Annotated in this window: 52 protein-coding genes, 1 tRNA gene and 2 pseudogenes (1 of these 55 running past the window's edge); 22 read left to right on the top strand and 33 right to left on the bottom strand. The window is 59.1% G+C overall.

Annotated features, from left to right (window positions below; translation table 11 throughout):
• Both ACW4DH_RS17930 and ACW4DH_RS17925 read right to left on the bottom strand, forming a co-directional pair.
• Positions 1-1,802: the 5' portion of an OPT family oligopeptide transporter gene (locus tag ACW4DH_RS17930; protein WP_459637769.1), read on the bottom strand. It extends 253 nt beyond the left edge of the window; the window shows 1,802 of its 2,055 coding nt (coding positions 1-1,802); its start codon is at positions 1,800-1,802; its stop codon lies off the left edge, out of view.
• Positions 1,803-2,230: 428 nt separating this feature from the next.
• Complete coding sequence (locus ACW4DH_RS17925; protein WP_459637768.1) at positions 2,231-3,373, bottom strand: endonuclease/exonuclease/phosphatase family protein; 1,143 nt, start codon at positions 3,371-3,373, stop codon at positions 2,231-2,233.
• 445 nt (positions 3,374-3,818) lie between these two features.
• On the opposite strand from ACW4DH_RS17925, the gene ACW4DH_RS17920 reads away from it, so the two are divergent.
• The 3 genes and pseudogenes from ACW4DH_RS17920 to ACW4DH_RS17910 all read left to right on the top strand — a co-directional run bounded on the left by ACW4DH_RS17920 (position 3,819) and on the right by ACW4DH_RS17910 (position 4,310).
• Positions 3,819-3,932, top strand: a complete 114-nt coding sequence (locus tag ACW4DH_RS17920) for a type II toxin-antitoxin system Phd/YefM family antitoxin (protein WP_459637767.1) — start codon at positions 3,819-3,821, stop codon at positions 3,930-3,932.
• Complete coding sequence (locus ACW4DH_RS17915; RefSeq protein WP_459637766.1) at positions 3,880-4,092, top strand: type II toxin-antitoxin system Phd/YefM family antitoxin; 213 nt, start codon at positions 3,880-3,882, stop codon at positions 4,090-4,092. The genes ACW4DH_RS17920 and ACW4DH_RS17915 overlap by 53 nt, the downstream gene beginning before the upstream one ends.
• Positions 4,064-4,310 (top strand): annotated as a pseudogene (locus ACW4DH_RS17910) (Txe/YoeB family addiction module toxin). The gene ACW4DH_RS17915 and the pseudogene ACW4DH_RS17910 overlap by 29 nt, the downstream one beginning before the upstream one ends.
• A 28-nt stretch (positions 4,311-4,338) precedes the next feature.
• On the opposite strand, the gene ACW4DH_RS17905 reads toward ACW4DH_RS17910, so the two are convergent.
• Together ACW4DH_RS17905 and ACW4DH_RS17900 are read right to left on the bottom strand one after the other, a co-directional pair.
• Positions 4,339-4,950, bottom strand: a complete 612-nt coding sequence (locus ACW4DH_RS17905) for a class I SAM-dependent methyltransferase (RefSeq protein WP_459637765.1) — start codon at positions 4,948-4,950, stop codon at positions 4,339-4,341.
• A 22-nt stretch (positions 4,951-4,972) separates the two neighbouring features.
• A complete protein-coding gene (locus ACW4DH_RS17900; RefSeq protein WP_459637764.1) occupies positions 4,973-5,392 on the bottom strand; it encodes a GNAT family acetyltransferase in 420 nt (139 codons plus the stop codon).
• Between the two features lie 157 nt (positions 5,393-5,549).
• Between ACW4DH_RS17900 and ACW4DH_RS17895 the strand changes: the two genes are divergently transcribed.
• Positions 5,550-5,993, top strand: a complete 444-nt coding sequence (locus ACW4DH_RS17895) for a CBS domain-containing protein (protein ID WP_459637763.1) — start codon at positions 5,550-5,552, stop codon at positions 5,991-5,993.
• Positions 5,994-6,127: 134 nt separating this feature from the next.
• Here the strand turns inward: ACW4DH_RS17895 and ACW4DH_RS17890 are convergent, their stop codons facing one another.
• The 6 genes from ACW4DH_RS17890 to ACW4DH_RS17865 form a co-directional block, all read right to left on the bottom strand.
• Entirely contained in the window at positions 6,128-6,391 is a 264-nt protein-coding gene (locus tag ACW4DH_RS17890; protein ID WP_459637762.1) for a Txe/YoeB family addiction module toxin, read from the bottom strand.
• A complete protein-coding gene (locus ACW4DH_RS17885) occupies positions 6,388-6,630 on the bottom strand; it encodes a type II toxin-antitoxin system Phd/YefM family antitoxin (RefSeq protein WP_459637761.1) in 243 nt (80 codons plus the stop codon). The genes ACW4DH_RS17890 and ACW4DH_RS17885 overlap by 4 nt, the downstream gene beginning before the upstream one ends.
• Before the next feature lie 200 nt (positions 6,631-6,830).
• Positions 6,831-9,044, bottom strand: a complete 2,214-nt coding sequence (locus tag ACW4DH_RS17880) for an OsmC domain/YcaO domain-containing protein (RefSeq protein ID WP_459637760.1) — start codon at positions 9,042-9,044, stop codon at positions 6,831-6,833.
• A 144-nt stretch (positions 9,045-9,188) separates the two neighbouring features.
• Positions 9,189-9,506 carry an antibiotic biosynthesis monooxygenase family protein gene (locus ACW4DH_RS17875; RefSeq protein WP_459637759.1) on the bottom strand — a complete coding sequence of 106 codons (318 nt, stop codon included), beginning with the start codon at positions 9,504-9,506 and terminating at the stop codon, positions 9,189-9,191.
• 86 nt (positions 9,507-9,592) lie between these two features.
• The gene (locus ACW4DH_RS17870) at positions 9,593-9,895 is read right to left on the bottom strand and encodes a type II toxin-antitoxin system RelE/ParE family toxin (RefSeq protein ID WP_459637758.1); all 303 of its coding nucleotides are present in this window, start codon (positions 9,893-9,895) and stop codon (positions 9,593-9,595) included.
• Entirely contained in the window at positions 9,883-10,140 is a 258-nt protein-coding gene (locus tag ACW4DH_RS17865) for a type II toxin-antitoxin system Phd/YefM family antitoxin (RefSeq protein WP_459637757.1), read from the bottom strand. Before ACW4DH_RS17865 ends, ACW4DH_RS17870 begins: the two co-directional genes overlap by 13 nt.
• A gap of 263 nt (positions 10,141-10,403) precedes the next feature.
• On the opposite strand from ACW4DH_RS17865, the gene ACW4DH_RS17860 reads away from it, so the two are divergent.
• Positions 10,404-11,402, top strand: coding sequence for a DUF2795 domain-containing protein (locus tag ACW4DH_RS17860; RefSeq protein ID WP_459637756.1), 999 nt, complete (start codon positions 10,404-10,406; stop codon positions 11,400-11,402).
• A 59-nt stretch (positions 11,403-11,461) separates the two neighbouring features.
• On the opposite strand, the gene ACW4DH_RS17855 is transcribed toward ACW4DH_RS17860, so the two are convergent.
• Complete coding sequence (locus tag ACW4DH_RS17855; protein WP_459637778.1) at positions 11,462-12,208, bottom strand: SDR family oxidoreductase; 747 nt, start codon at positions 12,206-12,208, stop codon at positions 11,462-11,464.
• Between the two features lie 78 nt (positions 12,209-12,286).
• Positions 12,287-12,724: a thioredoxin TrxC gene (gene trxC, locus ACW4DH_RS17850; protein WP_459637755.1), complete on the bottom strand. Its 438-nt coding sequence runs from the start codon at positions 12,722-12,724 to the stop codon at positions 12,287-12,289.
• Between the two features lie 199 nt (positions 12,725-12,923).
• Here trxC and ACW4DH_RS17845 point away from each other — a divergent pair, with 199 nt between their 5' ends.
• Positions 12,924-14,723 (top strand): ABC transporter transmembrane domain-containing protein, encoded by a 1,800-nt coding sequence (locus tag ACW4DH_RS17845; RefSeq protein ID WP_459637754.1) that lies wholly within the window; start codon positions 12,924-12,926, stop codon positions 14,721-14,723.
• Between the two features lie 199 nt (positions 14,724-14,922).
• Here the strand turns inward: ACW4DH_RS17845 and ACW4DH_RS17840 are convergent, their stop codons facing one another.
• Positions 14,923-15,888: a zinc-binding metallopeptidase family protein gene (locus ACW4DH_RS17840; RefSeq protein WP_459637753.1), complete on the bottom strand. Its 966-nt coding sequence runs from the start codon at positions 15,886-15,888 to the stop codon at positions 14,923-14,925.
• Positions 15,889-16,309: 421 nt separating this feature from the next.
• Between ACW4DH_RS17840 and ACW4DH_RS17835 the strand changes: the two are divergent.
• The 8 genes and pseudogenes from ACW4DH_RS17835 to ACW4DH_RS17800 form a co-directional block, all read left to right on the top strand.
• A pseudogene (locus tag ACW4DH_RS17835) lies at positions 16,310-16,532 on the top strand (IS30 family transposase); the annotation flags it as partial.
• A gap of 165 nt (positions 16,533-16,697) precedes the next feature.
• Positions 16,698-17,093: a hypothetical protein gene (locus tag ACW4DH_RS17830; protein ID WP_459637752.1), complete on the top strand. Its 396-nt coding sequence runs from the start codon at positions 16,698-16,700 to the stop codon at positions 17,091-17,093.
• Between the two features lie 297 nt (positions 17,094-17,390).
• Positions 17,391-18,122, top strand: coding sequence for a Crp/Fnr family transcriptional regulator (locus ACW4DH_RS17825; RefSeq protein WP_459637751.1), 732 nt, complete (start codon positions 17,391-17,393; stop codon positions 18,120-18,122).
• Positions 18,123-18,731: 609 nt separating this feature from the next.
• Positions 18,732-19,661 (top strand): GGDEF domain-containing protein, encoded by a 930-nt coding sequence (locus tag ACW4DH_RS17820; RefSeq protein ID WP_459637750.1) that lies wholly within the window; start codon positions 18,732-18,734, stop codon positions 19,659-19,661.
• A 97-nt stretch (positions 19,662-19,758) separates the two neighbouring features.
• Positions 19,759-20,601: an AAA family ATPase gene (locus ACW4DH_RS17815; protein WP_459637749.1), complete on the top strand. Its 843-nt coding sequence runs from the start codon at positions 19,759-19,761 to the stop codon at positions 20,599-20,601.
• A 3-nt stretch (positions 20,602-20,604) separates the two neighbouring features.
• Entirely contained in the window at positions 20,605-21,783 is a 1,179-nt protein-coding gene (locus ACW4DH_RS17810; RefSeq protein ID WP_459637748.1) for a vWA domain-containing protein, read from the top strand.
• A gap of 497 nt (positions 21,784-22,280) precedes the next feature.
• On the top strand, positions 22,281-22,496 hold the full coding sequence (locus ACW4DH_RS17805) for a hypothetical protein (RefSeq protein WP_459637747.1): 216 nt from the start codon (positions 22,281-22,283) through the stop codon (positions 22,494-22,496).
• Positions 22,497-22,544: 48 nt separating this feature from the next.
• A complete protein-coding gene (locus ACW4DH_RS17800; RefSeq protein WP_459637746.1) occupies positions 22,545-22,760 on the top strand; it encodes a hypothetical protein in 216 nt (71 codons plus the stop codon).
• 868 nt (positions 22,761-23,628) lie between these two features.
• Here the strand turns inward: ACW4DH_RS17800 and ACW4DH_RS17795 are convergent.
• The 10 genes from ACW4DH_RS17795 to ACW4DH_RS17750 form a co-directional block, all read right to left on the bottom strand.
• Positions 23,629-23,724, bottom strand: a tRNA-Sec gene (locus ACW4DH_RS17795).
• A gap of 27 nt (positions 23,725-23,751) precedes the next feature.
• Positions 23,752-25,680, bottom strand: a complete 1,929-nt coding sequence (selB, locus tag ACW4DH_RS17790) for a selenocysteine-specific translation elongation factor (protein WP_459637745.1) — start codon at positions 25,678-25,680, stop codon at positions 23,752-23,754.
• Entirely contained in the window at positions 25,677-27,143 is a 1,467-nt protein-coding gene (gene selA, locus ACW4DH_RS17785) for an L-seryl-tRNA(Sec) selenium transferase (RefSeq protein ID WP_459637744.1), read from the bottom strand. Before selA ends, selB begins: the two co-directional genes overlap by 4 nt.
• Before the next feature lie 165 nt (positions 27,144-27,308).
• Positions 27,309-28,235 (bottom strand): formate dehydrogenase accessory protein FdhE, encoded by a 927-nt coding sequence (fdhE, locus tag ACW4DH_RS17780; RefSeq protein ID WP_459637743.1) that lies wholly within the window; start codon positions 28,233-28,235, stop codon positions 27,309-27,311.
• Positions 28,236-28,246: 11 nt separating this feature from the next.
• Positions 28,247-28,954, bottom strand: a complete 708-nt coding sequence (locus tag ACW4DH_RS17775) for a formate dehydrogenase subunit gamma (RefSeq protein ID WP_459637742.1) — start codon at positions 28,952-28,954, stop codon at positions 28,247-28,249.
• Positions 28,951-29,907 carry a formate dehydrogenase subunit beta gene (gene fdxH / locus ACW4DH_RS17770; protein ID WP_459637741.1) on the bottom strand — a complete coding sequence of 319 codons (957 nt, stop codon included), beginning with the start codon at positions 29,905-29,907 and terminating at the stop codon, positions 28,951-28,953. The genes ACW4DH_RS17775 and fdxH overlap by 4 nt, the downstream gene beginning before the upstream one ends.
• A 12-nt stretch (positions 29,908-29,919) precedes the next feature.
• Complete coding sequence (gene fdnG, locus ACW4DH_RS17765; protein WP_459637777.1) at positions 29,920-33,000, bottom strand: formate dehydrogenase-N subunit alpha; 3,081 nt, start codon at positions 32,998-33,000, stop codon at positions 29,920-29,922.
• Between the two features lie 276 nt (positions 33,001-33,276).
• Complete coding sequence (locus ACW4DH_RS17760; protein WP_459637740.1) at positions 33,277-35,301, bottom strand: CocE/NonD family hydrolase; 2,025 nt, start codon at positions 35,299-35,301, stop codon at positions 33,277-33,279.
• 66 nt (positions 35,302-35,367) lie between these two features.
• Complete coding sequence (locus ACW4DH_RS17755) at positions 35,368-36,648, bottom strand: ATP-grasp domain-containing protein (protein ID WP_459637739.1); 1,281 nt, start codon at positions 36,646-36,648, stop codon at positions 35,368-35,370.
• A 182-nt stretch (positions 36,649-36,830) separates the two neighbouring features.
• The gene (locus tag ACW4DH_RS17750; protein ID WP_459637738.1) at positions 36,831-37,937 is read right to left on the bottom strand and encodes an AI-2E family transporter; all 1,107 of its coding nucleotides are present in this window, start codon (positions 37,935-37,937) and stop codon (positions 36,831-36,833) included.
• Positions 37,938-38,167: 230 nt separating this feature from the next.
• Here ACW4DH_RS17750 and ACW4DH_RS17745 point away from each other — a divergent pair, with 230 nt between their 5' ends.
• From ACW4DH_RS17745 to ACW4DH_RS17735, 3 genes are all read left to right on the top strand, one after another.
• Positions 38,168-38,824 carry a hypothetical protein gene (locus tag ACW4DH_RS17745; RefSeq protein ID WP_459637737.1) on the top strand — a complete coding sequence of 219 codons (657 nt, stop codon included), beginning with the start codon at positions 38,168-38,170 and terminating at the stop codon, positions 38,822-38,824.
• Positions 38,806-39,549 carry a DUF3307 domain-containing protein gene (locus ACW4DH_RS17740; protein WP_459637736.1) on the top strand — a complete coding sequence of 248 codons (744 nt, stop codon included), beginning with the start codon at positions 38,806-38,808 and terminating at the stop codon, positions 39,547-39,549. Before ACW4DH_RS17745 ends, ACW4DH_RS17740 begins: the two co-directional genes overlap by 19 nt.
• A 91-nt stretch (positions 39,550-39,640) precedes the next feature.
• Positions 39,641-40,507, top strand: a complete 867-nt coding sequence (locus ACW4DH_RS17735) for an N-acetylmuramoyl-L-alanine amidase (protein ID WP_459637735.1) — start codon at positions 39,641-39,643, stop codon at positions 40,505-40,507.
• A gap of 97 nt (positions 40,508-40,604) precedes the next feature.
• On the opposite strand, the gene ACW4DH_RS17730 is transcribed toward ACW4DH_RS17735, so the two are convergent.
• Positions 40,605-41,027: a DUF2267 domain-containing protein gene (locus ACW4DH_RS17730; RefSeq protein WP_459637734.1), complete on the bottom strand. Its 423-nt coding sequence runs from the start codon at positions 41,025-41,027 to the stop codon at positions 40,605-40,607.
• 154 nt (positions 41,028-41,181) lie between these two features.
• Positions 41,182-41,754, bottom strand: a complete 573-nt coding sequence (locus ACW4DH_RS17725) for a helix-turn-helix domain-containing protein (protein WP_459637733.1) — start codon at positions 41,752-41,754, stop codon at positions 41,182-41,184.
• A 109-nt stretch (positions 41,755-41,863) separates the two neighbouring features.
• Between ACW4DH_RS17725 and ACW4DH_RS17720 the strand changes: the two genes are divergently transcribed.
• Positions 41,864-43,048, top strand: a complete 1,185-nt coding sequence (locus ACW4DH_RS17720; RefSeq protein WP_459637732.1) for a benzoate/H(+) symporter BenE family transporter — start codon at positions 41,864-41,866, stop codon at positions 43,046-43,048.
• Between the two features lie 218 nt (positions 43,049-43,266).
• Here the strand turns inward: ACW4DH_RS17720 and ACW4DH_RS17715 are convergent, their stop codons facing one another.
• Positions 43,267-43,704 carry a hypothetical protein gene (locus tag ACW4DH_RS17715; protein WP_459637731.1) on the bottom strand — a complete coding sequence of 146 codons (438 nt, stop codon included), beginning with the start codon at positions 43,702-43,704 and terminating at the stop codon, positions 43,267-43,269.
• A 178-nt stretch (positions 43,705-43,882) separates the two neighbouring features.
• On the opposite strand from ACW4DH_RS17715, the gene ACW4DH_RS17710 reads away from it, so the two are divergent.
• From ACW4DH_RS17710 to ACW4DH_RS17700, 3 genes are all read left to right on the top strand, one after another.
• The gene (locus tag ACW4DH_RS17710) at positions 43,883-44,482 is read left to right on the top strand and encodes a GNAT family N-acetyltransferase (protein ID WP_459637730.1); all 600 of its coding nucleotides are present in this window, start codon (positions 43,883-43,885) and stop codon (positions 44,480-44,482) included.
• Positions 44,482-45,384, top strand: coding sequence for a carbon-nitrogen hydrolase family protein (locus ACW4DH_RS17705; protein ID WP_459637729.1), 903 nt, complete (start codon positions 44,482-44,484; stop codon positions 45,382-45,384). Before ACW4DH_RS17710 ends, ACW4DH_RS17705 begins: the two co-directional genes overlap by 1 nt.
• 166 nt (positions 45,385-45,550) lie before the next feature.
• A complete protein-coding gene (locus tag ACW4DH_RS17700; protein WP_459637728.1) occupies positions 45,551-47,272 on the top strand; it encodes a proline--tRNA ligase in 1,722 nt (573 codons plus the stop codon).
• Between the two features lie 296 nt (positions 47,273-47,568).
• Here the strand turns inward: ACW4DH_RS17700 and ACW4DH_RS17695 are convergent, their stop codons facing one another.
• From ACW4DH_RS17695 to glyA, 7 genes are all read right to left on the bottom strand, one after another.
• Complete coding sequence (locus tag ACW4DH_RS17695) at positions 47,569-48,951, bottom strand: L-serine ammonia-lyase (RefSeq protein WP_459637727.1); 1,383 nt, start codon at positions 48,949-48,951, stop codon at positions 47,569-47,571.
• Positions 48,952-49,133: 182 nt separating this feature from the next.
• Positions 49,134-50,000 carry a formyltetrahydrofolate deformylase gene (purU, locus tag ACW4DH_RS17690; RefSeq protein ID WP_459637726.1) on the bottom strand — a complete coding sequence of 289 codons (867 nt, stop codon included), beginning with the start codon at positions 49,998-50,000 and terminating at the stop codon, positions 49,134-49,136.
• Positions 50,001-50,064: 64 nt separating this feature from the next.
• Entirely contained in the window at positions 50,065-50,700 is a 636-nt protein-coding gene (locus ACW4DH_RS17685) for a sarcosine oxidase subunit gamma (RefSeq protein ID WP_459637725.1), read from the bottom strand.
• Complete coding sequence (locus tag ACW4DH_RS17680; protein ID WP_459637724.1) at positions 50,693-53,731, bottom strand: sarcosine oxidase subunit alpha; 3,039 nt, start codon at positions 53,729-53,731, stop codon at positions 50,693-50,695. Before ACW4DH_RS17680 ends, ACW4DH_RS17685 begins: the two co-directional genes overlap by 8 nt.
• A complete protein-coding gene (locus ACW4DH_RS17675; protein WP_459637723.1) occupies positions 53,728-54,132 on the bottom strand; it encodes a sarcosine oxidase subunit delta in 405 nt (134 codons plus the stop codon). The genes ACW4DH_RS17680 and ACW4DH_RS17675 overlap by 4 nt, the downstream gene beginning before the upstream one ends.
• A gap of 161 nt (positions 54,133-54,293) precedes the next feature.
• On the bottom strand, positions 54,294-55,544 hold the full coding sequence (locus tag ACW4DH_RS17670; protein ID WP_459637722.1) for a sarcosine oxidase subunit beta family protein: 1,251 nt from the start codon (positions 55,542-55,544) through the stop codon (positions 54,294-54,296).
• Between the two features lie 46 nt (positions 55,545-55,590).
• The gene (gene glyA, locus ACW4DH_RS17665) at positions 55,591-56,916 is read right to left on the bottom strand and encodes a serine hydroxymethyltransferase (protein ID WP_459637721.1); all 1,326 of its coding nucleotides are present in this window, start codon (positions 56,914-56,916) and stop codon (positions 55,591-55,593) included.
• Between the two features lie 380 nt (positions 56,917-57,296).
• On the opposite strand from glyA, the gene ACW4DH_RS17660 reads away from it, so the two are divergent.
• Positions 57,297-57,671: alcohol dehydrogenase catalytic domain-containing protein (locus ACW4DH_RS17660; RefSeq protein ID WP_459637720.1), on the top strand; the 375-nt coding region annotated here is incomplete at its 3' end.

Here is a 57,671-nt window from a genome sequence, read left to right as displayed (position 1 = left end):
CGCGCCGCCGCACGCGCCTGCAGACGGCGCTGAATCACCCAACCCAGAATGGCACCGATGATCAACGGCATGTTGACGCTGGCCGGCAGATAAATACCCAGACCCACCGCCAGCACCGGCAAGCGGGCGACACCACCACGGCGCTTGAGCAGCTCGTCGATGCCGATCATCACCGCCCCCAGCACCAGGCCGATAATGATCATCGACCACTGCAGATCATGGGCAAAGATCCCCTTGACGATGGCGGTCATCAGCGAGGCCTGCGGCGCCCCCAGCGCCTGGCTGATGTCCATGTCGTCACGCGGCAGCGCCCCCACGAAGCCATAGGCGTTATAGAGCAGCGTCAGCACCGGCGGAATCACCAGTGCCCCCACCAGACAGCCGATGATCAAAGCTACCTGCTGACGCCACGGCGTCGCGCCGACCAGATAGCCGGTCTTGAGATCCTGCAGGTTGTCGTTGGAAATCGCCGCTACGGCCACGATCACCGAAGTCGAGAACAGTGCCAGTGCCGTTGGCAGCATGCTTGCGACATCATCGCCAAGCATGGTCAGCCCGTCGCTGAGCTGGTTGAAGCCGAGAATCATCAGCGAGACCAGGATCACCGCAACGATACCAATCCCCGAAATCGGACTGCTGGACGAGCCTACCAGCCCGGCCATGTAGCCGCAGGCGGCGGCAATAATGAAGCCAAACAGCCCGGCAAACAGCACGCTACCCAGCGCGAGCGTCCAGAACGTGCCGCTGGACATGCCCGGCGCCGCCGCGTGCAGGAAGTAGGCAAATACCGCAAACAGCGCGACCAGCAGAATACCCGCCAGCCCCAGCAGAATCGACGCCGGCAGATCGCGGTCGGTGCGCGGCATCTGGGTCATGCCGCCCTGGCCCTTTCTCAGCGCACCAAAGGACGCCCGCACGCCTTCGATCATCGGCCTGAGCAGCGTCAACAGGGTCCAGATGGCCCCGACCCCGATCACCCCGGCCCCGATGAAGCGCACGTCTTCGGACCAGTGCTGCATCGCGACCTCCGTCAACGACGGCCCGGCCGAGGCGGGATCCAGCATGGTCAACCAGGGCACCGCAATCCCCCAGGTAATCAGCGTGCCGATCAATATCGCCACCCCAGCGACGATGCCGATCATATAGCCAGCCCCGACCAGCGCCAGCGAGAAGCCGGTCGAGAACTGGAATGCGGTGCGCCCTGCCGTCAGCCAGAGCGTGATGCTGTCCGCCAGCACGCGAAAGCCACTGCTGGCCAGCGAGAACGCCGCCGCCACCAGCGCCCCCAGCGCAATATCGCGTGCGCCGGGCTCGTTGGCATCATGTGCGCGCTTGTCGTCATCGCGACCGCGATCACCGACTTCGAGAATCTCGGCAGCGGCGATGCCTTCCGGATAGGGAAGGTCGCTCTGCACGACCATCGCTCGGCGCAGCGGAATGGTATACAGCACCCCGAGAATCCCGCCGATGGCGCAAATTGCCGAGGTTTGCCAGAAGGGGAAGCCCTGCCAGTAACCCACCATCAACAGGCCGGGGAGGATAAAGATGATGGCCGACAGGGTCCCGGCCGCCGAGGCCTGGGTCTGCACCATATTGTTTTCGAGTTTATTGGCGCCGGCCAAACGGCTCAGCAGCGCCATGGAGATCACCGCCGCGGGGATCGACGAGGCAAAGGTTAGCCCCACCTTCAGCCCCAGATAGACATTGGAGGCGGTAAACACCACCGTGATCAACGCACCGAGCACGACCCCGCGCAGGGTCAGCTCCGGTAGCACCATCTCATCGGGAATTCGCTGTGACATGACAAGCTCTCGCTCAACATAATGCCCCCGGCCAGGACGGCACGGGGGCACTATTACCTGAAGTTTCCGCTGGGCGAGCCAGTGCACTCACCCGATCATTAGCAGGCTTGTGATGATAGCATGAAGACCACGAACGCCGAAGTGGGCATTCAGGTGGAAATTCCCTTGTTGCCCACCGCCCTGCTGAGGTGGCGGATCACCTTGCGGCTGACCGTATCCCCCTGAAACCGTGATTGATCAACTGTCGGTGTTCGATTTTCACGACGGCGGTGGCATCGAGGCAAAACGTCTCAAGGCGAAGCCGGTGCCTGGCTCAAGGTTGCCGTTGACGTTACTGCAGAACGCAGCCACCCTTGAAATCTGCTGCCTCCATGATCCGGTGGTTTCAATCGACATTAGAGGCCTTCCCCGTCTGATTCCTGCCCCCTTTACTCTGACTGCGACGAGCTAACGTCGTGCTCGGCAGCGTCTTCGAATCCTTCCTCGACCATTTCCTGAGCCCTCTCTTCCTCCTCATCAGAGGCTGTCGGCTTTGCGTCGTCCTTATTCGCGACGGCCAGGGTCGCGGTAATGGCGAAGTGGTCGGAGCCAAACACCCTTACGCGGTCGAGGTCGACCAGATGGAAGCCGTCGGAGACGAACAGATGGTCAATAGGATATCGCCATAGGGGTCGCTGTGCGTGGTAGGTAGCCAGCATCCGTCGGCCGCGGCGCGGGTCCTTAAGGTCGGTCAGGTCAACGAACAGCCGAGTCGTATCCGACCACGCCACGTCATTGAAGTCCCCGGTGACGATCCAGCGGTTGTCTGCGTCCTCCTCAATCTCACGGGCAACTAGCATCAGCTCCGCGTCACGAACTCGACTGTCTCGACGTTCGGAGGTTTGGTCGTTTCTGGCAATCCGGTCACGCAGTCCTGGCGGGACAGGATGGGTACCGACATAACGGACAGGTCCGATTCCCGGTATATCCAGGGTCGCGAAAATCGAGGGACGGCGCTCGGAGACTAGGTGTTTAACCTCTTGCTCCAGTAGCGGGAACCGTGACCAGAGCACGATCCCCAGCCCCTCGCCACGGACTTCCCCGACCCGATGGTCGTAGCGCTCATCCAGCGGCGCCAAGCCCTCGTCCCACTCGCTATTGATTTCGATCAGCAGCAAGAGATCTGGATCCTCACGCCGGACCAACTCCAGAACCTTGCTGTAGTGGTCGTTGGTGTAGGAGACATTCGCGGTCATGACTTTAAATTTCACCCCAGCCCTGTCGGGGTGAGTCTCAGCGTCGGGGACGGCGGGTTGCCAGACCGGGGTGAACGGCAGGATATGTGACAACTGCCATATTCCCGCCGCGAGGATGACTCCCAACCACGCTGCATGCTCTTTCCGCGGGCGTTTCCACCAGGCGTGCACAGCAAGCAGCGCCAGGAGCAGGAGCAGCGCCCAAGCCAACTGAAGCCGCGGAAATGCCCACAGTCTGACCCACCATTGACCGCTGGGGACCATCGGCAGCACGCTCACCAGCGCCATGCAAAGCGTCAGCACACGAATGGTCCATAGAAGGAGTTTTGAAGCCATGGCACCTCTTTTTCCGCGCGGCAGCAATAATTCGGGACGTCCCGATCATATAGCCGATTTATCCAAGAGTTAGTACGTCGCTAAAGCATCGTAACGTAACGGGCCGGGCGAACGATAACTTTATAATTACGTAGAGTTTTCCAGCACCCAACGCACACGTAAGCCGCGCACAAAGCCCCTTGGCGTTTCGGGAACCCAATCGAAGGCCCGTGAAGTCCAGATCTATCATTGTCCCTTTCTTTAAGTCCGATGTGGATAACCTTTATCAAGCAGAGCAGGCTTCGATTTTCTTAGATAAACGTTAATGGGCACTAGCTGGCCCGGCCATGGCAAGACACTCGGCTCCCATGGTAAATCGGCGGAGAAGCGCCGTTATGTAAGCGATTGCTAGCCTGCACATGTACAGCATCCTGTATATACATGACATTCCGTTCAGGAGCGTTTTATGGAGGCCATCAACTACACCGCAGCGAGAACCCATCTAGCCAAAACCATGGAGCGGGTCTGTGAAGATCATTCACCAGTCATCATTACCCGGAGCAAAGCGCAGCCGTGGTGATGATTCCCTGGAAGACTACGAAGCGCTGCAGGAGACCGCCTACCTGCTTCGTGCGCCGAAGAACGCTCGCCGCTTATTGGAATCTGTCGCCGAACTGGAGCAAGGCGGGGTCAGGAGAAGGAGCTCATTGGATGAAGCTGCTTTTCTCCGAAATGCGTAAAGTTTATCTGTACTGGCAAAAGACCGACAAAAAGCCCTTAACCGGCTCGATAAGCTGATCAAGGAAACCCAGCGAGAGCCGTTCGAAGGTGTCGGTAAATTTGAACTTTCCAAGCGTAGCCTGGCGGGTTGCTGGTCCCGGCGAACAACGAAGAAGACCGCATGGTCTACAAGATCACGGATGGTGCGCTGCTTATTGCTCAACTTCGTTACCACTAAGAGGCTGAAGACTGAATCAACGGCAGGCTTAGTACGCGCCAGCCGGCCTGGCCACGGCAAGACACGACGCTCGACTCCCGTGGTGAGCCAGGAAGGTAAACTCCTCCACCTTCAGGCCGGCGGTGCGAAGTTGGGCTTTGAAGACGTCCTTGTAGGTCACTTGGCCGAAATCGATGCTTGTAAACCGCTTCAATACGGGCTTTAGCGTCTCCATCCAACGGGATGGCTGCGTCTGGATGGTTTGCGTAAAGTATATTCGCCCGCCTGGGCGCAAAAGCTCGCAACAATGCCGTAGTGCCCGCTCAGGCTCGGGCAGCAGCATGAAGCTTGCCGAGAAATACACGGCGTCGTAAGGCCCGCCCTGGTGTTCGTAGACGGACTCAAGCCGCACCTCGGCGTGGTCAGCCAGAGGGGAATCCGCCAGCCTTCGTTTAGCGCTTTCCATGTAGTCGGCATCGATATCGATACCCGTCACATGCAGGCGCTTTCGCCTGACCAGTTCGGCATTGGCCAGCAGCGCGCCCGCCGTGCCAATACCGACATCCAGCACAGCGGCGCCCTCGGGCACGCGCTGCAGCACTTCCGCATACCATCGGGAGGTGAGCCTGAGGATAAGGGTGTCGTAGATGAAGCTGCGCATCATGGCTCCTTGGCCGTTTTGATCAATCGTCAGGTATCAAACGCTTGCCGATACTGACGGCCTCATCAAGCGTATACCCAAGCTTGCGATAGAAGACGAGTACCGCCTCGTTCGAGGTACGAACCAGAATGTTCATCTTCGGACAGCCCATGGCGTGCAGGGCCTCCTCGACATGTGCCATCAGCTGCCGTCCGTACCCCATGTGTTGAGAACCTGGATCAATCGCCAGATAAAAGACGGAGCCGCGATGACCATCGAACCCCGCCATCGCTGAAGCCATGACCTTCCCGTCCAGCTCGCCCACGAAGAACAGCTCGGGCTGTACCGTTAGTTTTCTTTCGATGTCTTTCTCGGGATCGTTCCAGGGGCGAATCAGACCGCATGTATGCCAGAGGGCGATGACCGCGTTCCGATCCGTTTCCCGGTACGGTCTGATGTTCATACGCTATCGCCCCTGGGTTGTGTGTGGGTGTCGATGAAACTTGTCTTGAAAAATCCAGCCGTCCGGCTACTCCCTGGCCAATCGCTGCCGATAAAGAGCAGAGATACATCGTGGTCTACCGTAACGCCCCTATTCGACTCGATCGAGGATTATTTCCATGACCCAAGAGACTCCCGTCGTAGTAGCCGACATCATGATCCGCAACATCGTGACGCTACGTCTCGAGCAGACGCTCAATGACGGTAACGAGGCCATGCGGGAGCATAAGATACGGCACCTGCCGGTGCTGGACGAACAGGGCCAATTGGCGGGATTGCTCAATCAGAAGGTCGTGCTGCGGGAAGCGTTGCGAATCACCGATAACTACGGCTCACATCGCTTGAGCCATCATCTGGGGCGGATACCGCTCGCCGAGGTCATTTCCAGGGACGTGCTCACGCTGTCGGTCGACACGCCGCTCGCCGATGCCGGGAGCAAGCTGCTGGCACATCGCCAGGGGGCCATGCCGGTCCTGGACGGCGACGAGCGCCTCGTCGGTATTCTCTCTTCCGCGGATTTCGTGCGTCTGGCCGTTGCGTTGCTCGAAACCGGGCAGAACTGATCCTGCAACGCTTTTTGACTTGTGTTCCTGCTAACCGCTTTCGATCCCGAAGCCGCCCTATCGGACGGCTTCAGTCGAATATTCGAGAAGTGAACCACGGTCATTTTAGAAAGGCATACCGGAATGGTCGGTTATTATTCGTAATGGCTCCATAGACGGAGAACTTTGACCACCCTCTCAATCTCAATAACTTGATAAACGAGACGGTGCTGAATATTGATCCTGCGTGAATATGCCCCGGCGAGATCGCCTACTAACTTTTCGAACGGGGGTGGCTTTCGAAATGGATCTTCTGAAATCAGGACAAGCAATTCTTGAGCCTTTGGCTTCAAGCCGCTGGCCGCTAGTTTTTTAGCGTCTTTTTGAGCCTGTTTGGTATAAACCAATTCCCATGTCACCAGTCGAGCTCCCCATCACACTCGTCGGTGGGGGTAGCCATGCCTTCACAGATCGATTCGCGCATGCCGGGAACAGACAGCAGGAACAGCGTCTCCTGAATGGCCTGCCAGTCCTCTTCGGAAACCAAAACAGCCCTGTTTCGTTTGCCCATAATCACTACTGGCTGATGAGATTCGGCAGTTTCATCAATGAGCCGATAGAGATTGCTGCGCGCCTCGGTTGCAGTGATTCCAGTCATGACGCACCTCTGATTCGTTAATCTTGGATAAGTGTACGTCAACCAGTACGTTCGTCAATACGTACGCAATTAATGACCTCGTCGTGCTTATCTTCATCGATAGCCAGATGGAAGGCTGCCAAGCGAGCTTACGGCCTTAACGCAATGCCCCCGAGCCGGGCAACCAGCTCAGGGGCATCGGTTGGGCCAAGAGCTAATAATCAAGCCGAGGCTGTAGCCGTTCTCGCCCTGGCAGCACGCGCCGCGTGCAGCTTCCTGTAGCTTTCGATCAGGCGCTGGTGCCGCTCCAGTCCTTCCAGTTGCATATTGGTGGGCGTCAGGCCATGGAAACGCACCTCGCCGTTCACCGAGCCGACCACGGCGTCCATGGTCTCGTTGCCGAACATGCGCCGCAGGTTGGTGAGGTAGTCCTCGAGTGCCAGTTCATCCTCCAGGGTGATCTCGAGCACCGCCTGAACCGCGCGGTAGAACAGCTCGCGCTCGACGGTGTTGTCATGGAACTGCAGGAACATCTCGACCCGTTCCAGCGCTTCCTCGTGTTGCTGCAGCGCCAGGGTGATCAATAGCTTCAGCTCCAGAATGGTGAGCTGACCCCAGACGGTGTTGTCGTCGAACTCGATGCCAATCAGAGTGACGATCTTCATCTGCTCGTCGAGCTCGCTCTCCTCCAGGCGCTCGAGCAGGTCGGCCAGTTGCCCGTCGTCCAGCGAATGCAGGTTGAGGATGTCTTCGCGGAAGGCCAGCGCCATATTAGTGTTGTCCCAGACCAGATCCTCCACGGGATACACCTCGGAATAGCCCGGCACCAGAATGCGGCATACCGGCGCGCCCAGATCGTCATGAACGGCCATGTAGGCTTCCAGGCCCTCCTCTTCGAGAATGCCGAACAGCCGGGCCGCTTCCTCGTCCGTCGAACCCGAGAAATCCCATTCGCAGAACTCGACATCGGCGCGGGCGCTGAAGAAGCGCCAGGAAATCACTCCGGACGAGTCGATGAAGTGCTCGACGAAGTTGTTCGGCTCGGCCACCGCCTGGGAATTGAAGGTGGGCGGCGGCAGATCGTTCAGCCCTTCGAAGCTGCGGCCCTGCAACAGCTCGGTGAGGCTGCGCTCGATCGCCACCGGGAAACTCGGGTGCGCGCCGAACGAGGCGAACACGCCACCGGTGCGCGGGTTCATCAGAGTGACGCAAGCCACCGGGAACTGCCCACCCAGCGAGGCATCCTTGACCAGCACCGGGAAACCCTGCGCCTCCAGCGCCTCGACGCCTTCGACGATACCGGGGTATTTCGCCAGCACGTCCTGGGGCACGTCGGGCAGCACGATCTCTTCTTCGATGATCTGCTTCTTCACCGCCCGCTCGAAGATTTCCGAGAGGCACTGCACCTGTGCCTCGGCCACCGTATTGCCGGCGCTCATGCCGTTGCTCAGATACAGGTTCTCGATCAGGTTCGAGGGAAACCAGACCGTCTCACCGTCCGACTGGCGCACGAAGGGCAGCGAGACGATGCCGCGATCCGTGCGGCCGGAATTGGTGTCATAGAGATTCGAGCCGCGCAGCTCGCCTTCGGGGTCATAGATTGCCCGGCAGTGCTCATCGAGAATCTCGGCCGGCAGCTCATCATTCGGCCCCGGCGGGAACCACTTCTCGTTCGGGTAGTGGACGAACGCGCTATTGGCGATCTCCGTTCCGAAGAACTGGTCGTTGTAGAAGAAGTTGCAGCTCAAACGCTCGATGAACTCGCCCAGCGCCGAGCATAGCGCGCTCTCCTTGGTGGCGCCCTTGCCGTTGGTGAAGCACATCGGCGAGGCAGCGTCGCGAATGTGCAACGACCACACATGCGGCACGATGTTGCGCCACGAGGCGATCTCGATCTTCATGCCGAGGTCCGCCAGTATCTTCGTCATGTTGGCGATGGTCTGCTCCAGCGGCAGATCCTTGCCCTCGATCCAGGTTGCCTCGCCCTCGACGCTGTCCTTGACGTTAGTGCCCATCAACAGCGCCTGGGCGTCTTCGTCAATGTTCTCCACCGTCTCGATCTGGAACTCGGGGTTGTTCTGGATCACTCGCTTCACCGAACAGCGCTCGATGGAGCGCAGAATACCGGTGCGGTCCTTCTCGGAGAGATCTTCCGGCAACTCGACCTGGATCTTGAAGATCTGGTTGTAGCGGTTTTCCGGGTCGACGATGTTGTTCTGCGACAGCCTTATGTTCTCGGTGGGGATGCCCCGCGTATTGCAATACACTCGCACGAAGTAGGCGGCGCATAGTGCCGTTGAGGCGAGGAAATAATCGAACGGGCCCGGCGCGGAGCCATCGCCCTTGTAGCGAATCGGCTGATCGGTGATGACGGTGAAGTCGTCGAACAGTGCTTCCTGACGCAGGTTGTCGAGATAGTTGACCTTGATTTCCATGGAGAAGAGCCGGGTTGGTGACTTTCGGCGCACTATAGGCGGGTAGCCGGTCATTATCCCGGTTTTGCCACCTTGCGTCTTGGGAGGCGGCGAAAAATCCGTGCAACCGCCCTGCCCCGCGCCAATCGGGACTCCCGCCTCGGCCTACATCCCGTAGTCACGCTCTACCTTGGCGATACGCACCCGGAAGTCACTATACCACTGCCGGCGCCCCAGCCGCTGCGCCTCCAGGTGCTCGGCGTGCCGTTTCCATTTCCGGATGGCTTCCAGGCTTTCCCAGTACGACACGGTGATGCCCAGTTCTTCCCGGGCGGACTCGAGGCCGAGAAAGCCCGGCTGCGTGGCGGCCAGCTCCACCATGCGTTCGGCCATGGCGGCATAACCCTGGTCACCCTCGGTTCGATGGCTGCTGAAGATGACAGCGTAATAAGGCGGTTCAGGGGTAGTGGCGATATTTGACATATAGATCCTTGGTTTTTAACGCCAAAGCACACCAGTGACGTTGATGCGGTGAAGCCGAGACGAGGGTATCCGAGTAACGCACCTGGCTAGCGACTCCCAAGCATATAAGCACGAAGTTGCCGTTCCTCTCTCATGACATAGAGGATGAGAACCCGCCTCGCATCTTCACGGTAAAAGATGCGACAGGGTGGCACCACGACTTCCCTGTATACGGAATTGGGCAGCTCCGGAGGATTCCGTCCGGATTGGGGGAAGTCTTCCAAACGCTCGGTTTTATCGAAAACTTCCTTGACCAGATGGCTCGCCGCTGCGGGCTTGTCCAGGGCGATGTACTCAGCGATGGCATCCAGTTCTTGAAGGGCGGGGTCCGTCCAGATTACTTCAGCCATTTACTCATTTTCTTCTTGGCCTCACTCTGGCTGTGCGTTCTTCCCTCAAGTACGGCACGCTCACCCCGCGATAGCCCTTCGAGCAGCTCAAGCCGGCGCTGCATAAACTCGTAATCCTGTACATCAACAAGATAGGCGGATGGCCGACCATGCTCCGTAATCAGTATCGGCTCCTTTGACGAGTGCAAGTCCGCCAGAATCTTCGTGGCTTGGCGCTTGAGGTTCGTAACAAGCTCAACTTTCATGGAGTCACCCTGATTCAGACCAATAGTGATACTATAGTGTCACTTCTTGCGTGACACAATCATAGCTCTACGGCATGTCGCGTACGCTCAAGGCTCATGAACAACTCTACTCTTGAGGTGGTTGCCTTTGGCGCAAAGTGGCCAAAAGGTTGAGGCATAGTTCGTTCGAGGCCGCTTCGCTAGCCTTTGCACGACGGCCCCCCTCTGCTAACCCAAAAGAAGCGTCTTACATTGATACGCTTTTCCTACATAGGAGATGGCAGATGGCAACTTACGTGGAAAAAGGCGATATCTATTTCTTCTACCGGCCCAAGGTCAACGTGGAGAAGATCCGGGGGCTGGATGACGTGCAGCGCTTGCATATGGTGCTGGTACCGGACGATGAAAAAGATACCGCTCGGCTATTCGTGGTGGGCAAGAAGCGCATGCCGAAGATAATCAAAGGCAAACCGCAATCCACCGCACGCGAGTGGATGATGAACGACATGACGGGCAAGCCGAAGGAGATCGGCGAGACCCTGGCACCGCTCGAGTACGAGACCAAGACCCGCGGCGAACAGGAACAGGGCGAGGCCATTCCTGTCGGCGAGGGCCGCTACGCAATCTTCGAGCGCCACAACAGCACCCGCCTCGCCTATCGGCTATCCAGCCCCGACAAACCCGGCAAGGCCCAGCAGGAACTGGCGATACTCGCCGAGGCGAGCTACATCATCTCGGTGCGCAACCCCGCCGTCGATGTCCCCGGTTTCCCCGACTCCAAGCCGAACTATCCCAAGCGGTTGCAGGACAAGTTCGCCGACAAGCGCTGGATCGATATCGATGACGGCCAACTGCTTGATTACGAGAGCGCCCAGTTCCTGCTGATCGGCGCGCACGACGCGCTGAACGAGGAAGACGTCACGATCAGCGGCAAGCCGAACCTGTTCAAGACCCTGGGGCTCAACAAGCGCGATTGGCCGACGCAGGCGCTCGAGGCAGGCAAGCTCGCACAGCCGCAGATGAAACCCGAGATCCACGAGCCAGCGGGCGATCGCAGCAAAGGCGGCGAGCGCGGCGGCAAGGCGGCCCGCAACACCTCGTCGGCAGCCGGCGTTGTCCATGCGCTCAAGGGTGTGGATTTCCCCTGCGGCAAAGCCGACCTGATCAAGCAGGCCAAGGCCAACCATGCCGCCGACGAGGTCATGGAGGTGCTCGATGAGTTCCCCCGCCGGCAATACGAGACCATGGCCGATGTTCAGAAAGCGGTTGGGGAGGTGCGCTGAGGCGCCACTCGCACAGCCAGGCGGAGTATGGCCCCTTGGCCACGATGAGAAAAGGCCCGTTACCTTCCCCCCGTAACGTCCACGATGGTTCCGGTGACATAGGATGCTTGCTCGGAGAGCAGCCAGAGAATCGTCTGGGCGACTTCCTCGGGTTGCCCGCCCCGCTGCATCGGGACCGTTTCGCTGAGGCGATCGACCCGCCCGGGCTCACCACCGCTGGCATGGATATCGGTATAGATGATGCCGGGGCGCACACCATTGACGCGAATCCCCTCGCCGGCGACCTCCTTGGCCAAGCCTTGGGTGAAGGTATCGATAGCGCCCTTGGTCGCCGCATAATCGACGTATTCGTTGGGCGCGCCCAGGCGTGCGGCGACCGAGGAGAGGTTGACGATGGCACCACCCGCGCCACCGTCTGCCGTCGACATGCGCCGAATGGCTTCACGTGCGCATAGGAAACTACCGGTAACATTCACGGAGAGGATGCGCGACAGGCGTTCGGCCGTCATGTCTCTTACCCGGCTCTGACGTTCGAGAATGCCAGCGTTGTTCACCAACGCGGTGAGAGTGCCGAGCTCGCGGTCCATCGTCTCGAAAAGTCGTGTCACTTCGCCCTCGTCACTCACGTCGGCGGCCACGGCAATGGCCTCCCCGCCGTCGCGCACGATATCGGCGACGACCGCCTCGGCCGAGTCGCGATTGCCCCGGTAATTAAGACAGATCCGGTATCCCAGCGTTGCCCCCAGTCTGGCAGTGGCCGCTCCAATACCGCGGCTGCCCCCCGTCACCAACAATACTCTGTCCATCGTCATGCCTCTTGCTACCTATCGTTGTCGGTCGAGCCATACTAGCGTGGGATATATTCAAAGGCGTACCTGTGTGCCTCATACCAGATGTGGTTGTAACCACTGTTTGAGCTGGGTTGCCTGCATCGCGCCGGCCTGACGGGCGATTTCCTGTCCGTTACGAAACACGATGAGTGTCGGAATGCTGCGGATCCCGAAGCGCCCTGCAAGTGCCTGCTCGGCTTCGGTATCCAGCTTGGCGAAACGCATCCGTGGCTCAAGTTCCCCGGCGGTCTGCGCGAAGATGGGGGCCATCATCTTGCACGGGCCGCACCAACTGGCCCAGAAGTCCACCACCACCGGCATCTCGCTGCGATTGATCAAGGCATCGAAATTGCGGCTGGTCAACTCGATGGGGGCAGCGGTAAAAAGTGGCTGCTTGCATTTGCCGCACTTGGGCCGCGCATTCAGCCGTGCCTGCTGTACACGGTTGATAGCGCTGCAGTGCGGGCAGCCAAGCTGCATCATGTCAGGCATGGAAAGTCTCCAGGTCGGTATCGTGACATTGGATATGCAGGCTAGACGGTCGCTAACCAAGCCGCCAGCCTCCGCCGCGGGATGTCTCGGAAAACCACGCCATCCTGGGCTCACGTCGCCGACATATCGGTTATCCTCAGAGGTCAGCGCGTCACGTTGCAGATAACCGATGTCCCCACTCCCCATACATGAGTGACCAATGCCTCAATCCCGCCGAAACCCGCGCGTTCTGCTGCGCCTACTCTCCCTGCTGCGGCCCTATCGCCTACGTCTGTTCAGTGCCAGCATCGCCTTGCTGGTTGCGTCAGGCAGTGTTCTGCTGCTGGGCCAAGGGTTGCGCCTGGTCATCGACCGGGGGTTCATGGCGAGTGATGCCGCCAATCTCAATCAAGCGCTAGGCGCGCTGCTGGGAGTGGTCGCGGTACTCGCCGTTGCGTCAGCGCTGCGTTATTACCTGGTGACCTGGATCGGCGAGCGGCTCGCCGCCGATCTACGCCGCCAGGTATTCGATCATTTGCTGACGCTGGAGCCCGACTTCTTCGAGCGCAACGGCGCCGGCGAAATCCAGTCGCGGCTGACCGCCGATACCAGCGTACTGCAGAGCCTGTTCGGCTCCTCGTTGTCGGTCGCGCTGCGCAACCTGCTGATGCTCATCGGCGCGGTATCGCTGATGCTGGTGACCCAGCCCCGGCTCAGCGCGCTGGCATTGATCGGCATTCCTGCCACGGTATTGCCGATCCTGTGGCTCGGGCGACGGGTCCGCCGACTCTCCCGACATAGCCAGGATCAAGTGGCCGAATTAGGACGTTATGCCAGCGAGGCGCTCAGCGGGATTCGCACGCTGCAGGCGTTCGGACACGAAGAGACCGACCGTCGCCGCTATGCCCGGCACGCGGAATCCGCCTTTGCCACGGCTGTCGCGCGGACTCGTCAGCGTGCTTGGCTGACCGGTATCGCCATGTTGATGATCTTCGCTGCGGTCGGCGTCATGCTCTGGCAAGGGGGGCATGCCGTGCTGGCGGGCGCGATGACCGCCGGCGAGCTGTCGGCTTTCATGTTTTATGCCGTACTCGCCGCCGGTGCAGTGGCGGCATTGGCCGAAGTCGCAGGCGATGTCCAGCGCGCCGCGGGCGCGGCCGAGCGATTGCTGGAACTGCTGGATGCACGCCCTGTCATTCAGCCCCCCGTCTCGCCCAAGCCACTGCCGCAGCCATCTCGCGGTGAAATCCGGGTGGAAAATCTGCGGTTTGCCTACCCTAGCCGCCCCGCGACGCCCGCGTTATCAGAGTTATCGCTGCATATCCGTCCCGGCGAGCGTATCGCCCTGGTGGGGCCTTCCGGGGCGGGCAAGAGCACCCTGCTGCAATTACTGCTGCGCTTCTACGATCCCCAGGCCGGAAGACTGTCTCTCGATGGCGTGGACTTGCGCGATCTCGATCCGGCGGCGCTACGCGCGTCGATGGGCATGGTCGCGCAAGAGCCGATACTGTTCACCGGCACGGCAGCCGACAATATCCGCTACGGCGCATCCGGTGCGAGCGACGAGGCCGTCCGTCTTGCGGCTCGCGATGCCAATGCCCTGGACTTCATCGAGGCGCTGCCCAACGGCTTCGACAGCTATCTCGGCCCCGGTGGCGTCCAGCTTTCGGGAGGCCAGCGCCAACGACTGGCGATTGCGCGCGCGTTACTGCGCAACCCCAGGGTGCTGCTGCTCGACGAAGCCACCAGCGCCTTGGATGCGGAAAGCGAACGGCTGGTTCAGGAAGCGCTGGACCGACTGATGACCGGCCGCACCAGTCTGGTGGTCGCCCATCGCCTGGCGACGGTGGTGGCCGCCGATCGCTTGCTGGTGTTCGAGCGGGGACGACTCGTAGGGATGGGAACCCATGCCCAGTTGCTCGAAAGCAATGCCTTGTATCGCCACTTGGCCAGCCTGCAATTCGATCTCGAGATGCCGCAGACAGGTGAGGGTTCGTCTCGCCAGGCCAAACAGGACTAAAAGGATCGAGGTCCGATATCGTCAGCGCAATGTCGTGAGGCGTCTGTCAGTTGGCTGAAGGAAAAACGCCGTCTCTGTACGCGTTACGACAAAATGGCCAGTGATTACCGGGCCACGGTAACACTGGCCCGTATTGCGCGTTGTATGCGGGCCGACTTTTCAGACAGAACGTAAATCATGTTTCTGCGTAAGCCAGGCGTCAGCGCCCCTGCGCGCCTCTGCGCAGCCACTCATGCACAAAGGCGAGCTTACGGCGCGCAGCGTCCGACAGTACAAAGGGATAAAGGTCCGGTAACCCCATCGAACGGTTGACGTGGTTGACCCCCACGGTGAGGGAGGCAGCCACATGGATAAGATGCTCGGCATCGGTTTCCGCATACGGGTCCCAGCCCGGGTTCGGTAATTCTGGAGACGACAGGCCCGCCGCGACGAAGCTGTCGGTAATATCGGTCAGATGCAGCAAGTGCGCGGTGGTCTCGGCCCAGTCCTCATGCGGATGTGTAGAGGCGTAGGTGGTCAGGAAGCGCTGCTTCCAATCGGGCGGAGGACCGTCATTGTAGTGTCGCTGGAGCGCGGCGGGGTAATCTGTGCGCTCGTCACCGAACGTGGCGCGAAAGGCATCGAGGAAATCGGCGCGCAGGCTGAGCCGCCACCAAAGCATATGCGCGATTTCATGGCGCATATGGCCAATCATGGTGCGGTAGGGCTCCCCCAAGGCCTGACGACGGGTAACGCGCAGAACGGGATCTGCCTCGGCTACGCTAATGGTCACCACGCCCTCGACATGCCCCATAGGCGCGGGCGTCAGTCCATCAGCGAGCATGTGAAAAACGGGTCGCGTGCCCGGATCCTCTGGCCGGAACCAATGCCAGCGGCCTAGATTGTCGAGCGCCCAACGCTTGGCAGCCTCGGTCTGTGCCCAGTTGGGAATTGCGTTGGGAATGGAGGGATCTGGGGCAAGCGCAGTCATGGCGCAGGACTGGCAAAAGGCGCCTTGTTCGGGGGCGATCCAGTTGCAGTCAATGACCTCGCGGTTGGCGCAGAAGGGAGGCGTGGGCAGGAAGGCCCGCGCCTGCGGATCGTAAGCGACGGGGGTGCCATCGGCTGTGGTGAGGTTATCGAACCAGAGCGATCCGGAACCGACAGGGTTAGAAAAGACGCGCATATAGGAAGGACTCCGAAAAAGCGGCATGGCACACTGGAAGGTAGTCGCATTAGATGCCAGCCCGCAAAAGACCCCTTTCAGCCAGCTGAACAGATGTTCCACGACATTGCGCCGATGATACTTCGGCCGGTCGAACTGCGAATCGGGTCGCCCATAGGGAAGTGGAGTCAGCCACCCAGCTATCGAATCCATAAACCCGTCCTGGCACAGACGAAGATGCAGTCGGGTCAGTATCCGGCCGAAGGTGCCATCGTACGCGCTTCCCATGTCATACCGGAATATAGCGTAGCAATCAGGACTTTTCAGACAATCCCTAGAAAAGGTCAGCGTGGCCAGTTGCCGACTTGGTCAGCATTCACCTGCCCCACCCGAGATCGAGGCCCCCTAACGTCCGGTCACTGGGAGAGCGACTTGATCATGGGCGCTGCGCTTGGCGATGATTTACGACCAAGGTAAAGAAATGGCATGCCATGCCGAGATTACCCCAGAAGACCGGCACCGTGATCTACTTTACCGATCCATATAACCTGTGGCAGCGTGGCTGCAACGAAAACACGACTGAGCTACTGCGTCAACACTTGCCAAAAGGCACGGACCTCTCTGTCTGTAGCCATCAAAGCCACACGAACTTAGTGCTTCGTTTACCTAATCTAGGGGCATCAATCCTTCGTAATTTAGCCTACCCTATATATCGTCGAGGTGTGGAGCCAAGAAATGGCTAGAATTTAGAAGTATCATGAGAATCGGGGGAGCTTAACGAGCCTGCGATATTAGTGGCAATAAGTCCCTTTGTTTGTTGGAGTAATTGCATGGATGCATTGGAGCCAGACAGCTTAAACCGGAAGGCATACGATAATAGTTACATTGTTGTTTTCGATATGAAAAATGCCGTAGGGCTGGGATCAGACGAGCACTTATTCGAAGCGCCAGAGGTTTTTGGGTACTGCCAAGATGTCCTGTTCAAGCTATACGTTAACGAGCTTCTAGATGATGCGTTTGCAAACCGCTCCGTTCAAGAGGAAGAACTGTCAAAATATTTAGAAGAAAATTTCCAAGAGCTGGTGGCAAACTCCATGTTCTTTCGGCTTAGAGAGCAATACGACAGCGTCACACTCGAAGAAGTGTTAGCGCTGTGCAAGATTTACTCCCATTTCCCGCCTTGGGCGGTTATCCAACGGGGCGAAGTGATCTTCAGCTTTCCCTGAATCTCATGGCGGGCCTCCCTTAACCAAACCCGGCACTGGGCTTCTTGCCATTCCCAGGCTTCTGTCGCGCCTTCTTGGTTCTGAACCCTCGGTGGCTCAGTAAGCCTGTGGCGAGATTTTGGTGTATAGCTAAACTGAGTTAAGGTGCTTGCAAGGGTTCACTAGCTTTACTCGTGAACGTGATGCAGGGCCTGGCGTACCGCAGGGTGCCCAGCATAATCCGAATGACAAGCGGTTGATCGTAGATCGTGGCTGCTTAAGCGATTTTCAAAGAAGCTTCAGATAAAGGGGGTTGGCTTGATCGAGGCGCTGATTTACAGGCTCAATAATTATCTGAGGCTGTCGGATGAAGATAAACAGGCATTGCGAGATTCAGTTACCCAGGTAGTAGAGTTCGAAAGAAATCAGAAAATCATTAGCGATAATGAGCGGCCTGATCACGTGCATGTCGTGATCGAGGGGTGGGCTTGCCGCTACAAGTATGTCGAAGAGGGCAAGCGTGCCATTCTAGGCTTTCTGGTTCCCGGTGATATGGTAGACGTGCATGTCGCGCTGCTCGATCATATGGATCATTCGGTCATGACCTTGTCGCCCGCCAAATTTGCCCTCATCCCCCGCGAAACGATCACGCATATTTTTGAGAATCATACTTCACTCGCTTATGGCCTTTTTTGGGCAGCGCTAGTTGAGGAGTCCATACAGCGCGAATGGTTCGTCAATAATACCTCCCGGCCAGCCGATAAGCGGCTCGCTCATTTGTGCTGCGAAATGCTGATGCGTCACCGTGCCGCCGGCCTCACGCAGGAATCAAACATTGAGTTTCCGCTGACTCAGCAGGACTTGGCGGATGCCATGGGGGTTACGAATGTGCATGTCAATCGAGTTCTCCAGAGGCTGCGAGAGGACGAAATGCTCGCTTTTCATCATAAGCGCATGACCTTCACCGACTGGGACCGGCTGAAGGCGTTTGCCGAGTTCGATCCGGGGTATATGCATTTAACAGAGCAGGATATTGAAAATCCCACCTGACACGGGCTCTCACGCTTAACAGCCGTGGACGAAGAAAAGCCTGTCCCTCTCCGACCAAGCTTTTTTGCTTGAGCCAAACGAGGCGCTACGTTTTGTCTGAAATAATGCCTGCTAATCTTCCTCCATCAGGTTTGGAGGAGTTGTTATGGCAGGCATTGCAAGATGACTATTTGGCATCGACGAATATACCGCCGCCCGCGGCGTGGCCTACCTCATCAATTCGATCGGCCAAAGTGTCGTCAGCGCAATGTTGCGGAGCGCCTGTCAGTCGGCTGAAGGAAAAACGCCGCCTCTGTACGCGTTATGACAAGCTGGTCAGTAGCTACCGGGCCATGGTGGCGCTGGCCTGCCCAGCATCGAGCGTTGTATGCGGGCCGACTTTTCAGACAGAACGTAGACGTTAACTATGCATTATCCGGATCATCAAGCCGCAAACGAATGCCCCAGAGCAGGCAAGGCCGAATTCAAGCTGTCCCGCGTCGAGCCGATAACCTAGATTATACGTATCAACGAACCTGTTAATACGCTCGGCCGGCTTGGCTCTATACCATAGTGTCATCGCCAAGCGGCTCACTCCCAAGCGGCTCACGTCCAAGTGAGTGGTAAGCCATGCAGCTCCTACGAATCAGCTCCTTGTTTTATCGGCGCTTTCTGCCCGCCTTCAGTGGCCTGCTAGTGGTCGCCGGCGTGTTGCTCTGGTGGCTTGCATCCCCCTCTGCGACGCTTTGGGCGGCTTCCGCCCCGGCAACGCGCTTGAGCCTCGCCATAGGAATATTGATTGCCACCTTGGGCTTAAGTATTCAGCTGCTGCAGCACTGTTTCACACAGCCGCTGCATAAACTCGTCGACTACGTAAAGAGTCAGCACCGGGGAGATTACGTGAACCCGCCTGCATCGTTGCTCAAACGTCAGGACGATCTCACCCAGCTCACCGACGAAATCCAGCGATTGCTGACAACCCTGCGGGAGCAGAACAAGCAGTTGCTTGAGCAGTCACTCAACGATCCCCTCACCGGTCTGGGAAATCGCCGTCAGTTGGAGCAGCGTCTCGACGCCGCGCTTCCTCTCAGCCGTCGACGCCTGGCCCCTTTGTCCGCGCTGATGATCGATGTCGATCACTTCAAATGCTACAACGATTATTATGGACACCTCGCAGGTGACGAATGCCTGATCGAGATTGCCAATGTGTTGCGTGACAGCTTTCGTCGTGAAACCGATATCGTGATTCGTCTGGGCGGTGAGGAATTTCTCGTGGTGCTGCTCGATAGCGATATAAACGAAGCCATGCGTATGGCCGAGGCAATGCGCAGCATGTTGCAGGCAGTCGGCATTCCCCACGTCAAATCCCCTACCGCGGAGGTGGTAACCGTCAGCATTGGCGTCGCTACCGCCAGTGCCGGAACCTTGATCGATGTTGAGCAACTGATTGCCTGTGCCGATGCAGCGCTTTATCAGTGCAAGGCCAAGGGGCGCAACTGCAGCACCCGCCACCCAGGCGAGGGCTCGGCGCTGAAAGCCTCGGACTCGCTGGCTTCCTGACCCACCCTCCAGTCACGATTCAACCTTCTGGCGCATTGAGGAAGCCCGCCAGCTTTCGTACACTCGTTTAATCCTTCCCTGTATCAAGAGGCTGCGAATGGCTTTCGACAGTACGTCTACCTATGTCGCCACCGAGGCGCTGAAGCTTGCGGTCAATGCGGCGATCACGCTGGAACGCCCCCTGCTGGTCAAGGGCGAGCCGGGTACCGGCAAGACCCTGCTCGCCGAGGAACTGTCGAACTCCTTGGGCGCCCGATTGATTACCTGGCATATCAAGTCCACCACCAAGGCGCATCAAGGGCTCTACGAATACGATGCCGTCAGCCGGCTGCGTGATTCCCAACTCGGGGTGGAAGGCGTACATGATGTCCGCAACTATCTGCGCAAAGGCAAGCTGTGGGAGGCTTTCGAGTCCGAGGAACGCGTCGTCCTGCTGATCGATGAGATCGACAAGGCGGACATCGAATTTCCCAACGACCTGCTCCAGGAGCTGGATCGAATGGAGTTCTATGTCTACGAGACCGACGAGACCATCAAGGCCCGTCACCGCCCGATCATTCTCATCACCTCCAATAATGAAAAGGAGTTGCCCGACGCCTTTCTGCGTCGCTGTTTCTTCCACTATATCGATTTTCCCGACCGCGAGACCCTGCAGCGCATCATCGACGTGCACTTCCCCGACATAGAGGCCCGGTTGGTGTCGCGAGCCTTGGAAGTATTTTTCGACTTGCGCCAGACGCCGGGACTGAAAAAGAAGCCGTCCACCTCGGAAATCGTCGATTGGCTGAAACTGCTGATGGCCGACAAGCTCGCTCAGGAGGCGCTGCATTCCCGCGATCCCAGCCGAGCGCTTCCGCCCCTGGCCGGCGCGCTGATCAAGAATGAACAGGATACCCAGTTGCTTGAGCGCCTGGCGTTCATGATCCGTCGGGGACGTTAAGCGATGTTTCTCGGCCTGTTCGACACCCTAAAGCGAGCCGACATTCCCGTCACGCTGCGAGAACTGCTGGATCTACACGCCGCGGTGGAGCGTGGCGTGGTGTTCGCCGACATGGAAGACGTCTATCGTCTTGCGCGCACGATAATGGTCAAGGACGAGCGCCACTACGATCGTTTCGATCGGGCTTTTGCCGCCTGGTTCGAGGGTCTCGAGAATGTCGACGCGGCTATCGAGGCATTGATTCCCGACGATTGGCTGCGCCGCGAGTTCGAGCGCTGGCTGAGCGAGGAAGAGAAGGCCAAGATAGAATCGCTGGGCGGGCTCGAGGCATTGATCGATACCTTCAAGAAGCGCCTGGAGGAACAAAAGGAGCGCCACGCAGGTGGCAACAAGTGGATCGGCACTGGCGGCACCAGCCCCTTTGGCGCCTACGGCTACAATCCCGAGGGCATCCGTATCGGTCAGGAGGGGTCGCGCCACCGCCGGGCCATCAAGGTATGGGACGAACGACAATATCGGGACTACGACGATACCCAGGAACTCGGCACTCGTAACATGAAAGTAGCGTTACGCCGCCTGCGCAAGTTTGCCCGCCAGGGGGCGGCGGAAGAGTTCGATCTGGAAAATACTATCGCGTCTACCGCACGCGATGGTGGCCTGCTTAATATTCGGATGCGCCCGGAGCGCCACAATGCCGTCAAGCTGTTGTTGTTGCTCGACGTGGGCGGCTCCATGGATGATCACATTCAGGTATGCGAGGAGCTGTTTTCAGCCTGCCGAAGCGAGTTCAAGCACCTGGAACACTTCTATTTCCATAACTGTGTTTATGAAGGGCTATGGAAGGACAATGCCCGCCGGGGCAAGGAACGCATCGACACCTGGGAGGTACTGCGGACCTTCGGTGCCGATTATAAAGTCGTGTTCGTTGGCGATGCGGCAATGTCGCCTTACGAGATCAGTCATCCGGGCGGTAGCGTCGAACACTTCAACGACGAGGCCGGCCACCTTTGGCTGACGCGCTTTGTCGATAAGTTCCAACGTCTCATATGGCTCAATCCCATGCCGCAACGGGCATGGAACCATACGACCTCCACGCAGATGATTCAGGACCTGATACAGGCTCGCATGTATCCGTTGACCCTGCAGGGGCTGGATGCCGGCATACGTGAACTGGTCCGCTGATGTTGTGTCATTGTCACACTATGAGATTTATCCGCCTGCCTTCTTTCCACTTGCCTTCTCTCGGGAGAGCCCCAGGAGGGGAAAACATCCGGCGACATAAAAAAGGCCCGGCACAATGGCCGGGCCCATAAACAATTCAAGTGCTGCGGTAAGTCTCCAGGTTCCTTGGCATTGATGGCGTCCCGCCGTTTATGCCTCCTTCCCTGAGCCCCGATCGTCCTGATCGCGCACTTCCTTGCACTGGCGACCTTCCTTGGCCGCTGCTTACCGCACAATTTGACATTAGCCGCCTCGTTCGAACAGAGCAAAGGTAGTTTGGTTCCATTGCGTTAAATTGAGTATCCAGCTCCAGAGCCCGACATTATCGATCTGCTACTAGGTAGTGAGAAGCCGAACCGTCAGGCCACATCCTGCCGACGTCTCGGTTACGTTATGCTCCAGCCCGGCGAATTGACTACCCTGATGACACACGCAAGGTTCGAAAGGAGTCGATCATCATGGCAGAGCAGACCATCGAGGTGCGGGAAATAAGCGATTCAGGTGACGGCTTAGCGCCTCGCTACGAGGTCTTCGATACTGACACCGGTATCAGCATCGGCATCTACGACACCAAATCCGAGGCTGACAGCCGAGCCAGCCAGATGAGATCGATCGATGTCGAAACGCTCAACCAGGACGCCGACGTACCCCGAGATGACTCCAACGTCAGCTAGGGAGCTTGTCTGTAGGGATAAATTCTATTTCAGATTGGAGACGACGGCATGCCAGAGTACCCATATGCAATACGCAAGATCAGCAATCCCCAAAACGGCTCAGCCCCGCAGTACGAAGTTTACGACCCCGATACTGGCGGCAGCATCGGGATATTCGACACGGAAACGGAAGCTAAAATGCGTGCTGAAAAGCTTGAAGGGATCGCCGATGAGAAAGGCGTGGATGACCCGGACGTACCCAAGGATGACCCGGCAACCGGTTAATGTAGGGCGGCGCTCCCTGGAGCGCCTGTGACCTACAGTCGATACGCTAAAGAGTGTTCATATCAGCTGAATATCCCGCCCCAATGCATGACGGTTGCGGCTGTCAGGACTGCAATCGGCAAAAGATCGACGATAACCTTCATGATGACCCCTGGTACGCTTTTGTGTTTTTATCGGACATGTTGTAACAACACGCAACAAAAATACTAACAAAAGTTATCAGGACACGCCATAAGGGTTTCTTGATGTAAGAGTATGAAATTTCTTTGCTACTCCATGACGCCTCAGGAGCATACCCACTAGCCGCCCACAAGCATGCACGCTTGGTCTTGCCTCGAATCGGAAAAGCGCGACTTGGCGCACCGCAAGTCAGAGGCGTTTGAAACGAAGAATCCCACGAAAAATAACGCCATCGGCCGAGCATCGATTCATAGACGAACCGACTCGGCCATTGCGTAACAATCGCGATGGCATGATGGACGGCAACCGCTTAGGAAGCAGGCCGGTCTGGAGTTCTTGCCGCCACCTCATCCAGCAGTGTCTGCAGATGATCGATATGGCATACCGAGGCGCCACACTGGGCGCATGTGACATATACGCCCTCTCTGATTTCATTGGGAATCATGAGACGGCGATTGCCACACGCGCAACGTAACGGCATATTTTCGCAAAGCATTACAATGACCCGAAGTTCAGCGAGATATTCTTGTAGTTAAGCGGCTAATGGGAAAACAAGCATACCGAAGCGAGCGTACCGAATTAAAACTAGGCGGAGGTGACCCCAGAGCGACCCCGGTAAAAACAGTAGCTTTAGGGAGTGGATCACAAGGAAGTGCGAATATGGCGGGGAATCAGGCGTGGCGCGGGATGGCGGAAGAGCGTGGGAGTCGAACCCACCAGGGACCGCTGGCAGCCCCTGCCAGATTTGAAGTCTGGCCGCCCCACCGGGGGTCGATGCTCTTCCCTTGCGTCATGTGGGCCTGATGAGGCCTCAGGACCACATATCCGTACGACGAATGACATGGTCATCCTGTACGCGGCGCGTAAAGCCAAGTCTATCAAAGAATTCAAGGATTTGTATGGCCAATTTTCGCCCGGTGTCGATTCGATCACGAAAATTCGCTGCCCGCGCGGCGCCCTGCGTCTCTGTCAGTTCTTCAACGATCGCGGCCATATCGCGTATGGCGGAGGCCACGAAGAAGTGATCACGTCGAACATGGTACACCTCCCCCAGCCGGGCGCTGGCAATCAACACTTCGCGTATCCGCTGCTCGTCCAGCCCTTTGGCTGCAGCGATATCACGCACTCGCGGTGGCTCGAAGGGCTTGGCCTCGAGCAAGGGGCGCAGCTCATGCCAAAGTGCCCGGTCAGCCTCATCGAGGTTGGCTTGATGCCCCGGTAGGGCCAGGAAGGCCCCGTGCTGTTCGACCTTGCCCTTCCTGATCACCCCATTCAGCAGGGGACGAAACAGATTGCTCGGCAACCCCGGCATGACCTGGCGACGCAGACGCTCACGCTCGGTACCCAGCATCGCCGGCTCACGTTCGTGATTGGATGCGATAATGGCCAATATGCGAGTTTCCAGTGCCTCGAGCGCCGGTCGTGAGAAGGCGCGTGTTTCCCCCTGAACCGTGACGACCTTGCCTCCCAAGGCCTCGACGAGGCCGGCGAGTGAATCAATGTCACGATTGGCGTTATGGGCAAAGGCCGTCAGATCCAGCCCCTCGGGGCGTAGCTCGAGCGCCGCCTCGAGCGGGCGTTGCAGATCGTAAGGCGCCCCTGCGAGAACGCTGTCGCGCAGTGCCCCAAGCCAGGCCAGGCGCTTGGGGGCTCGCTGGCCGCGGCGCGGAGGCGTGCCATCGAGCACCACTCCTCCTCCCAGGGTGGATTGGGCACCGTGATCGCGTAGCACGATGCGATCGCCCAGACAGGCATGGACCGGCGCATCCAGCACCAGTTGGCCCAGCATGCGCCCACCCGGGGCAAGACGTTGCCCTTCCAGCAGCGAGACATGTCCGGTGACGTGAGTGGCGCCCAGGTGAATGTGCACCGGGGACCAGTGTTTCAATCTCGCGGCGGTATCCAGCAATTCGAGAGAGATATCCAGGCGCTGCCGTTCCGGTGTTGCCAGCGCATCCGCCACGACCCATCCGCCTCTGCCGATTACCTCACGGTCGATCCCCGAACCGGCGAGATTGAGCGCTAGGCGGTCGCCCTGGCGAGAGAACCGACTCGCGCGATTCTGTCTTCTCAAACCACGGGCACGCGCCTTGAGTCCCGAAGGAAACAGATGTACCGTCTCGCCCTCTTCCAGCACGCCGCTCACTACGGTACCGGTGACCACCAGGCCTGCGCCGGCTTTGGTGAAAGCGCGATCGACCGCCAGACGAAAATGCCCCATCGCCGGTGTTTCATGCTGACGCGCGGCCAAGGCCCAGAGATGCTCGCGTAGCGCTGCAACCCCTTCACCACTGCGGCTTGACACCTCGAAAGTCTCGGCTCCCGCCAAAGGCGTTTCGGCAAGCAGCGTGGCGATTTCCTGTTTAACGGCCTGGCGACGCGCTGCATCGACCAGATCGCACTTGGTCATGGCCACCATTCCATGGGCAAGACCGAGCAGCTTGAGAATCTGGACATGCTCTATGGTCTGGGGCATCACGCCATCATCGGCCGCCACCACCAACAGTACCGTGTCGATTCCGGCACTGCCGGCCAACATATTGGCGATAAACCGTTCATGACCGGGCACGTCGACAAATCCCAGATCGATATCCGCGTCGATATCTGGATAGGCATAGCCGGCCTCGATGGTCAGCCCCCGCGCTTTCTCCTCCTTGAGCCGGTCGGTATCGATACCGGTCAGGCGCTGAATCAGGGCGGTCTTGCCATGGTCGACATGGCCCGCGGTTCCGACAATCATGACGTCGTCTCGTCCCCCGCTTGATCGAAGTGCTGGTTGAGCTCGCCGAGTTGCATGATAAAGGCACCCTCTTCCGCATCGCCGGCCAGACAGCGCAGATCGAGGCGCAGCGCTCCGTCACTCAGGCGGCCGATAACCGGTCGCGGTAAGCGGCGAAACGCCTCTTCCAGCTGCTGAAGTCTCTTTTCCCGCTGATGTCGATCTGCTGCCCGCGGGCGCCAGACCAGAGCCCGACTGGGCAAGCGATCTACCGGCAGCGCGCCGCTGCCGAGTTGGCTCATGCAATCCTCCAGCGTTACATCGAAATCGCGCAGCAACTCCCGGCTGGTCACTAGCAGACGTTCGCCGGTAGCCTGAATCGCATCCTGTGAACGCGTCATCAGCGCCAGGGTAGGAATGTCCCGTTCGGGAGCATCGCTGTTGCGGTAAATACGCAGTGTCGCTTCCAGCGCGGCCAGCATCAGCTTGTCGAGCCGCAACGCGCGTTTGAGCGGATGGCGCTTGATTCGCTCAATGAGTTCACGCTTGCCGACGATGATCCCGGCCTGGGGTCCGCCGAGAAGTTTGTCACCGCTAAAGGTCACCACATCGGCACCATCCGCGATGGCGTTACGAGGTAGTGACTCGTAGGGCAGCCCCAGCTCGGCGAGGTCGGTCAATGCCCCACTGCCGAGATCGATGATCAGCGGCACCCCATGCGCGTGAGCGATAGCGGCAAGCTGTTTCTCGGGGACGGATTTGGTAAATCCGGTAATCGCGTAGTTCGAGGTATGGGCCTTGACGATCAGCCCCGTTTCCTCGCCTAGTGCATGCTCGTAATCCCGCGCATGGGTACGGTTGGTAGCCCCTACCTCGCGTAGCCGGCACCCGGCCGCCATCATGATGTCCGGCATGCGAAAGGCGCCCCCGATCTCGATCAGTTCGCCACGTGAGATTATCGCCTCGCGCCCCGCCCCGAGAGCCCCGAGGGCCAAGACCACCGCCGCGGCATTGTTGTTGACCACCGTCGCAGCTTCGGCACCGGTCAGCTCGCAGAGCAGGCTTTCAACCAGACTGTCACGATCGCCCCGGCGACCGCTGTCCAGATCGTACTCCAGGGCAATGGGATAGCGTGCCGCGCGGGTGAGCGCATCGATGGCCGCCTCGGCAAGCGGCGCGCGGCCGAGATTGGTGTGAATGACCGTACCGGTCAGGTTGAAGACCGCTCGTGCACGCGGTCGGGTCAGTTCGATCAGAACCTCGAGACAGCGCCTGGCGAGGCTCTTCTCGGAAGGTAGCGTTGCATCCGTGCCGGCATCACCATCCGCCAAGCGTGAGCGCTCGGTATCCAGCGTCTCGCGTACGGCACGTAGCAGCAGGCGCCGGCCATGTTGTGCCCGAGCATCCTGCAGAAGCGGGTTTGCCAATAACGCATCCACGGAAGGCAGCCGGCGGCGTAAGTCGGCTTTGGGCTTATCGTTCATGTCACCTCAAGAGCGGTCATTGCTGAGAGAAGGACATACCATGGATCGGTATGGGACGTCACGTGTTTGCCGGGACATGCTGCCCCAGACGGAAAAAAGCGAGACAGCGCCTGGCGCTGTCTCGCTCGTCATTCCGGCTTGAACTCGTCACGCTATACTGAGGCGTTATTCTCCCACAATGAGCAGAGGGTTAAAGCCACTACGCTGGTATTTCCCTTCTTCGCTAAGCATCAGATCAAGAGCAAGGCTGGCCAAATCATCCGCGAGAGGTTCCACACCGGCGTTCCATTCGCGAGAAACGATTTTGAGATAGCTATTGCAATCACCGCAGGTCTCCGCCTGCATGGGCAATACCGGCTCTCCCGTCTCATCTTCGATATTCAGATAATTGAGCTTGCCACTCTTGTCGCAGACGCTGCACTTGGCGCGCTCCAGATACCACTGCGTCGCGCACAAGCCACACTGCAGATAGCGCGCCCCACTGCGGTCGCTTTCGATCTCGATCACACTCGCCACGGGGGCCGATCCACAGCATGGACACAAGGCCTGCATGTCACGCGACGGACGCTTCGGCGCACGAGGCAGGACGCGAGTCATGCGTACCCAGGCCACCTGCAAGGCCGCCGCGACGAATGGCATCAAACCACGGGACTCTTCAGGCCCGCTACGCCCTTCCAGTATATCGTCGGCCAGCCCGTCAAGCTCCGTACTTGCCATGTCACGCAGGCGATTCAGCAGCGGTCGCTGAGTCTCGCCGACATGCAGCTCCAGAGCATCCAGAATTCCTGACAATTCCGCCTGCCAATCGATATCGCGACGCAGGGCATGAATGCCCAACGGAGCCATACCGTGCTCCAGGGCCAGATCGAAAGCTTCCGTAGCCGGCAACCAAGGAGCCTGTCGACTTTCCAGGACTTGGTGCTGCGCCTGGACCAAGCGTGCCATGAAACTTAGAAACTCGCCCATGGGCGCAACGAGTTCCGACAGCTCCCCCAGCCGCTTGGCGCGTTCGCTGAAGATACCCGGATCAGGCAGAACGACCGCCGGTGGGTCCATGATGCCCACCGGCGTACTACCGTAAGAATGACTCACTTCGCCTCCTGTTACGGCGTCTGCCGTTGTTGCTTGGCTGCCGCTTCCTGCTGGGCTTCCTGCTCGGCGAATTCAGCCCTGTTCCGCTCCTTCTTCATTTCCTCCTCGTACCAGAGGCTATGGTGATGCTTGGCCCAGGCCTTGCTGACCCGCCCTTGCACCATGGCACGAATGGAACCCTTTACCCAGATCCCCGAGTAGATATGAATGATGAGCGTGATGATGGCCAGAAAAGCGGTAAAAGCATGTACCAGCGCGGCCACACGCAGCAGTAACCGAGGCATGTCCGGCGCAAAGTAGGGACGCCAGATGATGATTCCCGACACCAGCAGCACCGGCACGCACAGCAGCATGATCCAGTAGACCATCTTCTGGCCGGCATTGTTCTTACCCACCGGCGGCAGACGCTCGTCACGATTGCTGAGCACATCGCCGATCTGTTTCATCCACTGAATGTCGTGGCGCTTGATAAAGCTCTCCTTGAAGAGCTGTGCCGCCAGCGCCATGAAAAATAGTGCCATGAAGACACCGATCCAGGGATGGATGAAACGCGTCGATATGGGCCCACCAAACAACCCGGTGAATGGCCAGAAAACCGGATGGAACAGTGATAGACCGCTAAGCACCAGAAGCACAAAGCTGATCGCCACGAGCCAGTGGTTGGTACGCGTCCACCACGTATAGCGAAGAATGCCTTTACTCGTGTTGGAGTGGCTCATGAGCGATCCTCCTCACTGGACGCCGACGAGGCGCTTTTTTCATCCGTCCTGACCGCCGCTGCAGCTGTCCGCTCGTCCGGATCATCTTCGGGCTCATCCTTAGGGCCCTTGACGATATAGTGGAAGAAACCGGTGACGGCGGCGAGGCCGATCGCCGCAGACATCAACGGCTTGGTAACCCCCTTCCAGGCGTCCACCAGCGGGCTGATGCGTGGATCATCCGGCAAGTTATTGTAAAGCCCAGGCTTGTCCGCATGCTGCAGCACATAGACCACGTGCGTGCCCCCGACCCCAGCGGGATTGTATATCCCCGCGTTTTCATAACCGCGATCATTGAGATAGGAAACGCGCATCGCGCCATGCTCCAACATGTCCTCCTTGGTGCCGAACATGATGGCCCCGGTCGGACAGGTCTTGGCACATGCCGGCTCCAGGCCGTGATACACCCGGTCGGAACACAAGGTGCACTTATAGGCCTTCTCATCCTTCTCCGAGATGCGCGGAATATTGAACGGGCAACCCGCGACGCAATAGCCGCAACCGATGCAGTGCTCGGAATTGAAATCAACGATGCCATTGGCGTATTGCACGATTGCGCCAGGGGCCGGGCAGGCCTCAAGACAGCCCGGCTCCGCGCAATGCATGCAGCCATCCTTACGGATGAGCCACTCGAGATTATCCTCCTCGTCTTCGATCTCGTTGAAACGCATCAGGGTCCAGGTATTTGGACTCAAGTCCAACGGATTGTCATAGACCCCGACACATTCACCCACATCATCACGCAGATCGTTCCACTCCGCGCACGCCACCTGACACGCCTTGCACCCGATACACTTGGATACGTCGATCAGCTTGGTCACTTTCTCCACTTCATCCGAACGCTCTTGCGGAGAGGGAGCGGTAGTGGCGGAGCGCGCAATGATGTTCTGAAGGTTGATCTGATCGCCTCTCATCGCATCGCCTCCTTAGGCCTTCTCGACGTTGACCAAAAACGACTTGAATTCCGGCGTCTGGGTGTTGGCATCGCCCACCACCGGCGTCAGCGTATTGGTCAGGTGCCCTTTCTTCGCGACTCCCTTGAAACCCCAGTGAATCGGGATGCCGACCTGGTGCACCGTCTTGCCCGCGACCTGAAGCGTCCTTATCCGCTTGGTGACTACTGCCACCGCTTCGATATAACCACGCTTGGAAGATACCCGCACCTTGTCGCCTATCTTGATGCCCAGCTCCTCTGCCAGCGTGGTGCCAATCTCGACGAACTTTTCAGGTTGAGCAATGGCGTTCAAGTGCGCATGGGTCGTCCAGAAGTGAAAGTGCTCCGTCAGGCGATATGTGGTGGCGGCATAAGGAAACTCCTCGAACGTGCCGAAGTTTTCTCGATCGCCCTCGAATACCCTGGCCGCCGGGTTGTTCTTGGCCAGCGGATTGTCGGGGTGCATCGGGTTGCCCGCAATGGGTGACTCGAATGGTTCGTAGTGCTCAGGGAAAGGCCCTTCCGCCATCAGGCGTTCACCGAAGAACTTACCCAGTCCATTCTGATTCATGATGAACGGGCCGACGCCGGCTGAAGGCGGCGAATTGTCCGGAAAATCCGGAATGTCCGCACCTACCCATTGCTCACCGTTCCACCAGACAAGCCGCTTCTCGGGTGCCCACGGCGAGCCATCGGGCCTCGCACCGGCGCGATTGTAGAGAATGCGCCGATTGACCGGCCACGCCCACGCCCAGCCCAGAGTCATGCCGATATTGTACGGGTCCGAGTTGTCGCGCCGGTCCATGTTGTTGCCGGCTTCGGTCCAGGCCCCCGAGTAGATCCAGCAGCCACAGGCGGTACTGCCGTCGGCACGCAACATGCCGAAGTCGGTAAGCTGCTCGCCCTTGCGTTGCACGATGTTGCGATCAGCATCGCGAATATCGGTCAAAGCCCGGCCATTGTACTCCTTGGCCAACTCATCCGGACGCGGCTCCTCCGGATCGTCGTAGGTCCAGGTCAGGTTGAGTATCGGGTCAGGGAAGGCACCGCCCTCCTCGCGATACAGATGCTGCAAGCGATGGAAAAGTCCCGATATGATGGAGACGTCCGGACGCGCCTGACCGGGAGGCGGCGCCGCCGCCCAGTGCCACTGCAGCCAACGGGCACTGTTGACAATAGCGCCGTTTTCCTCGGCAAAGCAGGTCGTCGGCAAGCGGAAGACTTCCGTCTGGATCTGCGCGGGATCGACGTCGTTGTATTCACCATAATTCATCCAGAACTCGCTGGTTTCCGTAGCCAGCGGATCCATGACGACCAGATATTTCAACTTGGCGAGCGAAGCCGACACCTTATGCTTGTCAGGGAATGATGCCAACGGGTTGAAGCCCTGACAGAAATAGCCATTGAGCTCGCCTCGATGCATCATCTCGAAGGCCCACAACACGTCATAAAGCGGACGCTCGAGCTTGGGCAACCAGTCAAAACACCAGTTGTTTTCCTGGGTCGCCGCGTCGCCATACCAAGACTTCATCAGGCTGACGTGGAAACGCTCGTAGTGTCTCCAATAAGACACTTCATCGGGCAGTATCGGTTGCTTGATGCGCGTCTGGATGTAGTCGGCATAATCCTGCTCGTCGGCGGATGCCAGCCGCATGTAACCGGGCAATAGATTCGACAGTAGCCCCAGATCCGTCAGGCCCTGGATATTGGAGTGCCCGCGCAGCGCATTCACGCCACCGCCGAGCATGCCGGTATTGCCCAACAACAACTGCACCATGGCTCCGGTACGGATGATCTGGGCGCCGATGGAGTGTTGTGTCCAGCCCAAGGCATACAGAATGGTCATGGTCTTGCCGGGCACCGCCGTCTCGGCAATCATGTCCCAGACCCGCTGCACTTTCTTGCGCGGGGTACCACAAACGCTTTCCACCATGTCCATGGTGTAGCGGCTGTAATGCTTGCGCATCAACTGATAGACACAGCGTGGATGCGTCAGGGAATCGTCACGCTTGGCGTAGCCCTGTTCATCGAGCTCGTACTGCCAGCTCGTCTTGTCGTAGGCCTGCTCACCTTCGGCCTGATTCACGTCGGGCTTGAATCCGGTAAACAGCCCATCATGGAAGCCAAAATCCTCTCTCACGATCAGACTGGCATCGGTATAGGCCCGTACATACTCATGCTGGATCTGGTCGGTTTCGATCAGATAGTTGATCAACCCGCCCAGAAATACGATATCCGTACCGGTACGGATCTCGGCAGAAAAATCGGCCACCGCCCCGGTCCGCGTAAAGCGCGGATCCACGGCAATCAGCTTGGCGTTATTCTTCTCCTTGGCTTCCATCACCCAGCGGAAGCCCACAGGGTGCGCTTCGGCGGAGTTGCCACCCATCGAGAGAATGACATTGGCATTACGGATGTCGACCCAGTGATTGGTCATGGCACCGCGACCGTAAGTTGGGGCAAGACCTGCCACCGTCGGTCCGTGTCAGACGCGCGCCTGGTTATCGAAAGCCAGCATGCCGAGATTGCGTATCACCTTGTGCGTCAGGTATCCCGTCTCATTGGAAGATGCCGACGCCGCCAGGAAGCCGGCCGTCACCCAGTGATTCACCAGGTTGCCGTCTTGATCATGGGTGACGAAATTCTCGTCACGATCATCTTTCATGTGCCGTGCGATGCGGCCCAGCGCTTCCTGCCAGCTGATGACCTTCCACTCATCGCTGCCCGGCTCGCGTACCTGAGGATGCGACAGGCGCGACTCGCTCTTGATGAAATCGAGGATTCCGGCACCTTTCGGGCACAGCGAACCGCGACTGACCGGGTGATCCGGGTCGCCTTCGACATGGTAGATATCATCAATGGAGTTGATGCTGCCGTCACCACGGCTATACAGCAGCAGCCCGCAACCGACCGAACAGTAAGTGCAGTTGTTACGGGTGACCTTGGCGGCCGTGAGCTTGAAATGGCGAATGGAAGCGACGGCCGGTTCTGGTGCAAAGCCCAGCATGGCCATGCTGGACGTGGCCATGCCCGCCGCCCCGAGTTTGAGAAACTGTCTTCGCGTTACGCGCAGTGTCATGGGTATCTCCTCGTCAACCCGATACCTGATGGAGCGATTGTCAGTCTTGCGTCGCTCTCTAGTCATCATAAAACTTCAGTTATAGTCCTAGCGTAGCGCCTCGCTTTCAAACATAAAAGTCTTCTTTGCGTAAAAATATGCAATCTAAGCTACTGACTTAACTTGGTTTAACGCGAAAAGGGCCGGTTCGCGCGCACCGAGTTGTCAAAAAATTCCGCCCGGCACTCAACGGGCCGGGCGGAATCGCACCACATGACAGGCAGGAACTGTCTAGATATGGTCACGGGGAATGGTGCGGTCCCAGTTCTGCGAGTAGACACGCTTGTCGCCTTCGTAGGCATCGAGCTCCGCGTAGACATGAAAATCCGTCCGGGTGCAGGTCAGTACCGTACGGGTCGTGACTTCGATGTCCCAATCATCGCGCTTGAAGGCCCGCTCAGTGTAGGTCTCGCCACGAGCCGAGGTGAAATCGTTGCTACGAATGGTGTACCACTCTTGGGTATTGCGCCGAATCTCCGTACCGATGTCCTCGATCCGAAAAGCCCCTTGGTCGTTAATTACCTCAAGAGTCGATTCATCTCTCGCCAGGTCACTGATAAGCCGCCAGTTATGCTCACTTGGCTCAAGCAAGCGCGTTTCGAGAGGCGGAGTACTTTCCGGCTCGGGGAACGCCGGCAGTCGGTCGTCCTCCGCTTGCGGCTCGCGGATGGGCAGGCACAGCGAACTGCTGCCCGACATGATCGTCAGTGTCACCGGCTCCGGCGGTACCCAGGCCAGCGGCCAGTAGGACGTCGACAATGAAATGCGCAGCCGATGCCCCGCGGGGAAACGCTGCGCGATACCGTTGAGTGTCACGCGTACTTGATAGTAACTGTGCGGTTGCAGAGGCTCCGGGGTTTCACTGCCATTACGGTGCGCCAGGTTAAGCAGCCCGTAGGTCACGCGCGTTGCCTGTCCATCCGGTGCCACATCGGACAGGCGTGCCACCACCATCCCCAGGGGTTTATCCGCGGCCAGATCCAGCTCCAGGCTGGGTCGGCCGAAGATCTCCAGCGGCTCTTCAAGCGGCCGGCTCTCGAAGACCAGCGCCCCGCCGTCCTCCTCGCGTTGGTCGCCGGGTAAATCGGGCGTCGCCGCGTAGGAGCACCACTTGCCGGCATGCATCCCCACGCTGATGGGCGATTGAATGGTCATCGCCTCACGCTCGACCTTTTCGTCCTCGCTGGCGGCAATGTAGCGCGGTCCCAGTGGATAGTAGGTTTCGGTGATGTTCGGCGATGGCCAGCAGGACTCGCCTATCCAGCGCCCCGGACGATCCTCATAGGAAGTATGAGGGGGAACACTGTCCTGACGCCACACCCGCAGCATGGGTTCGTCCATGATGCCGGTGTCCTTGCCTTTCAGCCAATGATCCCACCAGCGCACGGCCTCCTGCAGAAAGCCAATCGCCGGTCCGGGAATGCCATCATGCGGATACTTGTGCCCCCAAGGCCCGATCAGGCCTTTGCGCGGCACGTCCAGGTGCTTGAGCAACCGGAACACGGTATTGGTAAAGCCGTCGGCCCACCCCCCGATCGCATAGACGGGACATTGAATGGCGTCGTAATGCTCACGCACCGAAGACGCCTTCCAGTAATCGCTGCGCCGTTGATGCTCAAGCCAGGATTCCAACCATAATCCGCTTCCCTCGAGGCGCTCGAACCACATGTCGCGCCAGCGATCCCCGACGATTTCCGGGTCCGGCGGCAGGCTATTGAAGGCGAACATCACGGTCGCTTCTGAGAGGTTGTCCCCCAGCAGGCATCCGCCCATGTAGTGCATATTGTCGGCGTAGAGGTCGTCGCTCGAGCACGCGCTGATAATCGCCTTCAATGCGGGGGGACGTTGTGCCGCGACCTGCAGACTGTTAAAGCCGCCCCAGGAGATCCCCATCATCCCGACATTGCCGTCGCACCACGATTGCTCGGCGATCCAGGCGATCGCGTCGACGCCATCCTCCTGCTCCTGGCGGGTGTACTCGTCGGTGATAACGCCGTCCGAATCCCCGCTGCCGCGCATATCGACCCGTACACAGGCATAGCCATGCCCGGCCATGTAAGGATGGTTGGTGGCATCCCGGCCTCGGGTGATGTCGCGCTTGCGATAGGGGATGTATTCCATGATGGCGGGGACGGGCTGACTCTCGGCATCGACCGGTAGCCAGATACGCGCGGCCAGCCGCGCACCATCTCTCATGGTGATAAAGGCATTCTCAATGACACGCACGTCATAAGGCAGCGAAACGTCCGTTTTCATTGCGTCTCCTTTGTGTTGCTCTTCAATATCGTCTCAGCTCGGTGAACCGTTGACGTCACCGTAGTGTTAAACCGGCTCGAATTCGAATCGCAGAGCGTCCAGATAGGCTTGGTACTGTTCGCGGATCTGCTCGTGAGTGTCTGCCCCCAGAAAGATTTCACCCAGGTGGTAGGACACCTTGTCCTGGTTGGGCAACTCGCTCAGCCGTGTTCCCGGCTCGACATCGAGCCTGACCTTGGAGCCCGGGAACCGCTCATAAAGCGCCTCCAGTTCCTGCTGACTGGGAACACGAGTCACAACTCCATCTTCATAGTGCGGAATGATGCATTTGGCCGACACATCGAACCGGCCCTGGCGATACGGCATGGAAGGTTCAACACCTAACGCGACGTCAATCGCCACTTCGTGATTGGACATGCCATCCACCAGAATGAACATCTCGCTGTGCGACTGGGAAATACGCGTGTTGAATTCGATTAGCCAGAGCTGATCGCTCTCTTCGTCCCACATGAATTCGGCGTTGAAGCAGCCATTGTCGAAACCGATATGCTTAATGAAACGTTCGCTGACATCGATCATGCGCTTTTGTACATGCTCGGGCAGGCCGGATGGGTACTCTAAGCGATCGTAAACCTTGCCGGTCGCATCACTCGGCTGGTCGAATACCCCGTGAACGTTGAACTTGCCCTGGAAAACGGTCCCTTCGGGCGCGCCCTGCACACCGGAAATGATCTCTTCGGCAATGCATGTATTGCCATCGGCTTGCTGAATCTCGGCAGGAAGTTGCGCATACGCCAGCGCTTCGTTGAAGGGATCGCCAAAATGGTGAATCTCGGCGCGAGTTGCCTCTATCGCTTCATGGAACTGTTCGTCATTTTCAATTTTAAAGCCCAACTGGGACGCAAACGCCTTGACTGGCTTGAGCCAGAAAGGGTATTCGAGATCCACTTGCTCCAGTGGATTCTCGGCAAAAGGGTCAACGCTATTGAAGCGCGGAACGACCTCGGGAATCACCTTCTGCTGCTCCACCCGGCTCCAGTACTTATGTTCACACTTGAGCACGCTTTCCAGCGAGGGCGCCGGGATACCATATTCCTTGCATAGAATGGGCACCAATACACTGGTCGGAAAATCCCAGTGAGCAATGATCGCATCCACCGAGCCGGAAAAGCTCTTGAGCTGCTCGCGCATCTGTTGCAGCAGCCCATCGAACGACAGTTCTTCGGGTTCGACCAAGGTTTCAGCATCGAGTAACCCGTGGAAGTCGAACTCATCGGCATGCCGCAAGGTTTGCAGTTCAGCCCGCTGAAAGTCGTACAAGGCCGGAATGAAAATGTTCCGTTTCATCGTTTGCTCTCCATGCTGTTGACAATAGAGCCGCAGATCGATGCGGCTCGTTTCTTCCCTGCGTGTTCTTTCCTTGCTCCCGTACTGCACGCTGCCTTATAAACCATAGCCAAAAGGCTGGAATTCGTCTTCAACCACAACGTAACGCACTCATCTGCACGGACTAAAGCTTCATAAGGTAACTAATTGTCTCCCGCTGTCGGCTCTGATGTGTCCTTGGCCAGCCAGCCGTCCACATAGGTTCGCTTGACGATCTCCATCGTCAGCGCGGTCAACGGGCCAGCCATCAGCAACCCTAGCGCCCCGGCGAACAGGCTGAGCCATATTTGCACGACAATCAGTACCCCCGGCGGAATATTGACCGCCTCGCGCTGTATGTACGGCGTAATGAGATAACTCTCGAGCATCTGCACGCCCAGATAAAGCCCGGCGACATAGGCCAGCATCTCCTGTCCCAGCGTGAATGCCACCAGCAATGCCGGAATGGCAGAAAGCACCGGCCCCAGATAGGGAATAAAGGTGAGCACGGCCGCCAGCAGACCGAGAGAAAGCGCCATCGGTACCCCGAGCAGCCACAGTCCGACTCCGGTCAACATCCCGATAACCGTCATCGATACCAGTCGACCCAGCAGCCACCAACTCATTCGATTCACGATGGCCGTCAGCAGTTCGGCCGCGGTATTGCGCTGCCGCGGGAAGACCAGCAACAACAGTCCCTTACGGTAAGTCCAGGGCTCGAAGGCCACAAAAAGGCCGATAAAGAGTATGACCACGGCGTTGATCAATGCGCCAAACGTAGTGGTAAAAATCGAGGTCATATGTGCAAATCCGTTGCCGAACGCACCGGTGATAGACTGGCCCTGTTCCAACTGATCCATGACTTGCGATCCCAGGGGCCAGGCTCGTACCTGCTGCTCCAGCGCCTCCAGAGAACTCGGTAATATCTGTACCAGTTGTTGAGACTGTTGAGTCAGATGAGACGCGAAATTCAGGCTGAATAGCACCAACAGGCCGATAAGCACCAGCAGAACCACCCCCAGCGCCCAGCGATGCGAAAGAAAACTGTGCCGACTGAGCCAGGCGGCGGGAAGGTAGAAAAACAGCGCCATCAAAAGCCCTGCCAGCGCCATCAAAAGCACCTCGAGCCCCAGCCATGCCAGTGACAGGAGCGTCACGACCGCGGCCGTGATGCCCACCGTGATCCAGACCTTGCGCGCGAAGTGCCGCAGTTGGGTAGGGTCTTCGGCTACACGCCCGTTACTGTTCGGTGTCGATGCGTCTTCATCCATGAATGATCCTTCTCCTCTAAAAAGGTGCGTCCCCTAGTGTAGACGTTCATCAGTCACGGCTTGCATCCTTGAGCGACTTGGCAATACTGTATGCATGAACAGTATCAGAGGCGTTGAGCATGAGAACGATACAGGGTGTATGATCACGACAGGCGCTTGAAATAATAGCCTTATATGGCTATTAATGGCTTTTATTCGCTTAAATGGCTATAGAGGTGTGATGAAAAGCCATGAAACAGATCGGCGTACTCACCGGGGACGTAGTCGGCTCACAGCGCATCGACGACAAAGCGCGCCTGCACGACACATTGGATGCCATCATGGATATTCTAGCGGAGCGCTTTGGGGCGCAAGGTAACCGCTACCGGGGCGATGGGTTCCAGATTGCCCTGCCGGAGCCTGCCATTGCCATGACGGCCGCCGTCCTGGTGCGTGCAGCACTGATCCGCCAATCGCCTTCTCGACAGCAAATGTGGGATGCCCGCATCGCCGTCGGCCTGGGGTTTGGCAAGATACCTGACGCGAGCCGCTTCGCTGATGCCGACGGAGAGGTTTTCGTCCTGTCGGGTCGCCGCCTCGATACGCTGGGGCAGACAGCGGTTCGCCAAGCGATTGTCACACCGATAGCCGAGCTGACGGATGAGCTCACCCTACTGACCCGTTTCGCCGATGACATTATCAGCCATTGGTCACGCTACTCGGCGGAAGTGGCCTACTTGAGCCTGCTGCATCAGGAGTCCCAGCAGGCACTGGCCGAACGCCTCGAGCGTGCGCAGCCTACGATTCATAAACGCCTGGCGGCGGCCCGCTGGTCGTTGATCCATGACTATCTCGATTACGTCAGCCGACGAGTCGCGGAGGCCTTGCCATGCCCCCTCAAGCCCTAGCGTTGTTGCTAGCCCTGCTCTTGGCGCATCTGGCAGGTGACTTTCTATTGCAAAGCAGCGCCTGGGTACACGACAAACAGCTGCGTCGCCAGCGTTCGCGCGCGCTCTACCTGCATGCGGGAGTGCACACGTTGTTGCCATTGGCGGTCCTTCTGATCGGCAGGCAACCCATGGGCCCGGCGATATTCGCCGCGCTGATGATCGGGCTTTCGCATTTGTTGATCGATATCTTCAAGAGCCATCTTCCCCCCGAAAAGCTGCGCTACTTTCTGCTCGACCAGTTGCTTCACCTGGTCATGCTGGGGCTCATATGGGCTACATTACTGACGGCTTGGCCCTGGTTGGCCAACGTCGCCAGGGCCATGGTCCAACCAAGCGTACTGCTGATTATCGTGGCGTACACGCTGATCCTGCGCCCACTATCGATTCTCATTGCCCTGGTCATGAGCCGCTGGAGCGACCAGATCGAGAATGCCGGTACGCTAGCCGATGCCGGGGCGCGTATCGGGATGCTGGAGCGGTTTCTGGTACTGACCTTCGTGCTGACGGACCAGTTGATGCCGATCGGCTTTCTATTGGCGGCCAAGTCGGTACTGCGCTTCGGCGACCTGCGTGAGGATCGCGACAGGAAGCTCACCGAGTATGTGCTGCTGGGCACCATGCTCAGCTTTGCGCTGACCTTGAGCCTTGGCCTTCTCGTCCGCCACGGACTGCAGATGCTGTAGCGATCATGTTGCTGCAACAGGGGCAACAACAGAATAGAGACAGGTAATAGAAAAAAATGGCCGCATCGTCATGCCGGAAAAGATAAGTCTCGTGCCGATTGGCATCTTACTGGGCCTTAGCGTCTTGCTGAGCGCCTGTGCCGGCCCAGCCTCCCTGGAGAATCGCCCAGGCTATCGTGTCGACTCACGCTATACCGCCGTCTCGTATAACAGCCGTATCCGCCATCTGGTGCTTCATTACACCGATAGTGATGAAGCACACGCATTGAAAACGCTGACCGGTCCTCTCGTCAGTGTCCATTACGTCGTTCCTGTGCCACCCCGCCAACCGTTGGCCTCGCCGCAGGTCTACCAACTGGTCGACGAGTCGCAACGGGCCTGGCATGCCGGCGAGAGCGCCTGGCAAGGCCATATCAACCTTAACGACACCTCGATCGGCATCGAGATCGTCAATCAAGGTCCCCAGGATACGGCTACCGGACGACGCTGGTCGCTTTACCCCTCCGAGCAGATCGAGACGCTCGTCGCGTTAAGCCGCGACATTATCGATCGCCACGCGATCGAACCGACCGATGTGGTAGGACATGCGGATATCGCCCCCTCGCGCAAGATCGATCCGGGGCCGCGCTTCCCCTGGCGCCAGCTCTATCAGGCAGGAATCGGAGCCTGGCCGGACGACACCACGGTCGCAAGCTACCGGCAGAGATTCCAAAGTCGCCTGCCTTGCGTGAAACAAATACAGCAGGCACTGGCAAGCTATGGTTATTCGTTGGAGGCAAGCGGCACATTGGATAACCGAACCCGCGACGTACTGCGGGCCTTCCAGATGCATTTCCGGCCGGCCAACTATGCGGGCTATCCAGATCCGGAAAGTATGGCGAGACTGTGGGCACTTATCGAAAAGTACCGTGGTAAGGAAACGGCTGCCGCCCTACTACAGGAAGACAGCCGTTTGTGACGGCAACTGACGGCAACCCATCGTGTATTTGCGAGTCATGGCTGCCTTATAACTCTGAACCTGAACGTTGGCTTGTCACAGATTCGCTTCGTCTAGTTCACCAAAGAGCGCGAATCTCGGCAGGCAGTGCTTCCTTGATTTTTTCCACCTGCCCCGGGTCGACATGCTGAGAAAGCACATGAAAGACACTACGTACCGCATCGGTAACGTCGATGTCGCCCCGCGTCTTGTCGAGCTCTTCCTCGACATGCTGCAAAAATTCCTCGCGGGAACGCATCGTGTCGGGTTGCACCTGAGGTTGCCAGCGATCGTAGTAGCTGCCCCGCACCAACAACGGCAGTTGGGCGCCCAAATGCGCCGCCAGCGGGAGCGGCATACGATCGCGCAAGGTACGCAGTACCGCTCCGAGCGCATGCCACGCGACCTGACGATCCGGCCCAAGATCGGCCATGATGTCATCCAGCCAGATATGCGTGGTGTGCAATGTCTTGTCGAAAACTGCAAGTCCGGACTCGCTCATTTGCGACCTCCTTTCTTTGAAACATGACTTGCGGCAAGGCACCGCATGACACGCCGCAAGAACTGCTCACGCTCAATCGCTTATGCCCAATATATCGATCATGTGCCTATTTACTGTATCAAGAGCTTGCCTTTTGCAAAGAGTTATAAACGGATCAATGCCTCGGGCCGGAGTAATGGATCACATTGTGAAAGCGGGCCTTGTCCTCTGTCCTGTTACGGTAACCGTGCGGCTGATCTGCCGCGAAGCGCACACCGTCTCCTGCTTGCAGGTGTCGCCACTCTCCCTCCAGATAAAGCTCCATGGTGCCGTCGATAACGATGACATGTTCCACGACGCCTACTTCATGGGGGGCAGACTCGCTACACGCCCCAGGCATCAACTCGATGAGGAACATTTCAACTCCCAACGATGAATCAAACGGGAACAAGGGCACGACGCGCATCCCCGATTGCATTTCATCGAAGACTTCGGCCCCGGTGTCGCGCCACAGCGTACGGGCGATGCTTGTCCCTTCACTGACCTCGATGAATTGCGAGAAGGAGACATGAAACCCGCTGGCGATCTTCCATAGCGTCGCTACAGTGGGGCTTGACTCGCCTCGCTCGATTTGTCCCAGCATGGCCTTGCTGACCCCCGTTTCACGGGCAGCACGGTCCAGGCTCCACCCCCGGGCGGAGCGCATTGTCCGCAGGGTTACGGCAATGTGATGAACGATATTCTGCATGGCTTCTCCGCACGGCGTCGTGTCCATGCGATTGTACGTGATAACGCACGATGCTAGGGTACGGTAATCTTTGTGCGCTATAACGCACACTCTGGACGGAAAAATTGCCATGCCTTCCCCATTACCTCTGCGTGACGTCTCCCTGTCGGCTATTGTCGCCGGCTTCATCGCAGTGCTCGTGGGCTACAGCAGCTCAGCGGCCATCATCTTCCAGGCAGCGGACGCTGCCGGCGCGAGCCAGGCTCAGATCAGCTCCTGGCTGTGGGCACTGGGCCTGGGGACGGGAGTCACATCGCTAGGGTTATCATTGTACTATCGCATGCCACTGCTCACGGCCTGGTCGACGCCCGGCGCGGCACTCCTGGCTACCAGCCTGCCCGGCGTTCCGATGTCAGAGGCGATCGGTGCCTTCCTGTTTTCGGCAGTGCTAATCACCTTGTGCGGCGTGACGGGCCTATTCGAACGGGTGATGCATCGCATTCCCCAGGCGTTGGCCTCGGCCATGCTTGCCGGCGTGCTACTACGGTTCGGAATGGACGTATTCGTGGCCATGCAATCACGTTTCTGGGTTCCCTTCGCCATGTTCGTTGCCTATCTCGTGGGCAAGAGACTATGGCCGCGTTACGCGATTGTCGGCGTATTGGTGATCGGGGTCGGCATTGCCGCCAGCCAGGGACTGCTCCATTTCGAAGATTTTGTATTTTCCCTGAGTGTGCCCGTCTTCACCGCTCCCGAGTTTTCTCTTTCCACCTTGGTCGGCGTAGGCATACCGCTGTTTGTGGTCACCATGGCGTCGCAGAATCTGCCGGGCATCGCCGTCATCCGCGCCTCGGGATATACGCCTTCATTATCGCCACTCATCGGATGGACAGGCATCGTGACGCTGTTGCTGGCGCCGTTTGGCGGTTATGCGCTGAACTTAGCCGCCATCACCGCCGCCATCTGTATGGGCCGGGAAGCTCACCCCGATCCTGATCGGCGTTATGTCGCCAGCGTGGCTGCGGGTGTCTTTTATACGTTGACCGGCGTATTCGGCGCAACAGTGGGCGCCTTGTTTGCCGCGTTTCCTCACGAGCTGATACTGGCTGTAGCAGGACTGGCCCTGCTAGCCACTATCGGCACCAGCCTTGCCGTTGCAGTAAAAGATGACGCCCACCGCGAGCCTGCGCTGATAACCTTTCTGGTTACCGCTTCAGGCGTCACGCTAGTGGGAATCGGCTCGGCTTTCTGGGGATTGGTGGCGGGATTATTGGCGCAAGGGCTACTGCATTGGCGCCGTACGTCGGCGATGTAACGATCACTTGAATGGACGGGTATCGCGGCCAGAAATTTTAAGTATTGAAGATAACGGTATAAACACTTGGCACAGACGCTTCGAGAAGCCTTGCCGTTTCGATACCCTAGCCAATCATAGCCAAACGGCTCTGCCCTGGCGCTGCCAATGACAACGCCAGGATCAGTCTTCCTGCCATGAGCCGACCTTGAAACCGTAGGGTCCAGCCGAGACACTCACTACATTGCTGCCAGCCGCTCATTGTCATCGATGCCCGCCATACGGACCAAGGCCAATGCTTCGTCCAGCGTTCCCACCTGTTCCACGCGCACCAGTTCGCTATCCAGACTCACCGGCTTACCGGTCTTCTCGGCCAACATCTTTTCGAGCGTGACGACGTCGAGTTCGTCTTCGAAGTGCAGCGTGTCGAGTTCGGCGGTACTACGGCTAGGCAGGTAGATGGTGCCGTTGGAGAAATCGATGGCGTAGGCGATCACACCGGGAATGATATAGAACAGCAGGCCGATACCGTCGGCAACGGCGACAGCCGGGTCGATACGACCGTTCATCTGTCCCTTGCGCTCGGGGTAGAATATTGTGCCGCAACCCGCCAAGGAGGTCATGGAAGCAGCAATGAGAGTGGCCACTAGAAATGTGCGGGGACGAAACGGCGTCATGAGGCTCTCCTTCTTGGGTTTACGAGACAAATCATCATATCCTAAAAATCAGTATGCTTGTCCATGGCCAAATAGAAAGCCCTATCGCACCACCTTGCAAGGCTCTGAATTGAGTTTCCTCTGCCCCCTGCTGCCAAGGTGACGCTTCTCCCATCACTGCAAGGATCACATGACCGATATGCACATCATAACCCTGCAGGGTGCGGCTATCTCGCCCTACAGGGATGCACTGGCCGCGTTGCGCATCGATGTGTTTCGCGAATACCCCTATCTCTACGCAGGCGACCCGGCCTACGAAGCGCGCTATCTGCAACGCTATGCCGAGTGTCGGCAAAGTCTATTCGTACTGGCCTTTGACGAGGGGCGACTCGTTGGCGCCGCCACTGCATTGCCCCTGATGGAGGAATGCGAGGAGTTCCGTGCCCCCTTCGAGCGCAGCGATTACGATCTGAAGCGCATTTTCTATTATGGCGAGTCGGTACTGTTAGCGTCTTATCGCGGCCGTGGTATCGGCAAAGCCTTCATGGCCGAGCGTGAGCGACATGCCCGACAGTCGGGGTTCGATAGCGTCGCTTTCTGCGCCGTGGAACGCCCTGACAATCACTTCGCGAAGCCCGCCGGTTATCAACCCCTGCATGGGTTCTGGCGCAGCCGAGGCTACCGCCGCCACCCCGAACTCATTACCCATTTTGCCTGGAAGGATGTCGGCGATGCGCAAGAGAGCGACAAGCCCATGGTCTTCTGGCTCAAGACGCTGGCCCAAGAGGACGACCATTGATGACCCGAACGATCGAGATAGCCACCGCCCAGTACCCTATCGATCATTTTACCGCCTTTGTCGATTTTCAGGCCAAAGCGACACGCTGGGTACATGACGCCGTGAGCCGGGGGGCCGAACTCTTGGTACTCCCTGAATACGGCAGCCTGGAACTGGCGTCGCTACTGCCGGAGGCCCTGCAGGAGGACCTTCACGGCCAGCTGCACGCACTACAGTCCTGGCGCGACGCCTTCATCGCAACGTGGCGCGACCTGGCCGCGCAGCATCGTGTGACGCTGCTCGCCCCTTCCTTCCCCTGGCTGCTTGCCGGTGAGCGCTTCGTCAACCGCGCCTGGCTGCTGACACCGAGCGGCAAAGCGGGCTATCAGGATAAGCAGATCATGACGCGCTTCGAAGCCGAGGAGTGGGGGATCTCAGCCGGGGATGAGAGCCTGCGCGTGTTCGATACGCCGATGGGCCGACTTGGGGTACTGATCTGCTATGACAGTGAATTCCCCCTGCTGGCCAGAACGCTAGTCGAGGCCGGTGCCGAACTGTTGCTGGTGCCCAGTTGCACCGACACCCAAGCCGGATATCATCGTGTACGCTATTCTTCCCAGGCCCGCGCCATCGAGCAGCAGATCGCGGTAGTCCATTCCCCTACCGTGGGCGAAGCGCCCTGGTCGCCTGCCGTGGATATCAATGTCGGTCATGCCGCCGTATACACTCCTTGCGACCAAGGCTTTCCTCCTGACGGCATATTGACCAGGTCGGCGGACACTACCCCCGGCTGGCAGACCGTCAGTCTGGATTTGGCCCGCGTTGCCGATCTGCGCCGCCATGGCCAGGTGCGAAACCATGCCGACTGGTCCTGCCAGACATGCGATCAGCCTGTCGCCCCCACCCTGGTCAATCTGCGCTGAATCAGCCGAGTCGAACCGGGCTTTTGCCGAGATCCTCGCTTGACCGTACAATGCCGACATTCCACCGCCCTGCGTTCGATGTCGACACCGGGCGACACGGGAATGATTGCCGACACCCGGCAATCATCGGCCCAACGTCACTATCCATTAAGGGAACGCCGTACTCATGCGTGCCAGTCAACTGCTGCTTTCCACCCTCAAGGAAACTCCTGCCGACGCCGAAATCGTCAGCCACCAACTCATGTTGCGGGCAGGAATGATCCGGCGCCTGACATCGGGGCTCTACACTTGGCTACCCGTCGGCCTGCGCACGCTGCGCAAGGTCGAACGCATCGTGCGTGAGGAAATGAATCGTGCCGGCGCGCAGGAAGTTCTGATGCCCGCCGTCCAGCCCGCCGAGCTGTGGCAGGAATCAGGACGTTGGGAACAGTATGGGCCGGAGCTGCTGCGCCTGGTGGATCGTCATGCCCGCGACTACTGTGTCGGTCCGACTCACGAAGAAGTGATTACCGACCTGGTGCGCCGGGAGATCAGCAGCTACAAGCAGTTGCCGGCCAATTTCTATCAGGTCCAGACCAAGTTCCGCGATGAAATCCGCCCGCGCTTCGGGGTGATGCGCTCGCGTGAATTCATCATGAAGGACGCCTATTCCTTCCATACCGACGAAGCCTCGCTGAAGGAAAGCTATCAGGCGATGTATGACGCCTACGTGCGTATCTTTACCCGACTGGGCCTGGATTTCCGCCCGGTGCTCGCCGACAACGGCTCGATCGGCGGCACCGGTTCCCACGAGTTTCACGTTCTGGCCGAGTCCGGGGAAGATGATATCGTCTTCTCCACCGCCTCGGATTATGCCGCCAATATCGAAAAGGCCGAGGCCTTGCCGGTACCGGTCGGCGAGAAGGCCGAACGGCCTGCGCCCGGTGAAGAGATGCGACTGGTCGATACACCGCATGCCAAGACCATCGCGGCCCTCGTCGAGCAGCATGGCCTGCCCATCGAGAAAACCGTCAAGACGCTGATGGTACATGCCGCAGAAGGGGGATTGATCGCCCTGCTGGTGCGTGGCGATCATGAGCTCAACGAAGTCAAGGCCGAGAATCTTCCGGATGTCGCCGCCCCGTTGACCATGGCCACGGAAGAGGAAATTCGCGCCGCGGTGGGGGCTGGTCCTGGCTCACTGGGTCCGGTCAACCTGAACATGCCGATCGTCATCGATCGCAGCGTTGCGCTGATGAACGACTTCGGTGCCGGCGCCAACATCGATGGGCAGCATTATTTCGGCATCAACTGGGAGCGTGACGTCGCGCTGCCCAAGGTGGCCGATATCCGCAATGTGATCGAGGGAGACCCTTCACCGGACGGGCATGGCACGCTCTCGATCAAGCGTGGCATCGAAGTCGGTCATGTCTTCCAGTTGGGCAAGAAATATTCCGAGGCGATGAATGCCACGGTGCTCGACGATAGCGGCAAGGCCACCACCTTGTGGATGGGCTGCTACGGCATCGGTGTAACCCGCGTGGTGGCGGCCGCCATCGAACAGAACTACGATGCCAACGGTATCATCTGGCCCAACGCCATTGCCCCTTTTGAAGTGGTATTGGTGCCCATGAACGCACACAAGTCCGAGCGTGTCCGCGAAACTGCCGAACGGCTGCATGACGAACTCGCCGCCGCGGGAATTGACGTGCTGCTGGATGACCGCGATCTGCGTCCGGGAGTCAAGTTCGCCGACCAGGAGCTGATCGGCATTCCTCACCGGATCGTGATCGGTGAGCGCAGCCTCGACAAGGGTGAACTCGAATACAAGGGACGCCGCGATGCTGAAGCCACCATGATCCCCGCCGAAAGCCTCCTCGAGCATCTGCGTGAGCAGCTCGCCCGGTAGGCAACACTACGTGAATCCCGCCGCAGTCGCCTTGCGACCTGCGGCGGGATGGATTCGGCTTTCCGGCCACCGGCTGACCGGAGCCGCCTGGCGAATCGGACCTTTTTCATTCAACCAAAGCACCAAGCAGGAAGAAGTTCATCCACCATGAACGGTTCCTGGCTAACTGGCTAAGAAGCATTCCTGAGGCCGTGACAATGGCTGATTGAGGTGCTGTCGCCGTCTTACTGTCCGAGCGCGGCCGGCACTAGTCTGGCCATCGAGAGCATGCCAACACTGAACTGTTCAGCGACTCCTTAGCATTCGATAGTATTGACTGCCAGGCCGCCTTGGGACGTTTCCTTATATTTATCGTGCATATCCTTTCCTGTATCGCGCATCGTTCGGATGACTTTATCCAAAGATATGAAGTGGCTCCCATCACCTCTCAAGGCCATTTGAGCGGCATTGATAGCCTTGACGGTGGCTATTGCGTTCCGCTCAATGCAGGGAACTTGAACCAGGCCCCCTACCGGATCGCAGGTCAGGCCAAGATTGTGTTCAAGCCCGATTTCAGCCGCATGTTCCACTTGCTCAGGCGTTCCCCCCATGACCTCCGCCAATCCTGCCGCTGCCATAGCACAAGCGGACCCGACTTCTCCTTGGCAACCCACTTCCGCACCTGATATGGAAGCATTTTTCTTGCAAAGGATGCCAACCGCCCCGGCCGCAAGCAGAAACTCGACGACATCCCTCTCGCTAGCGCTCGCCTTGAACTTCATATAATAATGCAATACGGCAGGAATGATGCCTGCCGCTCCATTGGTGGGCGCTGTCACCATCCGCCCTCCCGCCGCGTTCTCCTCATTGACGGCTAACGCAAAAATGTTGACCCACTCCATGGCAGCGAACGTCGAAGCAATCAGGCAGGCACCCTGTTCGGCCGTTTGAAGACGTTGATGGAGTTGTCTTGCCCGTCGCTTGACGTTGAGCCCCCCAGGCAAGACCCCTTCATTGTTCAAGCCATTGTCAATACATTCACACATGACCTGCCATATGCGCCAAAGTTCGCTCCTGACCTCATCCTCACTCCGCCAGACCTTTTCATTTTCCAGCATGATACGGCTGATGCTCATATCTTCTCGCTGGCAGAAAGAGAGCAATTCTTTGGCAGTGTTAAAATTGTAGGGAATCTCAGCCGTGTCCGAATCCAGCAGCCCTTTTTCTACCTGCGCTTGATCGACAACGAAGCCGCCCCCCACTGAGTAAAAGGTGTTTTCGTAGAGTATGCTACCTTCATGCGAGTAGGCGATAAGCGTCATCGCATTAGGATGGTAGGGCAGGCTCTCTTCATGAAAATGAAGATCCCGTTGCCAGCAGAAAGGAACATCAATCTTCCGACCCAACTGCAATATTCCCTTTTCTTTCAGCCTCTCGATGCTGGACGCAATGATGCGCGGATCAATGGTATCGGGTCGCTCTCCCATCAGACCCACGATCACTGCCTGGTCTGTCCCATGCCCAACGCCGGTCGCCGATAATGAACCGTAGAGATGAACTTCGAGGCGAGCAACCTGATTGATCAGGTTTCTTTCACGCAATGAAGCGAGGTACTTAAAGGCGGCCAACATGGGCCCCACCGTATGCGAACTGGAGGGACCTACCCCAACCTTGAAAAGATCAAAAACGCTGATAGGCATGGCAACACCTTATGATTATAACTATCGAGGAGACCGATTCATCTTAAAAACCGATAATATCTGACATATAAAAATAAAAAGCACTGCCACATTGAGCGGAACTTTTTATAACTAGACTTACCTTAAAAAACAATTAATCCATATGCATAGAGTCACTCACTATTAATTAAATCACAGCATTGTCAGTTACCGAACACGACTGTTCGCCTCGCATGCAGGAAGACGCGGCGTTCCAGGTGATAACCGATGGCCCGCGCCAGGGTCAGGCATTCGACGTCGCGCCCTTTCGCCACCAGGTCTTCCGGATAGTGGGCATGATCGACCGGCTCGACGCCCTGGGCGATGATCGGCCCCTCGTCGAGATCGTTGTTGATGTAGTGTGCCGTCGCGCCGACCAGCTTGACGCCCTGCTCGTACGCCTGATGGTAAGGTCTGGCCCCTTTGAAGCCGGGCAACAGCGAGTGATGGATGTTGATGGCACGCCCCGTCAACAGCTCGCACATGGCCGGCGAGAGGACCTGCATGTAGCGGGCCAGGACCACCAGTTCGGCCCCGCTCTCCTCGATGATTTTCCGGATTTGCGCTTCCTGTTGCGGCTTGGTCTCGGGGGTGACCGGTAAATGATGGTAGGGCAGGCCATGCCAGGTGGCCAGCGGCTCAAGATCCGGATGATTGGAGACCACCGCACGGATGTCGAGCGGCAGCTGACCGATGCGATAGCGGTACAGCAGGTCGTTCAGGCAGTGGTCGGCCTTGGAAACCATGATCACCGTGCGCAGGCGTTTACCCGGCTCGGTCAGCTCATAGTCCATCGCGAAATCGGCGGCACGCGCCGCGAATGCCTCACGGAAGACCTCGCCACTGAAGCCCTCCTCCTCGGGACGAAACTCGGCACGGATGAAGAAGCGCCCCCTCAACCGGTCATCGAAGGAGTTGAGTTCGGTGATGTAGCAGCGCTGCTCCTTCAGAAAGCGCGTGACTACATCCACCGTGCCCAGGCGGCTGGGGCACTGGGCGGCGATGATCCAGGTATCGGGCATACGACTCATAACGTCCCCATATGTTATCGACTTGTCAGGGAAAGAGAGACCGACCTATGGCCGATCTAACGATTCATCGCTCCACGATGACGCCATACTCTGCCGCAGCATCCAGCAGCCAGCGATAGCAGTAGTCGGCAAAGCTCCTGCGGATCACGAGCTCCCACGTGTCCTCGGCCGGCCGGCGCAGCACAACCGAGGCCTTGGCGAACACCGTGGAGACGCCCTTGCCCACCGGGAACGCCTGCGGGTGCACATCGTAGGGCGTGGACTTCATGAGTGCCTGGCGTGCGTTCTCGCCGCGCAGCGTCAGCACGGTCTGGCCGCCGCTGACATTGACGATGCTGAAGTGCGCCTGGCCCAGGGTCTGACGCAACCGGCCTTCCAGCGCAAACTCTTCGCCGCCGGGCACGATGACGAGCCATTCGTCGGGCGCCAACCACTGAATCGAGCGTTCTCCGCTGTCATCCAGCGTCAGTGCATGAGGGCGGGCCGGCAACGACAGGCCCAGTGTCTCGCGCACCGCTTCATCCAGGACGATGGCGCCGCCGCGCAGGATCAGATGACCGAGACCCGCTTTTTCACGCAGTATCACGCCCGGCCTGGCCTCGCGGGGTGGTGTGCCCTGGCGCTGAAAGGACCAAGCCAGTGGCGATTCGGCATGCGGACTGCCGGACGGCCGGGTGTTGAATTCTCTGACGTCAGACATTCTGGCGCTCTCCTTTGGGATCGACGAAAACGGGGCTGACGATTTCGGCCTCGTGGACGGTACCATCGACCATCGGCAAATAGACGGTTTCGCCCATGCGTTCGTGCCCCCCTTTCACGACGGCCAAGGCAAAGCCATGGCCCAGCGAGGGGCTGTAGTAGCTGGACGTCACATGGCCCACCATGACCATGGGAATGCTCTGCTTGGGATCGAAGACGATCTGCGCGCCCTCTTCCAGCACCACCTTGGGGTCCTTGGGCTTCAGGCCGACGAACTGTTTGCGATCCGTGCGCCGGGTGTCGGGGCGCGATAGAGCGCGCTTGCCGATCCAGGAAAACGGCTTGTCGTAGCCAATCGCCCATTGCATGCCCAGATCCTCGGGCGTGACCGACCCGTCGGTATCCTGGCCGACGATGATCAGCCCTTTCTCGGCACGCAGCACGTGCATGGTCTCGGTGCCATAGGGCGTCAGGTCATACTTCTCGCCATGGTCGAACAGGGTCCTCCAGACGTGCATGGCGTAATTGGCCTGCACGTTGATCTCGAAGGCCAGCTCGCCCGTGAACGAGATGCGGAAGACCCGGGCCGGCACGCCGGCGACCGTGCCCTCGCGCCAGTCCATGAACTTGAACTGCTCCTTGTCGAGGTCGATGTCGGTGACCTCGGCCAATAGCTTGCGGGCATCGGGGCCTGTCACGGTCATGGTCGCCCAGTGGTCGGTCACCGAGGTGAAGGTGACCTGCAGTTCCGGCCACTCCGTCTGATGCCAGAGTTCCAGCCACTCCAGGACGCCAGCGGCGCCGCCGGTAGTGGTGGTCATCAGGAAGTGGTTCTCGCCCAGGCAACTGGTCGTGCCGTCGTCCATGAGCATGCCGTCGTCCTTGCACATCAGCCCATAGCGCACGCGACCCGGAGCCAGCTTGGCCCACTTGTTGGTATAGACGCGGCCCAGGAACTCGCGGGCATCGGGACCCTGGATGTCGATCTTGCCCAGGGTCGAGGCGTCGAGAATACCGACGCGTTCGCGCACCGCGAGGCACTCACGGGCCACCGCCTCGTGCAGGGTCTCCTGCTTGCCATTGACGGTGCGCGGAAAGTACCACGGACGCTTCCACTGTCCCACGTCTTCGAACTCGGCGCCGTGCTCGACATGCCACTGGTGCAGTGCCGCGTATCGCTCGGGATCGAACAGCTCGCGGCAGTGACGCCCGACGATGGCCCCGAAGGTGACCGGCGTATAGTTGGGTCGGAACACCGTGGTCCCCACCTCGGGAATCGAGCGTTCCAGGCAGCGCGCGGCAATCGCCATGCCGTTGATGTTACCCAGCTTGCCCTGGTCGGTGCCGAAGCCCATCGCGGTGTAGCGCTTGACGTGCTCGATGGACTCGAAGCCTTCGCGGGTCGCCAGCTCGATGCCCGCCGCGGTGACGTCGTTCTGCAGGTCGACGAACTGCTTGGGCGCGCGCATGGTCTGTTTCTCGTGCGGCACCTGGTACAGCGCACAGGCCTGGCCGTCCTGGCGGGCAGCGACCTGCGGCAGTGCCGTGGCATCAGCCTCGAAGCCCGCGGCCTGGGTCGCCCGTGCGCCGGCCTCGGCGCCATCGTGAATGACCTCGCTGAGCGGATAGACGCCATGCGCGCCGCCGGCCGGGGTGAGCCCCTTCACCTCGCCAGGCACGAAACCCAGGATATCGTCCCGCCATGTCGGCCGCGAGCCGGTGTGCGAGGCCAGATGAATGACCGGACTGTAGCCGCCGGAGCTGGCGATGGTGTCGCAGGCCAGTTCCTCGACCTTACCAACCACCTTGAACAGCTTGGCGTCGATTCTGGCGACCCGAGCGCCGTTGACCCGCTCGGCGCCCTTGGCCTCGATCACGGCGCTTTGCGTGATGATACGAATGCCCAACGACTGTGCCTTGTCGACGAGATCGCCCCTGGGGTTGTCACGCGCATCGACGATCGCCACCACCTCGCGGCCCGCTTCGTGCCAGTCCAGCGCGGCGCGGTAGGCGTGATCGTTGGTCGCGGAGAGGACCAGCTTGCGGCCGGGGACCACCCCATAGCGACGGATATAAGCAGACACGGCGCCCGCGACCAGATTGCCGGGCACATCGTTGTTGGCGTAGACCAGCGGACGCTCATGGGCGCCGGTGGCCAGAACGACCTGTTTGGCACGCACGCGGTGCAAACGTGATCGAACCTGACGACGGCTGCCAACGGTGGGTGCGCTATCGGCCAGATGTTCGCTGCGCCGCTCGTGCAGCGTCACGAAGTTGTGGTCATGGTAACCATTGGCGGTGGTACGCGGCAGCAGGGTCACGTTTTCCATTCCGCCGAGCTCGTTGAGGACACGATCGGCCCATTGCACAGCGGGCGCATCGTCGATCAGCTCGCGGCTATCCAGCAACGAGCCGCCCATTTCCTCCTGCTCGTCACACAGGATGACTCGCGCCCCGCTACGCGCCGCGACAATCGCGGCGGCCAGGCCTGACGGGCCGGCACCGACGATCAGCACATCGCAATGCTGATTGATGTGATCGTAGCTGTCCGGATCGGGCTCGGTGGGGCTACGTCCCAGCCCGGCGCTCTTGCGGATGTACTTCTCGTAGGTCATCCACAGCGACGCCGGCGCCATGAAGGTCTTGTAGTAAAAGCCCGGCGGCATGAACGTCCCGCTCAGCTTACCGACCATGCCCATCAGGTCGCGCTGTACGTTGGGCCAGCCGTTGGTGCTGCGAGCCGTGAGCCCTTCATAAAGTCCCTGCTGGGTGGCGCGCACGTTGGGCACCTGAGCCGCTTCGCTGGCGCCCAGTTGAACTACCGCATTGGGCTCTTCCGCCCCGGCGGCGACGATGCCGCGCGGACGCGAATACTTGAAGCTGCGGTTGACGACATCGATGCCATTGGCCAGCAGGGCGGAGGCCAAGGTGTCACCGACGTAGCCTTCATACGGCTTGCCATTGAAGGTGAAATTCACGGTATGGGAGCGATCGATCCGGCCCCCTTGCGGCAGTCGATTGACTTGGCTCATACCCGCGCCCCCTGGTTTGCTGCATCGTTCAATGCTTCACTTTCGGGACGGGCACCTACCGTTTGCCAGCCGCCCGAGGCCGCCTGGACACCGGCCTGCTTGTCTTTCTCGGGCAGACTCTTTGCCGTCACCGAAGGCTGCTCGCCCATCTTGTACGTCTCGAGAATCTCGTAGCTCACCGTGTGGCGGGTAATGTTGAAGAACTTGCGGCAACCGACCGCGTGCACCCATAACTCGTGGTGCACGCCGCGCGGGTTGTCACGGAAGAACAGGTAGTCCCCCCAGGCTTCATCGGAGCACGTCTCGGGATCCGCAGGACGCTGAATGTGCGCCTGCCCCTTGGGGTGGAATTCCTCTTCCTCGCGGTGCTCTTCGCAGTACGGACAGTAGATATGAAACATTTTCCCTCCAACACCGTGGATGAGAGCCATCGTTTTTCTGCGCCAGCGAGCGGTGTGATGGCAAGGCGTTCGGCAAAGAAGGAACCGGAATGTACGTGTTTGTACATGAGGATTCCGACGTGTCGAACAACGCCGCCATCGCGCGGCGCAGCTCGCAGAAGCTAGTGTGCGACGCCGGCGGCGCCATGCTCGTCGACCAACGCCCCCGTGTGGAAACGGTCGACGGAAAACGGCGCGGCGATAGGGTGCATCTCGCCCTTGGCCAGGCTGGCGGCGAATACGTGCCCCGAGCCCGGCGTGGCCTTGAACCCCCCGGTACCCCAGCCGCAATTGAAAAACAAACCCTTGACCGGCGTGGCCGAGAGGATGGGACAGGCGTCGGGACACGTGTCGACGATGCCGCCCCACTGACGGTTCATGCGCACCCGTGAGAAGATCGGGAACATCTCGACGATGGCCTGCAGGGTATGCTCCACCGTGCTGTAGCTGCCGCGCTGACCATAGCCCAGGTAACCATCGATCCCTGCGCCGATGACCAGGTCACCCTTGTCCGATTGGCTGATATAGCCGTGCACATGGTTGGACATCACCACGGTGTCGAGAATCGGCTTGAGGGGCTCGGAGACCAGCGCCTGCAGAGGATGCGATTCCAGCGGCAGCTTGAAGCCGGCCATCTTGGCCAACACGCCGGAGTTGCCGGCCGCCACGCAGCCGACGGTCTTGGCCCCGATGTCACCGCGGTTGGTATGTACGCCCACCACGCGTCCGTCGAGGATCTTGAAGCCAGTGACCTCGGTCTGCTGGAGAATGTCGACGCCCCGCGCATCGGCGCCGCGGGCGAAGCCCCAGGCCACCGCATCGTGGCGTGCCACCCCGGCGCGCGGCTGCCAGGAGGCGCCCATGACCGGATAGCGTGCGTTCTTGGAGCAATCCATGATCGGCACCAGTTCCTGCACGCCCTTGGCGTCCAGCACCTCGCTGTCGATACCGTTCAGCCGATTGGCGTTCACACGGCGCTGGATATCGCGCATGTCCTGCAAGGTATGGCCGAGGTTCAACACCCCGCGCTGCGAGAACATCACGTTGTAGTTGAGGTCCTGCGACAGCCCCTCCCAGAGCTTCATGGAGTGCTCGTAGAGGGCCGCCGCCTCGTCCCATAGATAGTTGGAACGCACGATCGTGGTGTTACGCGCGGTGTTGCCGCCGCCCAGCCAGCCTTTCTCGATCACCGCGACATTGGTGATGCCGTGTTCCTTGGCCAGGTAATAGGCCGTGGCCAGACCGTGACCGCCGCCGCCGACGATGATCACGTCGTACTCTTTCTTGGGCGTGGGGTTGCGCCACTGGCGCTGCCAGTTTTCATGATGGCTGAGCGCGTGCTTGACCAACCCGAAGCCGGAATAGCGTTGCATAGACTTTCTCCTCGATCGGCCCCCTGGGAGCCGCTGACGGACAGGCTTAGGCCACGGAGGTCTGGCTCTCGGCAGGCTCGCGGCTCTGGGCGTCGCCATAGACCGGATAGCGCGCGCACAGCGAGGCCACCTTGTCGCGTACGTCGGCTTCCACCGCGTCGGTGCTGCCTTGCTCGGCGAGCACATCGAGGATGTCGCAGATCCAACCGGCCAACTGTTCGCAATCGGCCTCGACGAAGCCGCGGGTAGTGACCGCCGGCGTGCCGATGCGCAGCCCCGAGGTGACGAACGGGCTCTGCGGATCGTTGGGCACGGCATTCTTGTTGACGGTGATGTGCGCCCGGCCCAGGGCGGCATCCGCATCCTTGCCGGTCACGCCCTGCTTGATCAGCGAGACCAGGAACAGGTGGTCGTCGGTGCCGCCGGAGACGACATCGAAGCCGCGCTCGACGAAGACCTGCGCCATGGCACGCGCATTGGCAATGACCTGGCGCTGGTAGTTGACGAACTCCTGGCTCATGGCCTCCTTGAAGGCTACGGCCTTGGCCGCGATCACGTGCATGAGCGGACCGCCCTGCTGGCCCGGGAACACCGCGCCATTGAGCTTCTTGACCATCGCCTCATCGGCATTCGCCGACAGGATCAGGCCGCCGCGCGGTCCGCGCAGCGTCTTGTGGGTGGTGGTGGTCACCACGTGGGCATGCGGCAACGGGCTGGGATAGAGCCCCGCCGCGACCAGCCCCGCGACATGCGCCATGTCGACCATCAGATACGCCCCGACCTCATCGGCGATGGCGCGGAAACGGCGCCAGTCGACCACACGCGAATAGGCCGAAAAGCCCGCGATGATCATCTTCGGTCGATGCTCGCGCGCCAGACGCTCGGCTTCCTGGTAGTCGATCTCGCCGGTGTCGGGGTTCAGGCCGTATTGCACGGCATGGTAGTGCTTGCCGGAGAAGTTCGGCGCGGCCCCATGGGTCAGGTGTCCGCCGTGGGCCAGGCTCATGCCCAGCACAGTGTCGCCCGGCTTGATCAGGGCCATGAATACGGCCGCGTTGGCCTGGGCCCCGGAGTGCGGCTGGACATTGGCGTAGTCGGCGCCGAACAGGTCGCAGGCACGCTCGATCGCCAGGGCCTCGACCTTGTCGACGAACTCGCAGCCACCATAGTAGCGCCGACCGGGATAGCCCTCGGCATACTTGTTGGTCAACTGGGTGCCCTGCGCTTCCATGACGAGCCGACTGGCGTAGTTTTCGGAGGCGATCAGTTCGATATGCGCTTCCTGGCGCGCCGTTTCTTCAGCAATCGCCGTGGCTAACGCGGCATCGTAGCTGGCTAAGCGGGCCTGGGGGGAAAAACCGTAGTGAAGCATGTCGCCTCCTCGTCATTCATTTATTGTCCGGTATTGGCCATGTGTAGCGTCGGAGAATCGAATCTGGCCATCTACGAACGCTATCCTGCCGCGATGGTATCGCTGGCCCCGCCGCCCAAGATGCTTAACGACGTCACCGCTCGGTGTATTTGCGACATGCAGGTCGATAAGACGACATAACGCCAAGACGACAAATCACTACGTCGTCAATTTATTATCCAATGTCGCCCATGGATAACTCTCCCTCTTGCGCTTGAGCCACGCTTGAAGTCCAAGCGCACGCTTGGCACAGCCGAACACAAGGTGTCAGAGCGCCAACCAATCCGACGTGGTCTTTTTCTGCGAATGTGACCATGGCGAAACGTACAAGAGGAATCAGCATGCCAGACAATCGTGGTGTCGTTTATATCGGTCCGGGCAACGTCGAGGTGCAGGACATTGCCTACCCCAGGATGGAAGCGCCTAACGGCCGTGCCATTGAGCATGGGGTCATTCTGAAAGTCGTTTCCACCAACATCTGTGGCTCCGACCAGCACATGGTACGCGGCCGCACCACGGCACCGTCCGGCATGGTGCTGGGACATGAAATCACCGGTGAAGTGATCGAGAAGGGCAAGGACGTCGAGTTTCTCGATATCGGCGATCTCGTCTCGGTGCCCTTCAACGTGGCCTGCGGCCGCTGTCGCACCTGCAAGGAAGGCCATACCGGCGTGTGTCTGCACGTCAACGACGATCGGGCCGGCGGCGCCTATGGT

Source organism: Halomonas sp. WWR20 (assembly GCF_054602495.1).
Note: the sequence above shows the minus strand (reverse complement) of the source record. Positions and strands in the feature narration are given on the sequence as shown.

Coding starts and splice junctions, on each gene's coding strand:
- ACW4DH_RS17925 (WP_459637768.1), bottom strand. CDS start 3,373: ATGGCTTCAAAACTCCTTCTATGGACCATTCGTGTGCTGACGCTTTGC.
- ACW4DH_RS17920 (WP_459637767.1), top strand. CDS start 3,819: ATGGAGGCCATCAACTACACCGCAGCGAGAACCCATCTAGCCAAAACC.
- ACW4DH_RS17905 (WP_459637765.1), bottom strand. CDS start 4,950: ATGCGCAGCTTCATCTACGACACCCTTATCCTCAGGCTCACCTCCCGA.
- ACW4DH_RS17900 (WP_459637764.1), bottom strand. CDS start 5,392: ATGAACATCAGACCGTACCGGGAAACGGATCGGAACGCGGTCATCGCC.
- ACW4DH_RS17895 (WP_459637763.1), top strand. CDS start 5,550: ATGACCCAAGAGACTCCCGTCGTAGTAGCCGACATCATGATCCGCAAC.
- ACW4DH_RS17885 (WP_459637761.1), bottom strand. CDS start 6,630: ATGACTGGAATCACTGCAACCGAGGCGCGCAGCAATCTCTATCGGCTC.
- ACW4DH_RS17880 (WP_459637760.1), bottom strand. CDS start 9,044: ATGGAAATCAAGGTCAACTATCTCGACAACCTGCGTCAGGAAGCACTG.
- ACW4DH_RS17875 (WP_459637759.1), bottom strand. CDS start 9,506: ATGTCAAATATCGCCACTACCCCTGAACCGCCTTATTACGCTGTCATC.
- ACW4DH_RS17870 (WP_459637758.1), bottom strand. CDS start 9,895: ATGGCTGAAGTAATCTGGACGGACCCCGCCCTTCAAGAACTGGATGCC.
- ACW4DH_RS17865 (WP_459637757.1), bottom strand. CDS start 10,140: ATGAAAGTTGAGCTTGTTACGAACCTCAAGCGCCAAGCCACGAAGATT.
- ACW4DH_RS17860 (WP_459637756.1), top strand. CDS start 10,404: ATGGCAACTTACGTGGAAAAAGGCGATATCTATTTCTTCTACCGGCCC.
- ACW4DH_RS17855 (WP_459637778.1), bottom strand. CDS start 12,208: ATGGACAGAGTATTGTTGGTGACGGGGGGCAGCCGCGGTATTGGAGCG.
- trxC (WP_459637755.1), bottom strand. CDS start 12,724: ATGCCTGACATGATGCAGCTTGGCTGCCCGCACTGCAGCGCTATCAAC.
- ACW4DH_RS17845 (WP_459637754.1), top strand. CDS start 12,924: ATGCCTCAATCCCGCCGAAACCCGCGCGTTCTGCTGCGCCTACTCTCC.
- ACW4DH_RS17840 (WP_459637753.1), bottom strand. CDS start 15,888: ATGCGCGTCTTTTCTAACCCTGTCGGTTCCGGATCGCTCTGGTTCGAT.
- ACW4DH_RS17830 (WP_459637752.1), top strand. CDS start 16,698: ATGGATGCATTGGAGCCAGACAGCTTAAACCGGAAGGCATACGATAAT.
- ACW4DH_RS17820 (WP_459637750.1), top strand. CDS start 18,732: ATGCAGCTCCTACGAATCAGCTCCTTGTTTTATCGGCGCTTTCTGCCC.
- ACW4DH_RS17815 (WP_459637749.1), top strand. CDS start 19,759: ATGGCTTTCGACAGTACGTCTACCTATGTCGCCACCGAGGCGCTGAAG.
- ACW4DH_RS17810 (WP_459637748.1), top strand. CDS start 20,605: ATGTTTCTCGGCCTGTTCGACACCCTAAAGCGAGCCGACATTCCCGTC.
- ACW4DH_RS17805 (WP_459637747.1), top strand. CDS start 22,281: ATGGCAGAGCAGACCATCGAGGTGCGGGAAATAAGCGATTCAGGTGAC.
- ACW4DH_RS17800 (WP_459637746.1), top strand. CDS start 22,545: ATGCCAGAGTACCCATATGCAATACGCAAGATCAGCAATCCCCAAAAC.
- selB (WP_459637745.1), bottom strand. CDS start 25,680: ATGATTGTCGGAACCGCGGGCCATGTCGACCATGGCAAGACCGCCCTG.
- selA (WP_459637744.1), bottom strand. CDS start 27,143: ATGAACGATAAGCCCAAAGCCGACTTACGCCGCCGGCTGCCTTCCGTG.
- ACW4DH_RS17775 (WP_459637742.1), bottom strand. CDS start 28,954: ATGAGCCACTCCAACACGAGTAAAGGCATTCTTCGCTATACGTGGTGG.
- fdxH (WP_459637741.1), bottom strand. CDS start 29,907: ATGAGAGGCGATCAGATCAACCTTCAGAACATCATTGCGCGCTCCGCC.
- ACW4DH_RS17760 (WP_459637740.1), bottom strand. CDS start 35,301: ATGAAAACGGACGTTTCGCTGCCTTATGACGTGCGTGTCATTGAGAAT.
- ACW4DH_RS17755 (WP_459637739.1), bottom strand. CDS start 36,648: ATGAAACGGAACATTTTCATTCCGGCCTTGTACGACTTTCAGCGGGCT.
- ACW4DH_RS17750 (WP_459637738.1), bottom strand. CDS start 37,937: ATGGATGAAGACGCATCGACACCGAACAGTAACGGGCGTGTAGCCGAA.
- ACW4DH_RS17745 (WP_459637737.1), top strand. CDS start 38,168: ATGAAACAGATCGGCGTACTCACCGGGGACGTAGTCGGCTCACAGCGC.
- ACW4DH_RS17740 (WP_459637736.1), top strand. CDS start 38,806: ATGCCCCCTCAAGCCCTAGCGTTGTTGCTAGCCCTGCTCTTGGCGCAT.
- ACW4DH_RS17730 (WP_459637734.1), bottom strand. CDS start 41,027: ATGAGCGAGTCCGGACTTGCAGTTTTCGACAAGACATTGCACACCACG.
- ACW4DH_RS17725 (WP_459637733.1), bottom strand. CDS start 41,754: ATGCAGAATATCGTTCATCACATTGCCGTAACCCTGCGGACAATGCGC.
- ACW4DH_RS17720 (WP_459637732.1), top strand. CDS start 41,864: ATGCCTTCCCCATTACCTCTGCGTGACGTCTCCCTGTCGGCTATTGTC.
- ACW4DH_RS17715 (WP_459637731.1), bottom strand. CDS start 43,704: ATGACGCCGTTTCGTCCCCGCACATTTCTAGTGGCCACTCTCATTGCT.
- ACW4DH_RS17710 (WP_459637730.1), top strand. CDS start 43,883: ATGCACATCATAACCCTGCAGGGTGCGGCTATCTCGCCCTACAGGGAT.
- ACW4DH_RS17705 (WP_459637729.1), top strand. CDS start 44,482: ATGACCCGAACGATCGAGATAGCCACCGCCCAGTACCCTATCGATCAT.
- ACW4DH_RS17700 (WP_459637728.1), top strand. CDS start 45,551: ATGCGTGCCAGTCAACTGCTGCTTTCCACCCTCAAGGAAACTCCTGCC.
- ACW4DH_RS17695 (WP_459637727.1), bottom strand. CDS start 48,951: ATGCCTATCAGCGTTTTTGATCTTTTCAAGGTTGGGGTAGGTCCCTCC.
- purU (WP_459637726.1), bottom strand. CDS start 50,000: ATGAGTCGTATGCCCGATACCTGGATCATCGCCGCCCAGTGCCCCAGC.
- ACW4DH_RS17685 (WP_459637725.1), bottom strand. CDS start 50,700: ATGTCTGACGTCAGAGAATTCAACACCCGGCCGTCCGGCAGTCCGCAT.
- ACW4DH_RS17680 (WP_459637724.1), bottom strand. CDS start 53,731: ATGAGCCAAGTCAATCGACTGCCGCAAGGGGGCCGGATCGATCGCTCC.
- ACW4DH_RS17675 (WP_459637723.1), bottom strand. CDS start 54,132: ATGTTTCATATCTACTGTCCGTACTGCGAAGAGCACCGCGAGGAAGAG.
- ACW4DH_RS17670 (WP_459637722.1), bottom strand. CDS start 55,544: ATGCAACGCTATTCCGGCTTCGGGTTGGTCAAGCACGCGCTCAGCCAT.
- glyA (WP_459637721.1), bottom strand. CDS start 56,916: ATGCTTCACTACGGTTTTTCCCCCCAGGCCCGCTTAGCCAGCTACGAT.